This window comes from Pseudomonas sp. SG-MS2 (genome assembly GCF_009933855.1).
In the GTDB taxonomy this organism is placed as follows: Bacteria; Pseudomonadota; Gammaproteobacteria; order Pseudomonadales; family Pseudomonadaceae; genus Aquipseudomonas; species Aquipseudomonas putida_E.
This window is the reverse complement of the sequence record NZ_MOMO01000214.1, coordinates 1-43249: the sequence shown is the minus strand read 5'-3', so window position 1 is coordinate 43249 and position 43249 is coordinate 1. Positions and strand designations below refer to the sequence as shown.

Genomic DNA, 43249 nt, shown 5'->3' with positions numbered 1-43249 from the left:
TGCGGCATCAGTGCGCGGGCACGTGCCAGCGCGGTTGCGGCAGCGTTGACGTCACCCTTCTGAAGGACGATCTGGCTGCGTTTGAGGTAAGCCTCAGCCAACTGCCGCTGGTACTGTTCCAGGCGGCCATCGTCGGGCGATTGAGCCTGCAGCGAGGCAAGCTGATCTTCGGCTGTGGCCAGTTCATTGCTGTTGATACTTTGCTGCAGCTGCTGCCAGGCATCGGCTTGGGCAGGTGCACCGGGCTGCTCGACCGGCGCGCTTGAACAAGCGGCCAGGAACAGGGAAAACGCGGCAACAAGCAGATAACGGGATGCGAACGGCTTCATTCCTGCGACTCTCTATTTGCGCAAAAAGCGAGCAAGTCTACACCCAGGTGCGCACGCTCGAAAACAAGTCTTACAGACCCTTTACCCGCGAAAAGGTTGCAGGGTGTGCCATGGCGCACCCCGGTTTTCAGCGTTTGGGCAGGGCCAGGCTCAGCAAGAATAGCACTGCCGCGCAGACCACGATCGATGGGCCGGCCGGGGTGTCCTTGAACCAGGACATGGCCAGGCCGCCGCAGACGGCCGTGACGCCCAGCAGGCTGGCCCCCACTGCCATCTGCTCCGGCGAGCGCGCGTGGCGCTGTGCCGCAGCGGCAGGGATGATCAGCAGGGAGGTGATCAACAGCACGCCGACGATCTTCATGGCGACGGCGATGACCACGGCAATCAGCAGCATCAGCGCCAGGCGCAGGCCAGCGACCGGCAGGCCTTCAACCATGGCCAGCTCTTCGTGGACGGTAACCGCCAGCAACGGTCGCCAAAGGACTGCAAGCAGCAGCAGTACCAGCGCACTGCCGCCCAGGATCCAGGCCAGGTCAGTGGTACTGATGGCCAGCAAGTCGCCGAACAGGTAGGCCATCAGGTCGATGCGTACGTCGTGCATGAAGCTCAGCACCACCAGGCCCAGCGACAAGGTGCTGGGCGCGAGGATGCCGAGCAGTGTGTCGGACGCCAATGGCTGGCGTTGCTGCAGGGTTACCAGCAGCAACGCCAGCAACAGGCACCCCACGGTTACCGCCAGCGCCGGGCTGACGTCCAGCACGAAGCCCATGGCCACGCCCAGCAGCGCTGCGTGGGACAAGGTATCGCCGAAATAGGCCATGCGCCGCCACACCACGAAGGAGCCCAGCGGGCCAGCCACCAGCGCCAGGGAAAGACCCGCGAGCAGGGCGTAAAGAAGAAAATCAGCCATGCTTGCAGTGGTCTCCGTGAACATGGGTGCCAGGGGCGACCACCGAGCCATGCAGGTCGTGGCTGTGATCGTGGTGGTGGTGGTAGACGGCCAGGCTCGGTGCGTTCTGGCCGAACAGTTCGACGAAGGCGGGGTCGTTGCTGACCTGCTCGGGGTGGCCGGAGCAGCACACATGCCGGTTGAGGCAGACCACCTGGTCGGTGGCGCTCATCACCAGGTGCAGATCGTGCGAGACCATCAATACCCCGCAACCATGGCGGTCGCGCAGGCGAGTGATGAGGTTGTACAGCTCGGTCTGGCCGACCACGTCGACGCCTTGTACCGGCTCATCCAGTACCAGCAGCTGGGGCTCGCGCAGCAGCGCCCTGGCCAGCAGCACGCGCTGCATCTCGCCGCCGGAAATGGTCTGGATCGGGCTGTCGATGACCTGTTCGGCGCCCACTTCCTGCAGTGCCGACAACGCTGCCTGCCGGTCTACACCGGGTACCAGGCGCAGAAAGCGCAGCACCGACAACGGCAGCGTGGCGTCCACCTGGATTTTTTGCGGCATGTAGCCGATACGCAGTTTCGGCTTGCGCCACACTGTGCCGCGGTGCGGCTTGAGCAGCCCGAGCACAGCACGGACCAAGGTAGTCTTGCCTGCGCCGTTGGGCCCGATCAGGGTGACGATCTGGCCGGGTGCCACCGACAGGTCGATGCTGTCGAGCACGGCCTCGCCGCCGAACGTGACGCCGACCTGCTCCAGACGGATCAGTGCATCGCTCATGCGGCGCCCCGGCAATTGCCGCACAGGCCGACGATTTCCACCGTCTGCGTTTCCACGCTGAAACCCACGCCTTTGGCGCTGGCGATGATCGCATCGCTGATGCTGTCCTGCTCCAGTTCGATGGCGACGTGGCATTCGCGGCAGATCAGGAACTGGCCCTGGTGCGCGTGCTCGGGGTGGCTACAACCGATGAAGGCGTTGAGTGAAGCGATGCGGTGTACCAGGCCGTTTTCCAGCAGGAAATCCAGCGCCCGATAAACGGTCGGTGGCGCAGCACGCCGGCCATCCTGTTCGCTGAGCACGGCGAGGATGTCGTAGGCGCCCAGCGGCTTGTGGCTTTGCCATACCAGCTCCAGCACACGCCGGCGCAATGCGGTCAGGCGCAGGCCCTGGCGGGTGCACAGCACCTCGGCCTCGGTCAGGGCGCTGTGCACGCAATGAGAGTGATCGTGGGGACGGTGGGCCAGCGGCGTGATGGACATGAGCAGCGACGGTTCTGGATGGAGACGTTATTATGTTACCTGTTTCTGACGAGTCGAGTATTCACCGTGTCCCGATTGCTTGTGCTTTTTGTCGCTTTTATCGCCTGCTCGGCGCAAGCCGACGTGCGTGTGCTGACCAGTATCAAACCGTTGCAGCAGATTGCCGCCGCTGTGCAGGACGGGGTTGGTAGCCCCGAGGTGCTGCTGCCTCCTGGCGCCTCGCCGCACCACTATGCCCTGCGCCCATCCGACGTGCGCCGCGTCGGCGATGCCGACCTGCTGTACTGGATCGGCCCCGACATGGAAGGTTTCCTGCCGCGGGTGTTGGGCAGCCGCAGCAAACCTGTCGTGGCTGTTCAGTCGCTGCCGGGCATGCAGTTGCGCCACTTTGGCGAGGACAGCCATTCACACGATGAAGAAGACCACGATGAGCATGACCACGATCATCGTCCGGGCAGCCTGGACGCGCATTTATGGTTGTCGTCAGTTAACGCCCGGGTGATTGCGGCGAAGATGGCGGCGGACCTGGCGTCGGCGGACCCTGCCAATGCCGCGCGCTACCAGAGCAACCTGAAGGCCTTCACTGCACGCCTCGATAGCCTGGATGCACGCATCAAGGCCCGGGTGGCGGGTATTGCCGACAAACCTTACTTCGTGTTCCACGAAGCGTTTGACTACTTCGAGTCTGCTTATGGGCTCAAGCACGCGGGTGTGTTCAGCGTGGCGGCCGAAGTGCAGCCGGGGGCGCAGCATGTCGCTGCCATGCGCAAGCGTCTGCAGGAAGTGGGCAAGACCTGTGTGTTCAGTGAGCCGCCGCTGCGACCGCGCTTGGCTGAGACGCTGACGGCCGGGCTGCCGGTGCGCTTGGCTGAGCTGGATGCGTTGGGCGGGAATGACCCAGTGGATGCCAAGGGCTACGAGCGTTTGCTGGAAAAGCTGGGCGCAGAGCTGGCAGGGTGCCTGGAGCAGCTTTAAGCCATTTGCATAGGCGCTGTAGGAGCGGCCTTGTGTCGCGAATGGGCTGCGCAGCAGCCCCAGACATGTCTGCGGCAGCGCGATATCCGGGGCCGCTTTGCGGCCCTTTCGCGACACTAGGCCGCTCCTACGCAGAGCGGTGGCGCTTCGGTCAGAGCGCGAACGGCAGGTGCAACGCCACTTGCTGGCGCTGCGCCAGACGCACCTCGAACTCGCTCGGGTCATGGATCATCACATCCATCCCGGCAAACGACTCGGCCGCGATCAAACGCGACAGCCAGAAGCGCACGCACCCGACCCGCAACATCTGTGGCCAGAGCTCGGCCTCGGCTGCCGTGAACGGCCGTAGCGCTGCATAGGCCGCCAGCAGGGCCTGGGCACGAGGCATATCGATCGCGCCGGTTTCATCCAGGCACCAGTCATTCACGGTGATGGCGATGTCGTACAGCATCGGCCCCGAGCAGGCATTGTAGAAGTCGATCACGCCGGTCAGGTGGGTGCCTTCGAACATCACGTTGTCGCGGAACAGGTCGGCATGCAGGTTGGCCCGCGGCAATGCCAGGATCTGCGCCTTGTGCGCGATGATTTCGTCCAGCGCCGGCTGCAACAGGGCAACCTGTTCTGCCGTGAGGCGCGGCATCAGCTCGGCACCGCTGGCGAGCATCCAGTCCAGGCCGCGATCGGTCTTGCGCTCGATGACGTGCTCGCGGGTGGCCAGGTGGATGTGCGCCAGCAGCTCACCTACCTGGGCGCAGTGCTGGTTGTTCGGCGCCTTGATGTGCTTGCCCGACAGCCTTGGTTGCAGCAGTGCCGGCTTGCCGCACAGCTCGCGCAGGCCATTGCCGTCACGGTCACGTATGGCGTAAGGCACCGGCATATCGGCGGCGTGCAGCGTGTCGAGCAGTTCGATGAAGAACGGCATGTCCTCGCTGGGGCCGCGCTCGATCAGCGTCAGGACGAACTCCCCCTGTTCGAGGCTGACGAAGAAATTGCTGTTTTCGGTGCCGGCGGCAATGCCCTGGAAATCGAGCAGACGGCCCAGCTGATACGGCGCCAGAAAGGTTTCCAGCTCAGGCCGGGTCACGGGGGTGAAGACTGACATGATGAAAGAATGCCCATACGGGCACTTCCGCCGGGAAGTGCCAGGTTGATGTGAACGGTACGCGTCAGATTACCACTCGAAGATCTTCCAGGACGGTATCAGCATGTCCGGTTGGTCGGAACGAATGAAATTGCCATCAGAGCCATCGGCGCGTACCAGAAAATAAGGCTTGCCGTTTTTCGGCGTGATCTTGATCGCATACAGGAAGCCGTTCTGCCGGTATTCCTGGATGGTTTTATCGCCTTCCGTGCGAATGGTCACCTCGGGATCTGCCGAGGGGGCGTCGTCCGCCGCCAGGGTGACGACTGGCATGGTTGCCAACAGGCTGAGCAGTAACAGGCGATTGAGTGTACGCATGATAACCTTGTCCCTTTGTCGTCATTGATCCGGCTATTCTAGCTCCGGACCCGCCGAAAAGGTTGATTCTGCTCATGAGCCAAGCGCCCCTCGTCCTGGTGGACGGTTCCTCCTACCTTTACCGCGCCTTCCACGCGCTGCCCCCGCTGACCACTTCCAAGGGCATGCCCACCGGCGCGGTCAAGGGTGTGTTGAACATGCTCAAGAGCCTGCGCAAGCAATACCCCGACAGCCTGTTCGCCGTGGTGTTCGATGCCAAGGGCGGTACCTTTCGCGATGCCATGTTCGCCGAGTACAAGGCCAACCGCCCCAGCATGCCGGACGACCTGCGGGTGCAGGTGGAGCCGCTGCATGCCAGCGTCAAGGCTCTGGGTTACCCGCTGCTGTGTGTCGAGGGGGTCGAGGCCGACGACGTGATCGGCACGCTGGCGCGCAGCAGTGCAGCACAGGGGCGGCCAGTGATCATCTCGACCGGTGACAAGGATATGGCGCAGCTGGTGGACGGCCACGTTACCCTGGTCAACACCATGACGGGCAGTGTGCTGGATGTGGCTGGCGTGCATGAGAAGTTCGGCGTCGGCCCGGAGCACATCATCGACTTCCTCGCCCTGATGGGCGACAAGGTCGACAACATCCCAGGCGTACCTGGGGTCGGTGAAAAAACCGCAGTAGGGCTGCTGACCGGTATCGGCGGCGGCCTCAGCGACCTGTACGCCAACCTGGACAAGGTGCCGGCACTGGCGATTCGTGGCGCCAAGACCCTGCCGGCCAAGCTCGAAGAACACCGTGACGCGGCGTTTTTGTCCTACGAACTGGCGACCATCAAAGTCGACGTGCCGCTGGATATCGAAGTGGACGCCCTGGTGTGCGGCGAGCCGGACCGTGAAGCGCTGCTGGCGCTTTATACCGAGATGGAATTCAAGAGCTGGATCGCCGACGTTCAGCGGGACGCGGCCAGGGCCGGCGATGAAGTTGCGCCTGTGCAGGCGCCTGCGGCCACGGTCGAGCCGAAATACGAAACCATCCTCGATCAGGCTCGCTTCGATGCCTGGCTGGAAAAGCTGCGTCAGGCGCCGCTGTTCGCTTTCGATACCGAGACCACCAGCCTCGATGCGCAAAAGGCACAGCTGGTCGGCCTGTCCTTCGCTGTCGAACCCCATGAAGCGGCTTACGTACCGTTGGCACACGACTATGAAGGCGCGCCGGTGCAACTGGATCGCGAAGCCGTGCTGCTGGCATTGAAGCCGCTCCTGCAAGACCCGGCCAAGGCAAAGGTAGGGCAGAACGCCAAGTACGATATCAACATCCTTGCCAATGGCTCGCCGGCGATCCAGATGCAGGGCGTTGCCTATGACACCATGCTTGAATCGTATGTGCTCAACTCCACTGCGACCCGTCATGATATGGACAGCCTGGCGCAGAAGTATCTCGACCACGCCACCATCGCGTTCGAAGACATCGCCGGCAAAGGCGCCAAACAGCTGACCTTCAACCAGATCCACCTGGACAAGGCCGGCCCTTACGCCGCCGAAGATGCCGACATTACCCTGCGCCTGCATCAGGCGCTGCAGGCCCGCCTTGCGCAGACACCGAGCGTGCAGCCGGTGCTGATGGATATCGAGATGCCGCTGGTGCCGGTGCTGGCCAAGATCGAGCGTCAGGGCGCGCTGGTTGATGCTGCCCTGTTACAGATACAGAGCGGTGAGCTGGGCGTGAAAATGGCCGAACTCGAGCGTCGGGCCTTCGAGCTGGCGGGTGAGGAATTCAACCTCGGCTCGCCCAAACAGCTCGGCTCGATCCTCTACGACAAGCTCGGCATGCCGGTGCTGAGCAAGACCGCCAAGGGCCAGCCATCCACGGCCGAGGCAGTCCTGGACGAGTTGGCCGTGCAAGGCTACCCGTTGCCGGAGGTACTGATGCAGTACCGCAGCCTGAGCAAGCTCAAGAGCACGTACACCGACAAGTTGCCGGGGCAGATCAACCCGCGAACCGGGCGTATCCATACGTCTTACCAGCAGGCCGTGGCCGCCACTGGGCGCCTGTCGTCCAGCGACCCGAACCTGCAGAACATCCCTATCCGTACCGCCGAAGGCCGGCGTATCCGCCAGGCGTTCATCGCCAGCCCGGGCTACAAGTTGCTGGCGGCGGACTATTCGCAGATCGAACTGCGCATCATGGCCCACCTGGCCAAGGACGAAGGCCTGCTGCACGCCTTCCGCAATGACCTGGATGTGCACCGTGCCACAGCTGCGGAAGTTTTTGGCGTAGCCCTGGAAGCGGTCACCACTGATCAGCGTCGTAGCGCCAAAGCCATCAACTTTGGCCTCATCTACGGCATGAGCGCCTTCGGCCTGGCCAAGCAGATCGGCGTAGACCGCAAGCAGTCGCAGGATTACATCGACCGCTATTTCGCCCGTTACCCAGGCGTCTTGGCCTACATGGAACGCACCCGCGCCCAGGCTGCCGAGCAAGGCTTCGTCGAGACCTTGTTCGGCCGCAGGCTTTACCTGCCGGACATCAACGCCAAGAATCCGGCCCTACGCAAGGGCGCCGAGCGCACGGCGATCAACGCACCGATGCAGGGTACCGCCGCCGACATCATCAAACGGGCCATGGTCAACGTGGACAACTGGCTGAGCGAAAGCGGCCTCGATGCTCGTGTGATCTTGCAGGTACACGACGAATTGGTGCTTGAAGTGCGCGAAGACCTGGTCGAACAGGTGAAAGATGAAATTCGCGGGCACATGAGCAAGGCCGCGCAACTGGATGTACCGCTGCTGGTCGAGGTCGGCGTTGGTTCGAATTGGGACGAAGCTCACTGATTGAGCAGGGAAACCTGTGTAGGATCCGGGTTGCAGCGACGCGGATCCTGGCATGGCTCGATGCCATTAGTACTACGGTTTCATGAAGCTATCGCAAATAGTTTTGAGGGCTCTGGAACTAAACCGGTGAAGCGGAACTCAGAGTAACTGAATGGCTGGTGAAGCCCTTCGATGCTCCTATGTTGTGTTAAGTGTTGGCAGATATCTGGACCCCGCCCTAGCGGTCCGGACTTGGACCCCGAACTTCCCCCTCCCCATACGAAGTCCGGGGTTTTTTTTGCCCGAAATTTGGGGGTGACGATGGCGGCACTATCGCCAAAAGCCGGCCCCCACAGGGTGGGAAGCCGACTTGCCGGCGATGACGTCGCTTCAGGCTACCGGCTTGTCTTCCAGCTCCATCCAGCCCGCCAGCACCTTGTAGGCCTCTTCCAGCCCCAGACGCTTGGGGGCCGAGAACAGCTGGATGGTCACGCCATCCCCCCAACCTTTGCGGATTTCCGACTGCACCTTGAGCAGGGTGTTCTTGCCTGCGCCGTGGGTCAGCTTGTCGGCCTTGGTCAGCAGGATGTGCATAGGCATGCCGCTTGCCCTGGCCCAGTCGAGCATCATCTTGTCGAAGTCGGTCATCGGGTGGCGCACATCCATCATCAGGATGACGCCGCGCAGGCATTCGCGGCTGCCCAGGTAGGCCTCAAGGTGACGCTGCCAATGCTGCTTGAGCGGGATCGGCACTTTTGCATATCCGTAACCTGGCAGGTCGACCAAACGCCGTTCATCGTCCAGACTGAAGAAATTCAACAGCTGGGTGCGCCCTGGAGTTTTCGAGGTTCGCGCCAGGCTGGCATGAGTCAGGGTATTGAGGGCGCTGGATTTGCCGGCGTTGGAACGGCCGGCGAAAGCCACCTCGTAACCCTGGTCGTCCGGGCATTGTTCGACCTTGGCAGCGCTGAGGGCGAATGTGGCTTTCTGGCAGAGGCCGAGGATGGGGTTCTTGACTTGCATGGGATATCCGATGTGGGTGTTGCCAAAGCCTAGGCCGGCAAGCGGTGTCGTTTCCGTTTGGATGGCGGAAGTATATAATGCCCCAGTATTTGTGTGCTCATTCTCCCAGCGAAGGAGAACGGGCATGGGGTGTCGAACAATAGCTCGCGCATCAGAACGCAGCGCGTCCCCCAACCCTGTCAGGTCGTTCCGCATGGCGAAATGGCTGCTAGCTGTCGGTATGTTCCTGCCGTTTTTCAGCGCACAGGCTACACAGGATCCCGAGGCGTTGTACAACCGCACGTGTGCGGCCTGTCACGCCGGGCAGTTGCCACAGGCGCCCAAGAAGGGTGACCGGGCAGCCTGGGAGCCAAGGCTGGCGCAAGGCATGGAGGTACTCATGGCACATGTGACTCAGGGTTTCAAGGCTATGCCGCCGCGTGGATTGTGCAGGGACTGCAGTGCCGAGGACTACCGTTTGGTCATCCTTTGGATGAGCGGCAGTCCCGATACATAACATTTCACCCTTAGCCGTGTTGGATTAGCTGATGAACAAACTAGTCGTGAGTCTGCTGTTGACCATGGGTGTCGCAGGTGCGGCCAATGCTGCAGAACCTGTCAAAGGCGACGCCGCCGCCGGCCAGGCCAAGACCGCCATCTGTGGTGCCTGCCACAACCCCGACGGCAATAGCCTGGCACCCAATTTTCCGAAACTGGCCGGCCAGGGCCAGCGCTATCTCGAAAAACAGTTGCATGACATAAAGTCCGGCAAGCGTACCGTGCTGGAGATGACCGGCATGCTGGCCAACTTCAATGACCAGGACCTGGCCGACATCGCCGCCTACTTCGCCAGCCAGAAAGGCAGCGTCGGCGCCGCCGACCCCAAGTTGGTCGAGCGTGGCCGGGCGCTGTTCAATGGCGGCGATCTGGAAAAAGGCATGCCTGCCTGCACCGGGTGCCATTCGCCCAATGGCGCAGGCATCGCGCTGGCCGGCTTTCCACACCTGGGTGGCCAGCATTCGCAGTACGTGACCAAGCAGCTCACCGACTTCCGTGAAGGCAACCGCACCAATGATGGTGATGCCATGACCATGCGGACCATAGCCGGCAAGCTGAGCAACCATGATATCGAAGCGTTGGCCAGTTATATCCAGGGCCTTCACTGAGCTATCTGCGCATTAACATTCGGTTAATGCTGCAACGCTAAAGATGAAAGGGCGGCGCGGACCGCCCTTTTTTCAGTCCGCAGCCGGTACACTACAGAACTCGGGCCCTTCCCGACCTGTCTCAGTACAGGTCGTGTCGAGGCGACCAAAGACTGCTCAGGAGTAAAGCATGCGTAAACTGATTCTCAGCGCTGCGCTGGTCGCCGCCAGCGTATTCGGTATGTCCGCCGTTCAGGCTGCGGAGCCTGCCACAGCCGGCAAGGAGTACCTCGAGCTGAGCAACCCTGTTCCGGTGTCCGTTCCCGGCAAGATCGAAGTGGTCGAGCTGTTCTGGTACGGCTGCCCTCATTGCTATCACTTCGAGCCGGTGATCAACCCTTGGGTTGAAAAACTGCCGAAGGACGTCAACTTCAAACGTGTGCCGGCGATGTTCGGCGGTGCATGGGACGCCCACGGCCAAATGTTCCTGACCCTCGAAGCCATGGGCGTCGAGCACAAGGTTCACGCCGCAGTGTTCGATGCCATTCAGAACCAGCGCAAGCGCCTGACCGATCCCCAGGACATGGCTGACTTCCTCGCCACCCAGGGCGTCGACAAGGACAAGTTCCTCGCCACCTTCAACTCGTTCGCCATCAAGGGCCAGGTCAACCAGGCCAAAGAGCTGGCGAAGAAGTACGAAATCACCGGCGTACCTAGCATGGTGGTCAACGGCAAGTACCGTTTTGACCTCGGCACCGCTCAGGGCCCGGAAGGCGTGCTGAACGTCGCTGACCAACTGATCGACAAGGAGCGCGCCGCTAAATAAGCGGCGAACCCATGCCCCGCTTCAGAGCCGCGCGTGGTATTGGCCTGCATCAGCCGCAGGTCAACGAGCATCATCTGCAGGCCAATGGCCTGCCGGAAGATGGTCGCCTGCGGCTGCTCAGCTTCAATATCCAGGTCGGCATCAGTACCGAGCGCTATCGGCATTACCTGACCCGCAGCTGGCAGCATCTGCTGCCGCACACCGGGCGCGCCGGCAATCTGCAGAAAATCGGCGACCTGCTCAATGATTTCGACCTGGTGGCCTTGCAGGAAGTAGATGGCGGCAGCCTTCGTTCTGGTTACGTCAATCAGGTGGAGCACCTGGCCCAGTTGGGGGGCTTCCCTTACTGGTACCAACAGCTCAACCGCAACCTTGGGCATTTCGCCCAGCACAGCAATGGGGTGCTCAGCCGCCTCAAGCCGCATCTGCTGGAAGATCACCCCCTGCCCGGTCCCTCCGGCCGCGGTGCGATCCTGGTGCGCTTCGGTGAAGGCGAGGACGCGCTGATCGTGGTCATGATGCATCTTGCGCTTGGTGCAAGGACCCGCGCTCGCCAGCTCGCCTACATCCGGGAACTGATCGGTGGATACCGCCATCAGGTCCTGATGGGCGACATGAACACCCATGCCAACGACCTGCTCGACCATTCTCCATTGCGTGATCTGGGCCTGATTGCACCTCAGGTCGAAGCCACCTTCCCCAGCTGGCGCCCGCAGCGGTGCCTGGACCACATCCTGCTCAGCCCGAGCCTGACCCTGGAGCGGGTCGAGGTGCTGGCCCAGCCTATTTCCGACCATCTCCCGGTCGCCGTAGAGATCCGATTGCCTGATGCATTGACTGTGGATACGCTTCCGGCCCTGAGCTAGATCAGCAAAAGGCCATTGGAGCACTCAAGAGTTCCAGCCGTGCGCCGACAGCGTGTAACCATAGCCCACCGATGCATCACCCGTTGCGGATCCAGGCATGACCGAAGAAGCCGAGCGCTGGAAAGAAAAATACCTTAAAAGCATCGAACAGCAGGAAAAGCTGGAGCGCCGATGGGCAGCGCGGCTTGACCTGCTGCGTCGGGGCCTGGTGCGCAGTACCTTGGCCGCAGAAGGCAGCGACAAGGCGGTGGACCAATGCATGAAGGAAATGCGTGAGGTCATTCGCAGCGACAACATGGATGCCGGCCTTGCCGGGTTGATCCCGCGTCTTGAAAAGGCCGTGCTCGACTCCGAGCAGCGCCGCGAAACCCGCATGAACCAGGTCAGCGATGCGCTGACCGCGCTCGTGACGCAACTGCAAGGCCTGCCGTTGTCCGGTGACGTATCGCGGTCGCTCAAGAAACTGGCGAAGAAACTCGACGGCGGCGTCAGCCAGTCGCGCGAGTTGCCGCCGCTGCTCGGAGAGCTGAGCGGGTTGCAGGGGCGGGCGCTGTCATCGTTGAACAGGCCGGATGAGGATGCCAGGCCGGGCTTTTTGCAGCGCTTGTTCGGCAACCGTGAGAGCGAACCACAGGGTGTAAACGCTGTAGAACCGGCGGCCCCTTCTGTAATCGCTGCGCCTGAACTGCAGCCATTGCCGGACGGGCCGGTGCTGGTGGATCTACCACCCCGGGATATCGACGAGCTGCAGCCGTTGGTAGCACCTGAGGTTCATGACCCTGTGCCTGTGGTGCCTGTGGTGCCTGTGGTGCCTGAAACGCCTGTTGCCGCACCGCCCGCTCCAGGCGAGCCTGAGCCGCACGCACAGGAGCCGGTCGAGGTTGCACCCGTCTGCGCTGAGCAACCGCAGCGCCTCGAGGGCGCTCGAACCGAGCTGCCAATACAGGTCGATGAGCCCCAAGCGCTCAAGCCCCTGGAAGAAACCTTCGGCGAAGACGGACCCTATTCACTCCCTGACGCAGTCGAGCCGCCCTACAGTCAGGTTGCCGCGCATATCGAGCAAACCCTGATCGGCCTGCTCGATGACCTCAGCCTGCCGGAACGCCACAAGGCCCAAGCCCTGGAAATGCGCGAGCGCGTGGCGCGGGGGCTGAACTGGTACGAGCTGATCCCGGTGCTCGATGACCTGGCCGTGCTCATGCTGGCCATCACCGACAGCGGGCAACACGAATTCGAGACTTACCTGCAGCAGCTCAATGAGCGTCTGGAAAGCTTCCAGAGCCACCTTCATGAAGCCAGTGCCGGTCATGCCGACAACAGTTCTGCTGCGCGCGAGCTGGACAGCCAACTGCGTGAGCAGGTCGATGGCCTGCAAAGCAGCGTGCAGGGGGCGGCCGATGTGGACAGCCTCAAGCACATTCTCGAGAACCGCCTGGAAGGGCTGCTGGGCACCATGGATGAGCATCAGCATGAACGTGACCGCCGCGAACAGGAGCTCGCCGGGCGCCTTCAGGGCTTGGCCGAGCGCGTCGCTAACATGGAGCAGGAGGCCCTCGGCTACCGCGAACACCTGGAGGAACAGCGGCAAAAGGCATTGATCGACCCGCTGACCGGGCTGCCCAATCGCGCGGCCTGGAGCGAGCAGGTAGAGCGCGAAATGCTGGCCTGGCAGGAGAACGGCGGCCACTTGGCGATGGCGATTCTCGACCTGGACCATTTCAAGCGCATCAATGACAGCTATGGCCATCTGGCGGGCGACAAGGTACTGAAGATCGTCGCTGACCAGTTGCGCAAGCGCCTGCGGCCGCGCGATTTCATCGCCCGTTTCGGTGGCGAGGAGTTCGTACTGTTGCTGGCGCAGACGTCACCCACCGTAGCTGCGCAAGTGGCCGAGGTGCTGCGTGCCGCGATCGAAGCGTGTCCGTTCCATTTCAAGGGCGAACGGGTGGTTATCACCGCCTCCATCGGTTTGAGCGCATTCCGCTCGGGTGAGCGCGGTGATCAGGTGCTCAAGCGTGCTGATGCAGCGCTGTACCGGGCCAAGGACCTGGGCCGTAATCGGGTGGAACAAAGCTGAGCGGGTGAGCCGGGTGCGCATACGTTATGCTAATGCGTCACTGCTAATTACCCTGGCTTCTTCCATGAAAGCGTTGTTCACTGCATTTTTGCTGATCGTACTGGCCGGTTGTTCGACCGGCCTGCGTATCGACCGCAGCCATCCCTCGGCCAACCATGACAACCGCATCCAGTTCGTCGTGCTGCATTACACCAATGCCTCGCTGGAGCGCTCGCTGGCGCTGCTAACCCATGGCGAGGTCAGCAGCCACTACCTGATCGGAGATGGCCCAGCCACGGTTTATCAACTGGTCGATGAAAGCCGTCGTGCCTGGCATGCCGGGGACAGCCAATGGCAGGGGCGAACCTGGTTGAACTCGAGCTCAATCGGTATCGAGATCGTCAACCCAGGCTTTGACACCACGCCCAATGGGCGAGTCTGGTATCCGTACAGCGAAGCGCAGATTCAGTCTTTGATCGCGCTGCTCAAGGATATCGTCAAACGTAACAACATCGACCCTCGCCATATCATTGGCCACAGTGATATCGCACCCTTGCGCAAACTGGATCCGGGGCCGTTGTTCCCATGGAAGCGTCTTGCCGATGCGGGGCTTGGGGTATGGCCAGAGCCCAATGCCGTGGCGCGCCAGCAGGCGTATTTCAACGCCAATCCACCGAGCATGGGTTGGTACCAGCAAGAGCTGGCACGCTTCGGCTACGCCATCGAACAGACCGGGCAGCTCGATGTGGCTACCCGCCATGTCATTGCGGCGTTCCAGATGCGTTTCCGGCCACAGCGCTTCGACGGCATGCCCGATGCGCAGACGGCTGCCATGCTTCAAGTGCTAAACCGGATGCGCTGATCCTCCGCGCGCCCTTGGGCTCCGCCAAACGGCCAAGCCAATACGCCATTCAGTTGCTATACCCTGTATATCAACTGGATGCTGCCCATGTCGGCTCTGATTACCGCGTTGCGCCAATTTTTTTACCGCCCCTGGATGCTGGCCTCTCTGGCAGCGTTGGCCAGCGCTGCGGTGTTGCTGACTGCCAGTATCGGTATTGCGCTGCAGCAGATGAAGCAGAGCGAGAGTGCGCAGATGAATGCGCAGGGCGAGCGTTTTCTCGACCGCCTCGAGCAGGTTTTCGGCCAGTTGCGCGAGGGTGTCGACGACCTGCAGGCGCAGCCTTTGCGCGGCTGCAACCCGGCGATGCTGGCGTTGTTGCAGCAAGTTGGGCTGGGCTCGCGTTTCATTTATGAGGCGGCATACGTAGACGTCAATGTCGCCTGCTCCAACCGCGGGGGGGCACGGGCTTTCGTGCCCACGCGGGCTCCGGACATCCAGGGCCCGACTTACAGCTATTGGCTCAATACCACCACCGAACCCAACGAGAACCTTGCCGCGTTGATGCTTGCACGTGGCAACTTCCTGGTTTCTACGTCGCGTGGGCACTTGACCGACGTGGTTGACCTGCCGCCCGGAGGTAGCCTGTTGGTGGTGCTGGACAATGGCACCAGAGCGATACCGGTACTGGGCCCGCCACAAGTCTGGCCGCCAGCTGACAATTGGCCGCCACCCAGCGGCAATTCGTTGTTCGAACTGCATGACCGCCTTGTCTATCGCATGCTGACCAAATCGCCCGATTACCAGCTCGTGCTGATCGCCCCACGAGCCAGCCTGCCACTGCGGATGAACGGCATGCTCTGGCTATTGTTCCCAGGCAGCGTTCTGGCGGCCTGTTGTATCGGTTGGCTGGTACTGCAGCTGATCCTGCAGCGGCGTTCCATGAGTTCAGAATTGCAGAACGCTTTGCGCCGCGGTGAACTGCAGGTCCTCTATCAGCCGATCATCGAACTCGACAGCCGGCGCTGTGTGGGCGCTGAGGCGCTGGTACGCTGGCGGCGCCCTGACGGGACCCTGACCAGCCCGGACCTGTTCATTCCGCTGGCCGAAAATACCGGGCAGATTCGCCAGATCACCGATTTCGTCCTGCAACGGGTGCTTGAGCAACTTGGCCAGTTGCTGCGTTCGCACCGCAACCTTTACATCTCGGTGAACCTGGCGGCCTGTGATGTGATGGTCCCGCGCATCGGCCGGGTGGCTGCACGGTTGCTGGCACTGCACAGGGTGGCTGCCAGCCAGATTGCCTTCGAGGTTACCGAGCGGGGGCTGATCGATGTGGTGGTGGCCCGTGACAACCTGCAGGCGCTTCGTGCGGTGGGGCATCAGGTGTTGATCGATGACTTCGGTACTGGCTACTGCAGCCTGGCTTATCTGCAGACCTTGCCGGTGGACTGCCTGAAGATCGACAAGGCCTTCATCGACGCGCTCGGGCACGATGCCGCCAGCAGTGGCGTGGCGCCTCATATCATTCGCATGGCCCATGACCTTCATCTACGGGTGATAGCCGAAGGCATAGAGTGCGAGGCCCAGGCAGTGCTGCTCAACAGCGAGGGTGTCAATTATGGCCAAGGCTGGCTCTTCGCCCATCCGCTCAATGCCCGGCAGTTCGTCGAGTTGGTGACGCGAGGCCGGCAAGTCCGCAGGCCGCGGATAGATGATGAACCGTGAGTGTACTTGCAGTGGCCGGCAAGGCGTTGCCTCAACGACCTCTGCAGGTCAAGAAATCACACCGGAAGAGCCATGTAGAACTGTGTTCCCTGCCCGGGCCGGGAGAAGACGCCCATGCGGCCGCCGTGCAATTGCACGATTTCCTTGCACAATGCCAGCCCCAGCCCGGCCCCGCCCTTCTTGCGCCCTACCTGTACAAAGGGTTCGAAAATGCGCCCCTGCTGTCCGTAGGCAATGCCTTCGCCATTGTCCTCGACGCTGATGATGACGCGCTCCGCGTGGCGTCGCGCATGCAGGCGAATTCGCCCCCCGCTGCCGGTATGCCGAATGGCGTTGTGCAGCAGGTTGTCGAGCACACGATCCAGTTGGGCGATGTCGGCCTGGATCCGAGGCAGCGGCGGCTCCAGCGCCTTGATCAGCTCGATCTGCTTGACTGATGCCTGCTCGCTGAACCGTACCTGGGCACGTTCGAGCAGTTCGTCGATGGCACAGGGGGCGAGTTCGAGTTTTTGCAGCCCGCTCTGGTAGCGTGAAAAATTCAACAGGTCGTTGATCAGTTGGGTCAGGCGCTGCATTTCCTCGCCGATGGTCTCCAACAGGTCATTCTCACGCGCCTCAGGTGGAAACTTCACGCGCTCTCGCAGCAGGCCGAAGGCCATGTGCATGCCGGTGACCGGCGTACGCAGTTCGTGGGAGGCGCGCAGTACGAACTCGCTACGCACACGCTCGAAAGCGCGCTGCTCGGTCACATCGTGCAGCACCATCACGGCACCGAGAATCGGTCCTTGCGGGTGGCTGACCGGGGTCAGGCTGTAGGACAGCAGGCGTGACTCTTCATCAACCTCGATACTCAGGTCCTCAGGTGGGCGGTCCAGGCTACCGCCGCGCAGCACCTGGCGCAGCTGTTGCTCCAGCTCTGGGCGCTGCAGTGCCTCTGCCAAGGGGCTGCCCAGGCGGTTGTTGCTCCAGCCGAGTTGGCGCTGGGCGACCGGGTTGAGATGCTCCAGGTTGCCTTGGCGGTCGATGATCAGCAGGCCATCGTCGATGCTGTCGAGCACAGCCTGCAGGCGTTGTTGGCCGGCCAGCAGTTCATCGACGTTGGTCTCCTGGTGCTTGCGCAGCGCCTCGGCCATCAGCCCGAAGCGGCGGGTCAGCTGGTTGACTTCTATGGCTTGGCTGACGGGCAACGTGACATCGAAGTTACCTTGGCCGAGTTGATCTGCGGCCTTGGCCAGGGCTTCGATGGGTTGCCCGAAGCGGCGGGCGATGTTGTGTGCGGTAAAGAAGCCGAGCATAAGCACCACCAAGCCCGTCAGGCCGAGTACACCACTGACCAGTAAAGCGCGGTCGCGGGACAGTTGTTCGCTGCGAGTGATGTAATCGATGGCAAGCTTGTGCGAATCGATCAGGTCGGTGCGCACTTGGTTGAACGCGGCGCCCAGTGGCTGGTCGGCACCCATGCTGTTTGCCGGTGCAGGGCTTTGGCGATAGGCACTCAGGAAGGCCTGATAGTTGCTGCTGGCCTTGTTGAAGCCGGTACGTTCACCGCCTTGTGCAAGCCCTTGGTCAAGCAGGTCCTGGAAATTGTCTTGCAGCGCTCGCAGGCTCTGAGGCGAAGTTTGCGCATCGAGGATGAGCATCAGTTGCTCGCCTAGGTTCTGCCGAAGCTTCAAGCCTATTTCCAGGACATGGGTGGTATTGCTCACCGAAGCTTGCTGCGCGGCAGTCATTTGCAACACGCTGACCAAACCTAGCATCAGGCCCAGCAGAGCGACTGTGATCAGCGCTGAAATGCTGAGGAAAAGCCGCGTACGCAGCTTCATCGGCCATTTCATAGGTTGTACTGCTTACGCTTGCGGTACAGGGTCGAGGCATCGATACCCAAGGTCTTGGCGGCCTGGTCCAGTGTGTCACTGGCTGCCAGCACAGCGCCGATGTGGGCACGCTCCAGTTCATCCAGGCTCAGCGCCGCACCAACCCGGGGAGCGCTGCCGGCAGGTTGCTCGCCCATACCCAAGTGAATGATCTCCACCCGGTCCTGTGGGCAGATGATGCTGGCGCGTTCGACCACGTTGCGCAGTTCGCGGATATTGCCAGGCCAACGGTAATTGAGCAGCGCGGCGCGGGCTTCGTCGCTGAAGCCGCGGGCAGGGCGCGCGTACTCCTTGACGAAACGGGCGAGGAAGCGATCGGCCAGGGTAAGGATGTCCTCACTGCGCTCGCGCAGGGGCGGCAGGTGCAGGGTGATGACGTTCAGGCGGTAGAGCAGGTCTTCACGGAAGCGGCTTTCGCGGACCATTTCTTCCAGGTTCAGGTTGGTCGCCGCGAGGATGCGCACATCGGCGCGTCGGGTGACAGGGTCGCCTACCCGCTCATACTCTTTATCCTGGATGAAACGCAGTAACTTGGGTTGCAATGTCAGGGGAAAATCGCCGATCTCGTCGAGAAACAGCGTGCCGCCATCGGCCTGGTTGACGCGGCCCAGCGTGCTTTCACTGGCGCCAGTGAATGCGCCGCGGGTGTGGCCGAACAATTCGCTCTCCATCAGCTCGGCGTTCAGCGACGGGCAGTTGATGGTCACGCAGGCCTTGCGTGCACGCTTGCTCCAGCTGTGAATGGCGCGGGCCAGTTCGCCCTTGCCGGTCCCCGATTCGCCAAGAATGAGGATGTTGGCGTCGGTGGTGGCTACCTGACGTGCGGTTTCCAGCACGGCCATCATTGCCGGGCTATGCGAGTCCAGGCCGTCTTTGGGCTTGCGCACTTCACCTTCGAGCGCCTCCAGGCGTGCCGACAATTGGCGGACTTCCAGCTGTTTGGCGGTGGCCAGGCGCAACTGGTCGGGGCTGCAGGGTTTGACCAGGTAGTCGGCGGCACCGGCCTGGATCGCATCGACTGCAGTGTCGATGGCCGAATGCGCGGTGACGATCACCACCCGCATCCACGGTGCCTGGATGCGCATCTGTGCCAGCACATCCAGGCCGTTGTCTTCACCCAGACGCAGGTCGAGGAAGCACAGGTCGAACACCTGGCGCTGGAGCAAGGCTTCGGCCTGCGCGGCACTGTTGGCGGTGGCCACGCTGTAGCCTTCATCTTCGAGGCAGTAGCGGAAGGTGCGCAGGATCGCGGACTCGTCATCCACAAGCAGAATACGGCCTTGGTTGTCCTGGGCTGATTCCATTTCCAGCGCTCCTTTGGGAAAGATCTTCATTTAGTGTGGGAAAAATCGGGCAAGTTGCATGGTCAATTCTGAAGGATTCTGTCCTATGCATGCTAGCCAATGGCCAAAGAATGCCGTGAACCCGCGATATCTCAATGATTGCCTTAGAGCATTGAGGTGGCACATTGGTTGCGATGATTTGTGGATTTAGCCTACAGAAGGAGTGCGGTCATGCCTTTTACCACTCGAACGGCTGTGTTGACGGCCAGCCTGTTATCCATTTGCACCCCAGCGTTTGCCGACCCGGTTCAGGATGCCCGCCTGGAGGGCTCCCTACAGACTGCGCTGGCACTCAACCGCATGCTCAACCCGTTTCGCATTGAGGTCGAGGTGGATGGCCAGCGGGCACGCCTGACGGGTGAGGTCGAGAATGAGGTTGAGCGCCAGCTGGCCGAACACGTCGCACAGGCGACTCGAGGCATCGAACAGGTCGATAACCAGTTGCAGGTCAACGCCGGGCTGGTCGAGCGCCCGCTCGAATTGCGGGCTTACGCTCAGCGTCTTGAGGATGCAACCCTTGCTGCCGTCATTCGTGCCCGTCTGCTGTGGAGCCGTACGACGCAGAAGGCGCCTATCGAGGTACAGAGCAGTGAAGGTGTGATCACCCTGCGCGGCAAGGTCGACAGCGCTGAAGCCAAGGAACTGGCTGGGGTGGTGGCGCGGACCACTGACGGTGTGTACCTGGTCAACAACCTGGTCAGTCTGGATTCCGCAGCCATGGCCCAGGCTCGCGAAACGCCGGTGGGCGTGTCCACCGGGCCGCAGCCAAGTGACAGTTGGGTGATCGACAAGATCCAGAACAGCTTCCGCTTCAGCCGCAACCTTGATGGCCTGAACATCAAGGTGGCCAGTGAGGGCGGCATGGTGCGGCTGTCGGGTGAGGTGGTCAGCAGCGAGCAGAAAACCATCGCCGTTGAGATCGCGCGGCAAATCATTGGCGTACGTGGGGTGGATGCCGATCTGCTCAAGGTGGCGACCAAGGTTGAAGGATGAATCGTGCAATACGCACGATGCCAAGACGGGCATCGTGCAGGATACGTCCTCAGGCCCAATCATGTGTTTGTATAAGTATCTGATTTCTAAGGATTTATTAGAAATCGAGCCGCTGGCACGCAGGCTGCAATTACCTGTTCAGGTTTGAATAGAAAAATTACAGCAGGAGAAGCCGGCATGAACCGCCAATCCGTCAACCGTTCGCAGATCGCCGCACTGCCACTGCGCCAGTTCCTGATACTGGGGATGGCGTTGCTGCTGGCTTTGGCCGCAGGCCTTTTTTACTACAGCTGGCAGACCGCGCGACTCACTGAGCAGGTTGCGGCGCAGACTGCGCTGCTGGCGCAAATCCAGGCTACACGTGCCAACACATTGGTGAGGGCAGCGCAAAAGCTGCCTTCGGCCAACACCTCGCCGGCCACAGTCGAAAAAGTCGTGCCCCAGCAACGCTGGGTGTTCTAAGGCGCTGCGGTTTCGACACCGACCGGATCGATTTCAAAAAAGAAAGGAGAAGCATCATGCTGAGTTGGGCTATCACTTTCCTCATCATCGCCATTGTCGCCGCCGTACTCGGCTTCGGTGGTATCGCCGGCGCTGCCACGGGTATCGCGAAGATCCTGTTCATTGTCTTCCTGGTCCTGTTCGTAGCCTCCTTCTTCTTTGGACGTGGTCGAGGTTGACGATGAGCAGGAAGCTTTGCAACGCCGTAGCTGCCGCTCTGCTGTTGGGTGGTAGCGCAGCGGCGATGGCGGCCAATGATGGCCAGGTCAGCGCCGACAAGTTGCTCGGCTCTGACCCTGAGTACCGGGAGACCTGGCAGGACGCGATCAAAGGCGAGGAACGCCTGCCCGACTGGGTGATCAACCTGACGGGCAGTGCGCAGCAGCAGATGTCCGCGGTGACCGAGGATGGTGACAAATATCTGGTCGGACCGCTGTGTGAATCCAAGGACAACTGCACCTACAAACGCCTGATCGTAGCGTTCAGCTGGGACAAGGACGATGCCTACGGGATGCTGGTAGAGGTACCCGAGGGCCTGCCGAGTGACAAGGCTCCAACCCGCCATGCGCAGTATCGTTGGCTGGGTGAGCCGGATGAAGGCATGCAGGCGATGCTGAAGGAGCAGCTCAAGCGTGACCCGAACTGGTACTGAGTGTCAGGGACGATTGGTCGCGCACTGTCACGTAATAGAAGTGGAACCTTTCTATAGTTCTCGCTTCTATGATGCGCTGCCCCGAGGAGGGGCCGCACATGACCAAGGGGCCGGGCTGTTCTGATTGTTGCAGGATCGGAGTGGCCTAGGGGTACAGGGAGTGCCTCCAGCAATGGGCCGGGTCAGGCAAGGCAAAATCGGAGGTTCAGGTCAGCAGTGAGTTTTCCCACATAGAGCTGGCCTGACTTCCGAGATGCCATCTTCATTTCAACATCTCCCTTTCAGCTTTTTCCTGCTGAGACACATTTTGTCTTGACCGCACATCAATTTTTTTTCGCTCAACGCTGCCGTTGTCAGGTGTCATTTCGGCCATTCGGATTGTCGAACAGGCCATCAATGTCCTCTTTTGCGTACTGCCAAATCAGCCGAGATCTGGCGGTTTGGTCGTGTTCGGGTTTCCGAACGTTATAAATCAATGACTTGCGAATGCCTCATTTTGACGCATTGCTGTATGTCGAATCGGCATGGGGTATGCGCTTCCGGCATTAGATTTCGTCCTTGCCCATCGCAATAGTTGCCGCCTTTTCGCTGGCCCGAGCGCCCTGTCGCTCGCTTGCGGTGTCCTTACATGAGGCCTCCGGACGGAAGCTGTACGATGCCCGTGACGTTGCCAACGGCTCTGTTACGTGCTTTTCCGGTCGGTGCCCGTGATCACTAGAACAAAGGGTAAAGACATGAAGAAGGCAAAATTGAGCCTCGCCTGGCAGATCGTCATCGGTCTGGTCCTGGGCGTTGCAATCGGCGCGCTACTGAATCATTTCAGTGCAGAAAAGGCATGGTGGATCAGCAACGTTCTCCAGCCCGCCGGTGACATCTTCATTCGCCTGATCAAGATGATCGTCGTCCCGATCGTGATTTCGTCGCTGATCGTGGGCATCGCCGGGGTTGGCGACGCGAAGAAACTGGGCAGCATCGGCCTGAAGACCATCATCTACTTCGAGGTGGTGACAACCATCGCCATCGTTGTCGGCCTGGTGCTGGCAAACCTGTTCCACCCGGGCGCCGGCATCGACATGAGCACCCTGGGCACCGTCGACATCTCCAAGTACCAGGCGACCGCCGCCGAGGTGCAGCATGAGCATGCGTTCATCGAGACCCTGCTGAACCTGATCCCGTCGAACATCTTCGCGGCGCTGATGCGTGGCGAGATGCTGCCGATCATCTTCTTCTCGGTGCTGTTCGGCCTGGGCTTGTCGAGCCTGCAGGCAGACCTGCGCGAGCCGCTGGTGCGTACCTTCCAGGGCGTGTCGGAGACCATGTTCAAGGTCACCCACATGATCATGAACTACGCCCCGATCGGCGTATTCGCCCTGATCGCCGTGACGGTCGCCAACTTCGGCTTCAGCTCGCTGCTGCCGCTGGCCAAGCTGGTGCTGCTGGTGTACTTCGCCATCGCCTTCTTCGCCTTCATGGTGCTGGGCCTTGTCGCACGCATCTTTGGCTTCTCGGTAATCAAGATCATGCGCATCATGAAAGATGAGCTGATCCTGGCCTACTCCACGTCCAGCTCCGAAACCGTGCTGCCGCGTGTCATCGAGAAGATGGAAAAGTACGGTGCGCCGAAGTCGATCTGCTCGTTCGTGGTACCGACCGGTTACTCGTTCAACCTCGACGGCTCGACCCTGTACCAGAGCATCGCGGCGATCTTCATCGCCCAGCTGTACGGCATTGACCTGTCCTGGAGCCAGCAATTGCTGCTGGTGCTGACCCTGATGGTGACCTCCAAGGGTATTGCCGGTGTGCCGGGCGTATCGTTCGTGGTCCTGCTGGCAACCTTGGGCAGCGTAGGCATCCCGCTGGAAGGCCTGGCCTTCATCGCAGGTGTCGACCGCATCATGGACATGGCGCGTACCGCTCTGAACGTGGTCGGCAATGCCTTGGCTGCCCTGGTGATCGCTCGTTGGGAAGGCATGTACGACGCCGCCAAGGGCGAGCAGTACTACGCCTCGCTGATTGCGGACAAGAAGGAAGCGGCGCTGGTTGGCGAGACCGCCAAGCGCTGAACCTGAGGCGTTGAACATTGAGCCCCGATTTATTCGGGGCTTTTTGCTGTCTGTAAGGGCCTCATCGCCAGCGAACCTGCGATGTGGCCAGCGCAGGCTAAAGCAGCCGTTGGTGCGTTATCATTCAGGCACTTTTGAGGGGGAACACACGGATGCTCAACGGCCTTTGGCTTGGCTTTTTCCTGGTGGCGGCCGTATCGGCCCTGGCCCAATGGCTGGTGGGCGGCAACGCCGGCATTTTCGCCGCGATGGTCGAGAGCATCTTCGCCATGGCCAAGCTCTCGGTCGAAGTCATGATCCTGCTGTTCGGCACCCTTACCCTCTGGCTGGGGTTCCTCAAGATCGCGGAAAAGGCCGGTATCGTGGAATGGCTGGCCAAAGTGCTCGGCCCGCTGTTCGCCCGGCTGATGCCGCAAGTGCCACCGGGCCACCCGGCACTGGGCCTGATCACCATGAACTTTGCTGCCAACGGCCTGGGCCTGGACAACGCCGCTACGCCGATCGGCCTGAAAGCCATGCGCGCCCTGCAGGAGCTCAACCCCAGCAGCACCACCGCGAGCAACGCGCAAATCCTGTTTCTGGTGCTCAATGCCTCATCGCTGACCCTGCTGCCGGTCACCATCTTCATGTACCGCGCCCAGCAAGGGGCTACTGACCCGACCCTGGTGTTCCTGCCGATCCTGCTGGCGACCAGCGTTTCGACCCTGGTCGGCCTGCTGTCAGTGGCGGTGATGCAGCGCTTGCGCCTGTGGGACCCGGTGGTGTTGGCCTACATGATCCCGGGTGCTCTGCTGCTGGGCGGCTTCATGGCCTTCCTCGGTACCCTGTCGGCTGCTGCGCTGGCCAGCCTGTCGTCTGTCCTGGGCAACCTCACGCTGTTTGGTGTGATCATGCTGTTCCTGGTGATCGGTGCGCTGAAGCGGGTGAAGGTGTATGAGGCCTTTGTCGAAGGCGCCAAGGAAGGGTTCGACGTGGCCAAGAGCCTGCTGCCCTACCTGGTGGCCATGCTGGTAGCCGTTGGTGTGCTGCGCGCCTCCGGGGCCCTTGAGCTGGCCTTGGATGGCATTCGTCACGCGGTAAGTTGGATGGGTATGGACACCCGGTTCGTCGAGGGCCTGCCGACCGCATTGGTCAAGCCGTTCTCCGGCAGTGCGGCGCGGGCGATGCTGATCGAGACCATGCAGACCCACGGCGTGGACAGCTTCCCGGCACTGGTAGCCGCTACCGTTCAGGGCAGCACCGAAACCACGTTCTACGTGCTGGCGGTGTATTTCGGTGCTGTCGGCATCCAGCGCGTGCGCCATGCCGTAGGTTGCGCCTTGCTGGCCGAACTGTCCGGTGTCATTGCGGCCATCCTGGTCTGCTACTGGTTCTTTGCCTGAGCCTGAGCGCTTTGCGCGACGGTCCAGTTCACCACCTGCGCGGCGAGTTGATCGTTGGCCATGCCGAAGCCGGCCACCACGGCCGAAACCTGCGTATCTGCCAGCGGCTGACGCACCTCGAAACGCTTGCTGGCAAGGATTCGCTGGCTGCGCCCCTGAACCAGACGCACGTCATAGCGGATCACTACCTCCACCGTACCGGTTGGCCGGTACTCGCTCTGAAATGCCTGCAGTTCACCGGCCAGTTCATAGTCGGCCTGCAGGTTGCTGTCGTCGGCGCTCAGACGCTGTACACGCCCGTCGCGCTGGAAGCCATCGAGCAGGCGGTTGCGTAACAGCAACGGCGCCGGGTCGCTCCAGCGGGCGCCTTTGTAGCTGCTGACCACATCGCCCTTGGGGATCACAGCGATGCGTGGCCCGGCCAGCACTTCGCTTGCCAGCGGCTTGTTCAAGCGTAACGACCATGGCACCGGGGTCGCGCTGTGGCTGGCCTGGTTGACCGGCAGCCGGTAGATATCCACAGGCTCGCTCTGGGGCAGGATCGAGCAGGCGGCAGACAGGCTCAGCGCGGCCGTCAGGGCCAGCAGGCGCAGCGACAGCTTCATGGCTGGAACTCCTTGTTGTTGTCGCGGCCAAGCAGGTAGCCGCTCGGGTCGGCTTCCAGGCGTCGGGAAATGCCCTTGAGTGAGTTGAGGGTTTCACGCAGTTCGCGGATGGCCGGTGTCAGCTGGTTGAGGCCTTGCGCGCCGTCGTCGATGGACTGGCGGTTGTCATTGAGCAGGCTGTTGATGGTCGCAGTGCTGGCGGCCAGCGATTGCATGGCCTGCTCGGCGCTGCCGATGGCCTGTTTGCCCTGGGTGCCGAGCAGGCTGTTGGCATTGCGCATCAGCGCTTGGGTTTCGGCCAGCGTGGCGTTGGCCTGTTTGCCGACCTGGGCCAGCTGTTCTATGGCCTGGGAAATGCCGCCTTTGTGGTTGGCGAACGCACTGGTGGTCTGTTCCAGATTGGCCAGGGTGTTGCTCAGGCGGTCGATATTGTTTTCCGAGAACATCTGGTTCGCATTGTGCAGCAGCAGGTTGATGTTGGTGACCAGGTCGCTGCTGTCATTGAGTAGCTGCGAGATGGGGGAGGGCGAGGCGATTATCACGGGCAACTTGCCGTCTTTGCCCTTGAGCTCTGGGCTTTTCGGAGTGCCGCCGCTGAGCTGGATGAATGAGTTGCCAGTGACGCCGGCGAGGGTCAGTTTCGCCTGGGTGTCTTCCTTGACCGGGGTATCGCCGCTCAGGCGAACCCGGGCCAGCACCCGGCGCGGGTCCTTGGGGTCCAGGCGCAGGCTGGTCACGTCACCGACCTTGATGCCGTTGTATTGCACGGGGCTGCCGCGGGACAGCCCGGAGACGGCTTCGTTGAAGATCACTTCGTAGTCCTTGAAGGCGTCGTCGACGCTGGACTTGGTCAGCCACAGGCCAAACAGCATGGCACCGGCCACCACCAGCACGGTGACCAGGCCGATGAGGACGTGATGAGCTCGGGTTTCCATCGTTCAGCGCTCCTGCCCGGCACGGTTGGCGGCCTGTTCAGCCGCCCGTCCGCGTGGGCCGTGAAAGTAATCGTGAATCCACGGGTCGTCGGTCTGTTCGACTTGGGCCAGCGGGCCTGCCACCAGCACCTTCTTCTGCGACAGTACCGCGATGCGGTCAGTGATGGTGTAGAGCGTGTCCAGATCGTGGGTGATGAGGAACACGCTCAGGCCCAGGGCGTCGCGCAGGGTGAGGATCAGTTGGTCGAAGGCGGCGGCGCCGATCGGGTCGAGGCCGGCAGTGGGTTCGTCAAGGAACAGGATGTCCGGGTCCAGGGCCAGTGCGCGGGCAAGTGCGGCGCGCTTGATCATGCCGCCAGACAGTGAAGAGGGGTATTTGTCTGCGGCCGAAATCGGCAGGCCGGCCAAGGCCAGCTTCACCCCGGCCAGGTGCTCTGCATCGGCGCGCGACAGGCCTGCATGCTCGATCAGTGGCAATGCGACGTTCTCGGTGACGGTCAGCGAGGAGAACAGCGCACCCTTCTGAAACAACACGCCAAAGCGCCGTTCGACCAATGAGCGTTGCTCTTCATGCAGGCCGGCCAGGTTCTGGCCAAACACTTTGATCTGGCCTTCATTCGGCAGCCGTAGCCCTATGATGCTGCGTAACAGCACCGACTTGCCGCTGCCCGAACCGCCAACCACGGCCAGGATTTCACCGCGGTAAAGGTCCAGATCGAGGTTTTCGTGCACGCTCTGGCTGCCGAAGCGGTTGCAGATGCCCCGCGCCTGGATCACTGCTTCCGGGGTACTCACCAGCCCATCTCCATGCAGAACAGCGCAGCCACTGCGTCGAGCACGATGACCACGAAGATCGACTGAACCACGCTGGAGGTGGTATGGGCGCCTACCGACTCAGCGCTGCCGCTGACCTTGAAGCCTTCCAGGCAGCCAATGGCCGCGATCAGGAAAGCGAAGAAAGGTGCCTTGGCCAGGCCGACGAGAAAGTGCTGCACGCCAATATCGCTTTGCAGCAGCGAGAGGAACATGGCCGGCGAAATATCCAGTGAAAGCGCGCACACCACAGCACCGCCGACGATGCCGCAGATCATCGCGACGAAGGTCAGCAGCGGCAGCGAGATCAGCAGTGCCAGCACCCGGGGTACGACCAGCAGTTCGATCGGGTTCAGGCCCAGGGTACGGATGGCGTCGATCTCCTCGTTGGCCTTCATCGAGCCGATCTGGGCAGTAAAGGCACTGGCTGTGCGGCCGGCCATCAGGATGGCAGTCAGCAACACGGCGAATTCGCGCAGGAACGAGAACGCCACCAGGTCGACGGTGAATACGGTTGCGCCGAAATCGGCCAGCACGGTCGCCCCGAGGAAGGCGACCACCGCGCCCACCAGAAACGTCAGCAACGCGACGATAGGCGCGGCGTCCAGACCTGTCTGCTCGATATGCGAGACAACCGGGGTGAGCCGCCAGCGATGCGGTTGCAAGGCCCGGCGCAGCAGGGTCTCCAGGATCAGGCCGATGAAGCCGAGCAACTGCAGGGTGTCTTGCCACAACGTATTGACCGCGCGGCCGATGCGCTCCAGCAGCAGGAGCAGCACAGGGCGCTCGGGTTCCTTTACCGGGATGCAGTAGTCCTGAACCGAGCAGTAGACGTTCTTGAGCAGGGCGCGGCTGGCAGCGGGCAGCTGTTGAGTGCAGTGCGACAGGCGCTCAGAGCCCAGCAGCTCAGCCAGTAGCGAGGCACCGGCGGTATCGAGCTGGCCCAGTTGGCTGAGATCGGCTACGGCGTCGGCGCCGTATTGGGTGCGCAGGTGTTCGCTGTCGCGCTTGAGGCTGGCGTAGTGGGCCAGGGTCCAGTCACCGGCAATGCGCAGGCAGGCCGGTTGGCTGCTGGTGTCCAGAGTGGCGCTGGGGGTGGTCATAGGCTCCATGCATCTGACAGGCGTAGAGGCTGATCATAGCGCAGCAGGCATGGCGGGGTTTGTTGAAATGTGCTGAGTGCTGTTGGGGCCGCGTTGCGGCCCAATCGCCGGCAAGCCGGCCCCCACAGGAGCGCTTACTTCGCCGGCGCGTCGTCTACCACCTTGAAGCGCAGCACACCGATCACTTGGCCATCTTCGGTCAGCACGCGCACCTGCCATTTACCTGCGGGGTTTGGCGGGAAGTTCTGCTTGTGGGTCCACGCACGGTAGCCTTCCTTGCGCCCGCCATGGATATCCAGGGCGATACGGTCCACTTCCTTGCCGTCCTTCTGCCACACATGGTAGATGCGCTCGTTGAGGCCGCGCGGTGCGTTGATGGCGGTGTAGGCATACAGGCCGCTGCTGCGAATGCGGCTGGCGGCAACTTCATCCAGCGATTCGCCGGGCTGGCGGTTCAATACCTCAGTGCTGACCGCCACTTCGGTCATCCACAGGGTGGCCGGTGGGACCCACGAGCGCAGTAACCAACCGCCCCCGCCGACCGCCAGGGTCACCAGTACCAGCGCCACGCCACGGCGCCAGGTGTTGATCGGGAAACTGCTGGCCAGGCTCGGGAACGACAGCACCATGGCTGCAACCAGTGCCAGCTTGAAGCTTTGCGCGGTGGTCAGGTGCAGGATGATCGGCAGGGCCGTCAACAGCGCGGCGAACAGGGTGAGGGTGTGCAGCGCCATGAACAGCCAGCGCCGCGGTGCCAGCCACTTGTAGTACAGCGGGTCGATGATCGAGACCAGCCCGGCGGCACCGAGCAGGCCGGTGAATACCAGTTGGCCACTGTTCCAGGTGGTGGTGATGAAAAAGAACGGCAGTACGAAGAACAGGCTTTCCTGGTGGATCATCTGCGTCGCGTAGCGCAGCAGCGGCTGAGGAATTTCCCGTTTGAAGGTACGGGCGAACAGGCCTGTCAGGGTGTTCTCCAGCATCAGCCAGATCCAGCTCACCAGCATGAGAATGGCGACCCAGCTGGCCAGGCTGGCCTGGCGGTCGACCAGAATGAAGCTGCCGATACCGGAGAGGAAACCGCCGAGCGCGATGATGCCGGGGTAGCGTTTGAGCAGTTCGATGACGCGCTGGACGATATGGGGAATAGGGGGCATGGGTATACAACAGAGTGATAGGGTGACTGTGCCGCGCCGCTGCGGGTAAACCCGCGAAGAGGCCGGTACTGGCGAAAGGATACCGCCGAATCACCGCTGCCGTGTAGCACCGCTCGGTGGTTGGGGTGAAGTACGCCGGCGACGTAGCAGCCCGGCAGCCAGGATCACCCCCAGTAGCAGCGCAATCAGTCCATACAGCTCGTCATACCCAAGCAACGGCTTCTCGATGCGCAGATAACCCTCATCCTTGAGCAATGCCTTCAGCGCCTCGTTGGCCTGCTCCAGGCTGACCTGTCGCAGCTGTCGGGCCGGGTCGGCAAAGCGCCCGTTGCTGTAGGCGTTGAGTGCCCCCCAGTAGTAATCGGCCAGCGCGCTGTTGCCCTGGGTGCTCCAGCTTTCCTTGGCGACGGCGGCCTCCTTGATACGGGCGAATGTATCCGGATCAAGGCCGTCCTCGCGCAAGTGGTCGAACAGTTTCTGCATCACCTTGACCGCCTCGTCGACGTCGTCGCGCTCAAGGTCAGCGTTCAGGCTGAGCAGGCCGCTGTCACCAAAGCTTTCGCGTTGTGCCGAAGGCCCATAGGACAGGCCGTTACGCAGGCGCAACTGGTCGTACAGGGCCCAGTCCAGATAGCGTGAGAGCAGGTCGAGGGTCGACTGGTGGTCGTTGTCCAGGACCGGCTCGATGAACAACCAGTGCAGTTTGACGCTGTCGCCCAGAAAACCACGGGTCAGGTCGCGTCGCTGTTCGGCCTGCTGGCTGATGCTTTCCAGGTTGCGCCGCTCCTGCGGCTCGGTGGCGGGCAGCTCGCCGTAGGTGCGCTCCAGGTAGGCCGGCAGCAGCCGATCGAGGCCGCCAACCATGATCAAGGTCATGTTGTTGGCGGCGTACCAGCGATCACGCAGGGCCTGCACCTGCTCAAGCATCATGCCATCGAGGTTGGAGCGTTCCGGGCATTTGAGGCCCAGTTCGGTTGCCAACTGATCGCTGGCCGGATGGCCGATGTCCTGGCGGTCGAGCCAGCGTTGCAGGTGGCCGTAGTGGCCGCCGTCTTCACGTTCGATGATGCGCTTGGCCGTGGCCAACGCCTTGGCGTCGATGCGGGTGTCGCGCAGTACCGCCAGCAGCAGGTCGAGCACTTTGCGCTGGTTGCGCGCCGGGGCCTCGATGACGAAGGTGGTGTCGGCGCTGCTGGTGAAGGCATTCCATTCGCCACCCAAAGCCTGCAGGCGCTCTTCCAGGCCGCCCTCACCGGTCTCGTCGATGCCGCTGAACAGCAAGTGCTCGAGCAGGTGCGGCAGCTCTTTCTGCTCGCAGTCGAAGTCGTCCAGGCCCACACCCACCACCAGGCGGATCGCCACATGATCGCGTTCGTAGCCGGATTTAAGAATAACCTGCAGACCGTTGGGCAGCAGGTAGCCCTCGACCCGCGAACGATCGAGGGCGAAGGAGTGCAGGCTACAGATCAGCAGGCAAACGAAGGTCAGGCAACGCATGGGCGAGCTTGGGTCTCCAGGTAGGCGAGATCAGGGTAGGCGGGCTTCGTCCGGCACACTGTCGAGCATTAGCCCGCCGGTGTCCGAGCCACCCAGTACCACATAGGCACTGCTGCAGAACAAAGAGTTCAACCGCTTCATGTCAGCGATCAGCTCCAAGTGTAGCGAACTGGTCTCGATACTTTGCACTACCTTGCGTTGCAGGCGGCTGACATGGGCATGGGCCAGGCGTCTTTCCTGGGCACGGAAGCGGCGTTTTTCCCGCAACAGCAAGCGTGCGCTCTCTGGGTCGGCGCTGAGAAATACCGAAAGGCCCAGGCGCAGGTTGGTCAGCAATTGCTCTTGCAGGCCGGCCAGCTCTTGCAGGCCGACCTGGGAAAACTCCCGGCGTTGGCTGGTCTTCTGCTGTTGGACCTTGCGCAGCATGCGTTCGACCAGGTCACAGGCCAGCTTGAGGTTGATCGCCAGTTCGATGATTTCGGCCCAGCGCCTGTTGTCCTGATCGCTGAGGTCTTCCCGGGGCATTTGGGCCAGGTACAGTTTGATGGCGCTGTACAGCGCTTCGGCATCTTCGCCCAGGGCACGGACCTGCTGTGGGAGGGCGGTCTGGGTGCCGCGCAGGGCGTTGAGCATGGCCTCGAGCAGGCTGTCGACGATATCGCCCAGGCGCAACGTTTCGCGGGCAGCATTGGCCAAGGCCAGGCTGGGTGTGGTGAGTGCCGAGGCGTCCAGGTGGCGTGGGCGCACTTGGCCGTTACCGTTCTCGCGCTCCGGCAACAAGCAGTTGCACAGGCGCCCCATGGGCTTGACGGTGGGCAGCAGGACCAGGCAACGCAGCGTGTTGTAGAGCAGGTGGAAGCCGATCACCAGCTCCTGTGGGCTGAAGCTCAGCGAGTCCATCCACGCCACCAGTGGATTGAGCACCGGAATGATCAGCACCAGGCCGATCAGCTTGTACAACAGGCTTCCCAAGGCCACTCGCCGGCCCGCGGCGTTCTGCATGCTGGTGCTGAGAAACGCCAGCAGCCCGCTGCCGATGTTGGCGCCGACCACCAGGCCGATGGCCACTGGCAGGCTGATCAGTTCAGCGCCGGCCAGGGTAGCGGTCAGCAGCACTGCTGCCAGGCTGGAGTACGAAACCATGGCGAACACTGCGCCAGCCAAAGCATCGAGCAGGATGTCTCCGGTCAATGAGGCGAACAGTACTTTCACACCCTGAGCCTGGGTGATGGGGGTGGCCGCCTGAACGATCAGTTCCAGCGCCAGAATGATCAGACCCAGGCCGATGCCTACCCGGCCCAGCTGGCCCGCGCGCGTTTGCTTGCGCGACAGAAAAAAGATCACACCCAGGAATATCAGCAACGGCGAGAGCCATGAAAGGTCCAGGGTAAGCACCCTGGCCATCAGTGCAGTGCCGACATCTGCACCGAGCATGATTGCCAAGGCCGGGGTCATGGCCATCAAGCCCTGACCCACGAATGACGTCACCAGCATGGCGGTCGCGTTGCTGCTCTGCACCACGGCCGTGACCAGGATACCGGCGATGAATGCCAATGGCCGCCGGTTCATGTTCTGGCTCAGGACCCGGCGCAGGTTGGAGCCGAACACTCTCAGGATGCCGGTACGGACGATGTGCGTGCCCCATACCAGCAACGCGACGGCGGAAAGCAGGTTGAGCAGGGTCAGCATGGTGTAGCCCCCCTCTTATCCGGGCTCCAAAGGCGGAGCCAATGGGTGAAGCGGTAAGCCTGGCCCGGGGGTGGGTGTTTTTATCCAGTGCTTACTCAAGCTTTAGTTGTTTTGCGGGCCTGTCGCCAGCTTGGCATGCTCGGCCAGTATTTGAAACCTGTCTGTCACGAAACCCAAGGCATGAAAAAGGGCCCTGATGAGGGCCCTCGAATACTGCGTTCGCGGTGCTTACTGACCCGGAATGTCCTTGCGCAATTTAACTGCGTCTTGCTCCTTGCCGCGCTTGCGCGCCATGGCGGTGCGCATGCGGATGTTGATGGCCTCCACCCCCAGGGAGAACGCCATGGCGAAGTAGACGTAGCCCTTGGGCACGTGCACATCGAAAGATTCGGCGATCAGCACAGTACCTACGACGATCAGGAACGAAAGCGCAAGCATCTTCAGCGAAGGGTGCTTGTCGATGAAGTTGCTGATGGCACCGGCGCACAACATCATCACCAGTACTGCAACGATGATTGCTGCGACCATCACCGGCACATGCGAAACCATGCCTACAGCAGTGATCACCGAGTCCAGGGAGAACACGATGTCGATGATGGCGATCTGAATGATGGTGAAGAGGAACGTGCCGCCCTTGCCCTTGGGCTCGTCACCGCTTTCGTCCTCGCCTTCCAGGCCGTGGTAGATCTCCTGCGAGCTTTTCCACAGCAGGAACAGGCCGCCAAAGAACAGAATCAGGTCGCGGCCCGAGATGCCCTGGCCGAATACCACGAACAGGTCGGCAGTCAGGCGCATGACCCAGGTGATCGACAGCAACAGCAAAATGCGGGTGACCATGGCCAGGGCCAGGCCGAAGATTCGGGTGCGCGCCTGCATGTGCTTGGGCATGCGGCTGACCAGAATCGAGATCATGATGATGTTGTCGATACCGAGAACGATCTCAAGCGCAGTGAGGGTGAAAAAGGCAACCCAGATTTCCGGGCTGGTCAGCCATTCCATGTGTATTCCTTCGAACGATAGTGGCGAAGCGCCCCTGCACAGGGCACTTCGCGTTGCGGAGACAGGCGTTTATTTACAGACTGCTGAACAGCGGAAAAATGCCCATCAGCAGTGCGGCGAGCATTATGCACATGCACACCAGTACTGCCCACTTGAGGGTGAAGCGCTGATGATCACCGAATTCGATGCCTGCCAGCGCCACCAGCAGGTAGGTCGAGGGTACCAGCGGGCTCAGCAGGTGTACCGGCTGGCCGACGATCGAAGCGCGGGCCATTTCCACCGGGCTGATGCCGTAGTGGCTGGCCGCTTCGGCCAGCACCGGCAGCACGCCGTAATAGAAGGCGTCATTGGACATGAAGAAGGTGAACGGCATGCTCACGATCGCGGTGATCACCGCCAGGTAAGGGCCCAGCGCTTCGGGAATGACCGCCAGCAAGCTTTTGGACATGGCCTCGACCATGCCGGTGCCCGACAGGATGCCGGTGAAGATACCGGCGGCGAAGATCAGCCCGGTCACGGCGAGTACGCTGCCAGCGTGGGCGGCAATACGGTCCTTCTGCTGCTGAAGGCAAGGGTAGTTGACGATCATGGCGATGCTGAAGGCGATCATGAACAGCACCGGCAGTGGTAGCAGGCCTGCGATCAGTGCAGCCATCAGCGCAGCGGTGAGCGCACCGTTGAACCACAGAAGCTTCGGCCGGCGTGCGTCGGGGAACTGCGACACGGTGATTTCGCTGTGATCGATGTCGTCGGTAGGCAGGTGCAGTTCACCCAGGCGGGCACGCTCACGCTTGCCGTACATGTAGGCGATGGCCAGGATCGCCAGCACGCCAAAGACCATGGCCGGGATCATCGGTACGAAAATGTCCGAAGGGTCTACGTGCAGGGCACTGGCTGCGCGGGCAGTAGGGCCGCCCCATGGGGTCATGTTCATTACCCCACCGGCGAGGATGATCAGGCCGGCCATGATCCGCGGGCTCATGCCCAGGCGGCTGTACAGGGGCAGCATGGCGGCGCAGCAGATCATGTAGGTGGTGGCGCCGTCACCGTCCAGCGAGACCACCAGGGCCAGCACGGCGGTGCCGACCGAGACTTTCAGCGGGTCGCCCTTGACCAGCTTGAGGATCTTGCGCACCGCCGGGTCGAACAGGCCGGAGTCGATCATCAGGGCGAAGTAAAGGATGGCGAACATCAGCATGACGCCGGTGGGCGCGAGCTTGCTGATGCCTTCGAGCATCATCGGGCCGATCTTGGCGGAAAAACCACCGAACAGGGCGAACAGGATCGGTACCAGGATCAGCGCGATCAAGGCCGACAGGCGCTTGGTCATGATCAGGTACATGAAGGTGATGACCATGGCAAAGCCGAGGAAGGTCAGCATGGCAATACTCCAGGCGTGGCGCGGCGAAAGGAAAGTCGATCGGGCGAATCAGCGCGTTGAGCGCTGCGCGGGGAGCAAGCGGGGGGGGACTGCGAAAGGGCGGGCACAGGAATACATCAGAATCACCATTGTTGTTGTTGATTGGGCCGGGCGCGGAAGATTCCGGGTGCCCTGGCTGACCGGTCTTGTGCCGGTAGTGGTGGCTATCCTATGGGGGCAAGCTTTCAGCCAGCTTTCGCCAGGAAAAGGGCGACGGGAGGTAGGAGATGTCTGATGTAACTGAAGGTGGCTGCCATTGCGGCGCCTTGCGCTATTGCTTGAGGGGTGAGTTGACGGATATCGCCCATTGCCATTGCTCGATCTGCAGGCGGGTCAGCGGCGGCCTGCTGGTGACCTGGCTCACCGTGCCTCGCTCCGGTTTCCAATGGGTGGCGGGCAGGCCGCAGTGCTATGTGGCTCCGGCCAGTTGCAAGCGCTACTTCTGCGGTGATTGTGGTGCACATGTGGCGTTGGTGACGTCGCATAGCCCGGGCAGCATCGATGTGACGGTAGCGACGCTGGACCACCCGGAACGGGTGCGGGCCACGCGGCACATTTGGACCGGGAGCCGGTTGCCCTGGCTGCATGTGGATGAAGGTTTGCCTGAAGAGGAAGAGGAAAAACGCTAGCCTCTGGATGGCATTGCCCGCCCTGTCGCCGGATTGCCGGCGACAGGGCCAGGAGGGCAATCAAGGCAGTTGCAGGCCGCCTGCTGCCTTGTGCAGCGCCCGCAGGTGCTCACCAATCAGCTTCACATTGGCCTCGACCGCAGCAATTTCCTTGGCCCGCGAAGGCTCCAGCAGCGCCCTGACTTCTCTGTCCAGGTCAGTGCTCAAGCGCAGCAACTGGGCCTGCCGTTCACTACTGACTTTTTCCAGATGCTTGCGCTCATCCGGCTGCGGCAGCCCGTATCCCTTTGTATCCAGCAGTTCGGCCGGGCGGCTGAGGAAGCCACTGTTGGCGAGCATCTGCTTCAGGGTCTGGTCAGCCTTGTTGATACTGCCATCTTTCAGCGCGGCCGCATTCAGATAGCGCTGCTTCACTTCATCCTGAGCCAGCAGCAGTTGGCGGCGCAGGCTGGCCTGTTCCAGCAAAAGCAAGGCGGCGCTGGTGCGCAGGTCGGCTTGCAAGAACCAGCCGCGGCGCTGTTCGGCGTCCTGGGCCAGCCAGTCCTCGACCTTGTCCTGCTTGACTGGCAGCTGTTGCTTCAGCACATCGAACATCGCTTGATAGCGTTCGCGATACGAGTCGAAACGGTAGCCCAGGCGCAAGGCTTCGCGCGGGTCGTCGAGCACGCTGGTATCGGCCAGCCCCCGGCCCTTCAATACTGCAAGCAAACCGTTGGGCATGATGCTGTCGAGATCATTCAGGCGCGGGTTGGCGGTGCCGCTGCGCAGCAGTTTCAATGACTCCACCGCACAGTTGTTGGACAGGAACCAGTAGTTGCCGTCATAACTCCAGTGCATCTCCGCGGCCTGGCGTACCAGGTTTTCAACTTCGTCGCGGTTGAGCTTCAACGGCACCGACGCCAGGCTGCGCAGTTCGGTCTTGGTGTATTCGTCGATCACTTGGGCCAGCGGTAGCACGAACAGCCTCGACGGATAGGCGCCAACCAGGCCATCCCAGCTGGACAGTTGAACGTCATTGACGAAGGCACGGTAGGAGAGCACCAGGTGCTGGTCGAGGTCCAGTCGGCAGTCTGGCCCGCGAGGGCGGCCGGGTTTGCAGATCACCAGGCGCAGCATGCTGTGGCCCCAACGGCTCACCAGGTTCTGGTTGGCCTCGGCCAGGAGAAAGTCCACCTCATAGACCCGTTCCGGGTCGATTTCGCCCAACGGCTGGCGGGCGAAGTCGCTGCCGGCGTTGAGGAATGGCAAGCCCTTGGCGCACGTTGCCTGCTCGGGCGCCCAGCCGAAATGATCAGCCAGGTACTGATTAAGTGCTGGCCGACGGCAGCCGTAGCTCGGGTCCAGGAGGAAGTACTCCATGTTGACCGCGATGTATTCCTTGGGGCTGCTCAGCTCATAGCTGTCGGGGCTGCGCAGGAACTGGCCATTGTGCTGTTCGCGCTCACCGCGGCGGCCGACGTATTGCTGCCAGCCGGCCAGGTCGAGCAGGCGCGGGTCGTCGCTCAGGGTAAAGCGGCGCTCGGCCTGGCCGCGGCATTGCTCGGGAAGACCGACCTTGCCAACGGTGCCTTGCTGGCGCTTGCAGCGGGCGATCAGCGAATGTTCAGCACTGGGCCAGAGCCGGGCTCGGTCGTATATGTGGGTAAGTTCGTGCAGGACTGTAGCCAGCAACTCCTCACGCACCGTGCCATGCGGACGGTTGGTGCGCTCCTGTGCAGCACTGCCGTCAGTCAGGCCGGGCAGCAGGCGCCGGTTGAGCTGCAGGGTCGAGACCAAGGAGGCCTGCCCGTAGGCATCGGCTGGCATGTTGTCGCTCCAGCTGACCTCAATGCGCCGGTCGAGCTGTTGCTTGAAGCGGGGAGGGAGCTTGGCCAAAGCCTCATCAAGCAGGGCTTGGGTGGCTTGAGCCTGCTGTGGGGCCAGGCCGGCTGCCTGCAGCTCGAGCTGCAGGCCGGCCAGGGCGGGCGTGCCCAGCAGCGTCAGGGCGCAGCCGAGCAACCAGGCACGTACGCGGTTCACAGTGCCAGGATGGCTTCGGCCAGCACCTGGTCGCTGGCGCCGCGCGCTTCAGGCACGCGTTCGCGCAGGGTGTTGAAGGCGGCCTCAAGCTGGGCGCCACGAATATCACCGTTGCTGGCGACGAAGCTGGCGGCATCGTCATGGGCTTCACGCACGACCTTGGAGTCGCGGATCGAGGTGGTGGTGTCAGAGGTGAAGTCGATCGAGCGGCCAAAGGCCCGCACGATGATGTTGCTGGTGGCCACCAGAGTTTGTGCCTGGGCCAGGTCGGCCAGCAGCAACATGCCGAGGGTAGCGGCGATCAGCGGTTTACGCATGGAGCATCTCCGGAAATGCAGGGAGTCAGATTTAGTGATTGGACGAGAATTGCTTCTGCCAGTTCAAGGTCGCCGACAGATTGACGGCCGCCGTCATGGCGCAGCGACTTGAGTGCTGCTTCCAGGCGTGCTCCGTGAATCAGGCCGTCGCTGGCGACGAAGGCTGCGGCATCGTCGCGAGCCTGCCTGACCAGCTTGCGGTCGAATGGGGCAGTCGTGACTTGGCTGGTGACGTAGCCTGTGATGACCAGGCCTTGCGTGGTGGTGTCCATGGCATGGGCACTGCCCATGGCGACTACGGAAAACAGCAGCGGCAACAGATAACGCATTGGCTTTCTTACGACAGGAACAGGAACGTCGAAGGCTAGCCCACAAGTACCGGCCAGGGCCAGCGCTTGTGGGCTGTAGCGGGTCAGATCGCGAGGATGGCCTGGGCCAATTGCGCATCGCTGGCCTGCAGGGCTGGCATGCTCGAGCGGATGTGCAGCAAAGCGCTCTCGAGCTTGGCGCCGCGAATGGCGCCCTGGCTGCCCACGTAGCTGGCCGCATCATCGCGAGCGGCCTGAACGATCTTGTCATCACGGAAAGACGAGGACACATCGGAGGTAGCGTCGGTGGAGGCGGCAACCGCGCCAACGACTGCATCAGTAGTGACAATGAAGCTGGTGGCGTGGGCAGTGCCGGCCAAGCCGAGCAGCAGGGCTGCGCCAATCAGGTAATTACGGGTCATGGTCGTGCACTCCTGGGGAAGATTCGGGTGGATCTGCTTATTGGACGCTCACACGGTTCGTCACGGTGGCTTTGAACATCTGGTTTTTACCAGACCGCCCAGTCAAGCGTATCACGCGCCGGAATTTATGGATGTCAATGAACGGCGCACAAGGTAACTGTTATGGTCTATTTTGATACATTGAAAATTGTACTGGTTCAGTGATGGCAGGCTCTGCTTCAAGGGTGGCCGAGAGTTACCCCATAAAAAAACCCGCTGCAGTCTCCTGCAACGGGTTTGGGATTCACGGTGCCAGCTGAAGCCGGCGAGCCGGTGCTTAGCGCCAGAACGGCTTGCTCAGCTCTTCGTAACGCTGCGACTCGCTGATACCGGCATCGGCCAGCAGGCGGGCATCGAGACGCGCCAGCTGACGGCGGCTGGCCATGCGGCGCTGCCACAGCAGCAGGGTAGAGAGCGCGCGCAGCGGCAGCGAAGCGTTGGTTTGCTGGGCGTTGTTTTCGAAAACGAGACCGGAACTGAGGGTACGTTCCATGATGTTTCATCCTTCCGCTTATGGCGGGACTAGGGAGTGGTTTAACTGATGCCAATGATCCTCCTCTGCTGTCCATAACAGTAGATACAGTTCTACTGCATTACGATGGTTCAGTTAACTGTGTAACCCTACTGTTGCACTCGAAACAGGCGCAACTGTACTGGTCCGCACCGTTATGGTGCTTTTTCAGGTTTTATATGGTTTTGAGTAGGCGGGAGCGTGGAGAATTAACGGTACAGTAGTACAGTTTTATCGTATTCAGTGCTTGCTGAATCGGGCTTGTGCCGAGAAAGGGCTGCAGGGCAGCCCTCGAGGTATTGCTATGGCGTCCGGAATGCGTGGCGGCCTCGGGCAAAGGCAGGCCGCTGCTACAGATCACCTGGCGAGCATGCGCCCACTTTCTTCCAGATTTTCGTGCCAGCTCAGCGCCTCACGCAGGATATGCGGAGTGTGGCCGCCACGCAGGCAAGCGCGATCGAAGTAGTCGTTCAGCGCTGCACGGTAATCCGGGTGGACACAGTTATCGATGATCGCCCGTGCCCGTTCCCGTGGCGCGAGGCCCCGCAGGTCGGCAAGCCCCTGTTCGGTCACCAGGATGTCCACGTCGTGCTCGGTGTGGTCGACATGGCTCACCATAGGCACCACGCTGGAGATCGCGCCGCCTTTGGCGATCGACTTGGTGACGAATACGGCCAGGTGGGCATTACGGGCGAAATCGCCGGAGCCACCGATACCGTTCATCATCCGGGTGCCACAGACGTGCGTGGAGTTGACGTTGCCGTAGATGTCGAACTCCAGCGCCGTGTTGATGCCGATGATGCCAAGGCGGCGCACGACTTCAGGGTGGTTGGAGATCTCCTGCGGGCGCAGTACCAGCTTGTCCTTGTAGCGCTCCAGGTTGCCGAATACGTCGGCATTGCGACGGCCCGACAGGGTGATGGAGCTGCCCGAGGCAAAACTCAGCTTGCCAGCGTCGATCAGGTCGAAGGTCGAGTCCTGAAGTACTTCGGAGTACATGGTCAGGTCTTCGAACGGCGACTCGATCAGGCCACACATCACCGCGTTGGCGATGCTGCCGATGCCGGCTTGCAGCGGGCCGAGCCTGTTGGTCATGCGGCCTGCATCCACTTCGTTCTTGAGGAAGTTGATCAGGTGGTCGGCGATGGCCTGGGTTTCATCGTCCGGCGGTAGCACGGTGGAGGGCGAATCTGGCTGGTCGCTGATGACGATGCCGACGATCTTGGCGGGGTCGATCGGGATTGCGGTGCTGCCGATGCGGTCATCCACTTTCACCAGCGGGATCGGCGTGCGGGTTGGGCGATAGGTCGGGATATAGATGTCGTGCAGGCCTTCGAGGTTGGCGTTGTGCGACAGGTTGATCTCGACAATCACCTGCTTGGCGAAGATCGCGAAGCTCGCCGAGTTGCCCACCGAAGTGGTCGGCACGATGTGGCCCTGTTCAGTAATGGCCACCGCTTCGATTACCGCGATGTCCGGCAGTTTGAGCTGCTGGTTGCGCAGTTGCTCGACGGTTTCCGACAGGTGCTGGTCGATGAACATCACCTGACCGTCGTTGATGGCTTTGCGCAGGGTGCTGTCGACCTGGAACGGCATGCGGCGCGCCAGCACGCCAGCCTCGGTCAGTTGCTTGTCCAGGTCATTGCCCAGGCTGGCGCCGGTCATCAGGCTGATTTTCAGAGGCGACAGCTTGGCGCGTTCGGCCAAGGCATGCGGTACGGCCTTGGCTTCGCCGGCGCGGGTGAACCCGCTCATGCCGACGGTCATGCCGTCCTCGATCAGGCCAGCGGCGTCAGCCGCACTCATTACCTTGCTGTGCAGGGAGGACAAGCGGATACGATCACGGTACATGGATTGTTATCTCGGGCTACTGAAGCTACTGCAGCGCAGTCTAGAGATTTACCCCGGCGCCGTCCCGCGACCATGGTCGTATGAGGAGCCACGCAATAGAGCCATTGATCTGGATCAGCAAAATGAAAAAGCCCCGGGAGGGATCTCGCCGGGGCTTCTTTATAGTCCACTGGGTGGTGGAATCGGGGTTACTCGACGGCTTTGACCATATCCTCGATGACCTTCTTCGCGTCACCGAACACCATCATGGTCTTGTCCAGGTAGAACAGTTCGTTGTCCAGGCCGGCGTAGCCGCTGGCCATGGAGCGTTTGTTGACGATGATGGTCTTGGCTTTGTACGCCTCCAGGATCGGCATGCCCGCGATCGGCGACTTTGGATCGTTCTTCGCCGCCGGGTTGACCACGTCGTTGGCGCCCAGCACCAACACTACGTCAGCCTGGCCAAACTCGGCGTTGATGTCTTCCATCTCGAACACTTGGTCGTAGGGCACTTCGGCCTCGGCCAGCAGTACGTTCATGTGCCCGGGCATGCGCCCTGCCACCGGGTGGATCGCGTACTTCACGGTCACGCCGTTGTGGGTCAGCTTCTCGGTCAGCTCCTTGAGCGCGTGCTGGGCACGGGCTACCGCCAGTCCGTAGCCGGGTACGATGATCACCGTGTCGGCGTTGCTCAGCAGGAAGGTCGCGTCGTCAGCCGAGCCAGACTTCACCGGGCGCTGCTCTTTCGAGCCTTGCGCTGCGCCGGTATCGGTATCCCCGCCGAAGCCGCCGAGGATGACGTTGAAGAACGAGCGATTCATCGCTTTGCACATGATGTACGAGAGGATCGCACCGCTGGAGCCCACCAGGGAGCCGGCGATGATCAGCATCGAGTTGTTCAGCGAGAAGCCGATACCGGCCGCCGCCCAACCCGAATAGCTATTGAGCATCGACACCACCACCGGCATGTCTGCACCGCCGATCGGGATAATGATCAGTACACCCATGATGAAGGCCAGGACCAGCATCAAGGTGAAGGCGCTGTAGTGGCCGGTGAAGGTGAACAGCAGGCCCAGGGCAATCGTGGTCAGGCCCAGAATCAGGTTCAGCTTGTGCTGGCCGGCGAACTGTACCGGTGCGCCTTGGAACAGGCGGAACTTGTACTTGCCCGACAGCTTGCCGAACGCGATCACGGAACCGGAGAAAGTGATTGCACCGATGGCAGCGCCAAGGAACAGCTCCAGGCGGTTACCGGTGGGGATCGGGTCGCTGATGCTGGCGACAATGCCCATCGATTGCGGCTCGAGTACTGCCGCGATGGCAATGAATACCGCCGCCAGGCCGATCATGCTGTGCATGAAGGCGACCAGCTCCGGCATCTTGGTCATTTCTACGCGCTTGGCCATGATCGAGCCCGCGGTACCGCCGACCAGCAGGCCGACGATGACGTAGCCAATCCCGGCAGTTGCCAGCTCTGCCCCAAGCTTATAGATGAGGCCAACCGTGGTGAGGATCGCGATCCCCATGCCGATCATGCCGAACAGGTTGCCGCGCCGCGACGTGGTCGGGTGCGACAGGCCCTTGAGCGCCTGAATGAAGCAGACCGAGGCGACGAGATAGAGGAGCGTTACCAGATTCATGCTCATGCTTACTTCTGCGCCTCGTTCTTGGTTTTCTTCTTGAACATCTCAAGCATGCGACGGGTGACCAGGAAGCCACCGAACACGTTGACCGCAGCCAGGGCCACCGCCAGGGTGCCCATCAGCTTGCCGGCCGGGGTCACGGTCAGCGCAGCAGCCAGCATGGCGCCGACGATGACGATGGCCGAGATGGCGTTGGTGACCGCCATCAGGGGTGTGTGCAGTGCCGGGGTCACGTTCCAGACCACGTGGTAGCCGATATAGATGGCCAGCACGAAGATGATCAGGTTGTAGATGCCATGGGAAATCAGCATGTCTTCCA

At 61.7% G+C, this 43249-nt stretch carries 41 protein-coding genes and 1 pseudogene; 16 read left to right on the top strand and 26 right to left on the bottom strand.

The window, feature by feature from the left end:
- The 4 genes and pseudogenes from BLX42_RS17860 to zur form a co-directional block, all read right to left on the bottom strand.
- A pseudogene (locus tag BLX42_RS17860) lies at positions 1–329 on the bottom strand (hypothetical protein); the annotation flags it as partial.
- A 127-nt stretch (positions 330–456) separates the two neighbouring features.
- A complete protein-coding gene (gene znuB / locus BLX42_RS17855; RefSeq protein WP_046786744.1) occupies positions 457–1239 on the bottom strand; it encodes a zinc ABC transporter permease subunit ZnuB in 783 nt (260 codons plus the stop codon).
- Positions 1232–2005 carry a zinc ABC transporter ATP-binding protein ZnuC gene (znuC, locus tag BLX42_RS17850; RefSeq protein WP_046786743.1) on the bottom strand — a complete coding sequence of 258 codons (774 nt, stop codon included), beginning with the start codon at positions 2003–2005 and terminating at the stop codon, positions 1232–1234. Before znuC ends, znuB begins: the two co-directional genes overlap by 8 nt.
- Complete coding sequence (gene zur / locus BLX42_RS17845; protein ID WP_046786742.1) at positions 2002–2487, bottom strand: zinc uptake transcriptional repressor Zur; 486 nt, start codon at positions 2485–2487, stop codon at positions 2002–2004. The genes znuC and zur overlap by 4 nt, the downstream gene beginning before the upstream one ends.
- 18 nt (positions 2488–2505) lie before the next feature.
- On the opposite strand from zur, the gene BLX42_RS17840 reads away from it, so the two are divergent.
- Positions 2506–3462, top strand: a complete 957-nt coding sequence (locus BLX42_RS17840) for a zinc ABC transporter substrate-binding protein ZnuA (RefSeq protein WP_046786741.1) — start codon at positions 2506–2508, stop codon at positions 3460–3462.
- A gap of 151 nt (positions 3463–3613) precedes the next feature.
- Here BLX42_RS17840 and BLX42_RS17835 read toward each other — a convergent pair whose 3' ends face one another.
- On the bottom strand, positions 3614–4564 hold the full coding sequence (locus BLX42_RS17835) for a homoserine kinase (RefSeq protein ID WP_012316859.1): 951 nt from the start codon (positions 4562–4564) through the stop codon (positions 3614–3616).
- A gap of 69 nt (positions 4565–4633) precedes the next feature.
- A complete protein-coding gene (locus BLX42_RS17830; RefSeq protein ID WP_012316858.1) occupies positions 4634–4921 on the bottom strand; it encodes a DUF2782 domain-containing protein in 288 nt (95 codons plus the stop codon).
- Between the two features lie 74 nt (positions 4922–4995).
- Here BLX42_RS17830 and polA point away from each other — a divergent pair, with 74 nt between their 5' ends.
- Complete coding sequence (gene polA, locus BLX42_RS17825) at positions 4996–7743, top strand: DNA polymerase I (RefSeq protein ID WP_161872288.1); 2748 nt, start codon at positions 4996–4998, stop codon at positions 7741–7743.
- A gap of 369 nt (positions 7744–8112) precedes the next feature.
- On the opposite strand, the gene yihA is transcribed toward polA, so the two are convergent.
- Entirely contained in the window at positions 8113–8745 is a 633-nt protein-coding gene (gene yihA / locus BLX42_RS17820) for a ribosome biogenesis GTP-binding protein YihA/YsxC (protein ID WP_012316856.1), read from the bottom strand.
- Between the two features lie 193 nt (positions 8746–8938).
- Here yihA and BLX42_RS17815 point away from each other — a divergent pair, with 193 nt between their 5' ends.
- The 7 genes from BLX42_RS17815 to BLX42_RS17785 all read left to right on the top strand — a co-directional run bounded on the left by BLX42_RS17815 (position 8939) and on the right by BLX42_RS17785 (position 16186).
- The gene (locus BLX42_RS17815) at positions 8939–9241 is read left to right on the top strand and encodes a cytochrome c5 family protein (protein WP_046786739.1); all 303 of its coding nucleotides are present in this window, start codon (positions 8939–8941) and stop codon (positions 9239–9241) included.
- A gap of 31 nt (positions 9242–9272) precedes the next feature.
- Positions 9273–9890, top strand: coding sequence for a cytochrome c (locus BLX42_RS17810; RefSeq protein ID WP_115273175.1), 618 nt, complete (start codon positions 9273–9275; stop codon positions 9888–9890).
- Between the two features lie 169 nt (positions 9891–10059).
- Positions 10060–10695 (top strand): thiol:disulfide interchange protein DsbA, encoded by a 636-nt coding sequence (dsbA, locus tag BLX42_RS17805; protein ID WP_039602079.1) that lies wholly within the window; start codon positions 10060–10062, stop codon positions 10693–10695.
- 11 nt (positions 10696–10706) lie between these two features.
- Positions 10707–11561, top strand: a complete 855-nt coding sequence (locus BLX42_RS17800) for an endonuclease/exonuclease/phosphatase family protein (RefSeq protein WP_046786736.1) — start codon at positions 10707–10709, stop codon at positions 11559–11561.
- Between the two features lie 97 nt (positions 11562–11658).
- Positions 11659–13638 carry a GGDEF domain-containing protein gene (locus BLX42_RS17795; RefSeq protein WP_161872287.1) on the top strand — a complete coding sequence of 660 codons (1980 nt, stop codon included), beginning with the start codon at positions 11659–11661 and terminating at the stop codon, positions 13636–13638.
- Positions 13639–13702: 64 nt separating this feature from the next.
- Complete coding sequence (locus tag BLX42_RS17790; RefSeq protein WP_218176286.1) at positions 13703–14479, top strand: N-acetylmuramoyl-L-alanine amidase; 777 nt, start codon at positions 13703–13705, stop codon at positions 14477–14479.
- Positions 14480–14566: 87 nt separating this feature from the next.
- A complete protein-coding gene (locus BLX42_RS17785; RefSeq protein WP_046786734.1) occupies positions 14567–16186 on the top strand; it encodes an EAL domain-containing protein in 1620 nt (539 codons plus the stop codon).
- 56 nt (positions 16187–16242) lie between these two features.
- Here the strand turns inward: BLX42_RS17785 and BLX42_RS17780 are convergent, their stop codons facing one another.
- The gene (locus BLX42_RS17780; protein ID WP_115273172.1) at positions 16243–18021 is read right to left on the bottom strand and encodes a KinB sensor domain-containing domain; all 1779 of its coding nucleotides are present in this window, start codon (positions 18019–18021) and stop codon (positions 16243–16245) included.
- Complete coding sequence (gene algB / locus BLX42_RS17775; protein WP_046786732.1) at positions 18018–19364, bottom strand: sigma-54-dependent response regulator transcription factor AlgB; 1347 nt, start codon at positions 19362–19364, stop codon at positions 18018–18020. The genes BLX42_RS17780 and algB overlap by 4 nt, the downstream gene beginning before the upstream one ends.
- Positions 19365–19574: 210 nt before the next feature.
- Between algB and BLX42_RS17770 the strand changes: the two genes are divergently transcribed.
- The 6 genes from BLX42_RS17770 to BLX42_RS17745 all read left to right on the top strand — a co-directional run bounded on the left by BLX42_RS17770 (position 19575) and on the right by BLX42_RS17745 (position 24994).
- Positions 19575–20396 carry a BON domain-containing protein gene (locus BLX42_RS17770; RefSeq protein WP_125924268.1) on the top strand — a complete coding sequence of 274 codons (822 nt, stop codon included), beginning with the start codon at positions 19575–19577 and terminating at the stop codon, positions 20394–20396.
- A gap of 177 nt (positions 20397–20573) precedes the next feature.
- Positions 20574–20858 carry a hypothetical protein gene (locus BLX42_RS17765; protein WP_046786730.1) on the top strand — a complete coding sequence of 95 codons (285 nt, stop codon included), beginning with the start codon at positions 20574–20576 and terminating at the stop codon, positions 20856–20858.
- Positions 20859–20914: 56 nt separating this feature from the next.
- Positions 20915–21076 (top strand): DUF1328 domain-containing protein, encoded by a 162-nt coding sequence (locus BLX42_RS17760; RefSeq protein WP_003252966.1) that lies wholly within the window; start codon positions 20915–20917, stop codon positions 21074–21076.
- A 2-nt stretch (positions 21077–21078) separates the two neighbouring features.
- Positions 21079–21549 (top strand): inhibitor of vertebrate lysozyme family protein, encoded by a 471-nt coding sequence (locus BLX42_RS17755; protein ID WP_046786729.1) that lies wholly within the window; start codon positions 21079–21081, stop codon positions 21547–21549.
- A gap of 734 nt (positions 21550–22283) precedes the next feature.
- The gene (gene gltP / locus BLX42_RS17750; RefSeq protein WP_046786728.1) at positions 22284–23612 is read left to right on the top strand and encodes a glutamate/aspartate:proton symporter GltP; all 1329 of its coding nucleotides are present in this window, start codon (positions 22284–22286) and stop codon (positions 23610–23612) included.
- 152 nt (positions 23613–23764) lie between these two features.
- Positions 23765–24994, top strand: coding sequence for a nucleoside recognition domain-containing protein (locus BLX42_RS17745; protein ID WP_012316842.1), 1230 nt, complete (start codon positions 23765–23767; stop codon positions 24992–24994).
- Here BLX42_RS17745 and BLX42_RS17740 read toward each other — a convergent pair.
- The 9 genes from BLX42_RS17740 to BLX42_RS17700 all read right to left on the bottom strand — a co-directional run bounded on the left by BLX42_RS17740 (position 24976) and on the right by BLX42_RS17700 (position 35173).
- Positions 24976–25599, bottom strand: coding sequence for an ABC-type transport auxiliary lipoprotein family protein (locus tag BLX42_RS17740; protein ID WP_161872286.1), 624 nt, complete (start codon positions 25597–25599; stop codon positions 24976–24978). The two genes, BLX42_RS17745 and BLX42_RS17740, sit on opposite strands and share 19 nt — an antisense overlap.
- Positions 25596–26534, bottom strand: coding sequence for an MlaD family protein (locus BLX42_RS17735; RefSeq protein WP_046786725.1), 939 nt, complete (start codon positions 26532–26534; stop codon positions 25596–25598). The genes BLX42_RS17740 and BLX42_RS17735 overlap by 4 nt, the downstream gene beginning before the upstream one ends.
- 3 nt (positions 26535–26537) lie before the next feature.
- Positions 26538–27329, bottom strand: coding sequence for an ABC transporter ATP-binding protein (locus BLX42_RS17730; RefSeq protein WP_115273168.1), 792 nt, complete (start codon positions 27327–27329; stop codon positions 26538–26540).
- Positions 27326–28459: an ABC transporter permease gene (locus BLX42_RS17725; RefSeq protein WP_046786723.1), complete on the bottom strand. Its 1134-nt coding sequence runs from the start codon at positions 28457–28459 to the stop codon at positions 27326–27328. Before BLX42_RS17725 ends, BLX42_RS17730 begins: the two co-directional genes overlap by 4 nt.
- A gap of 125 nt (positions 28460–28584) precedes the next feature.
- The gene (locus tag BLX42_RS17720; protein ID WP_046786722.1) at positions 28585–29607 is read right to left on the bottom strand and encodes a DUF5924 family protein; all 1023 of its coding nucleotides are present in this window, start codon (positions 29605–29607) and stop codon (positions 28585–28587) included.
- A 90-nt stretch (positions 29608–29697) separates the two neighbouring features.
- Positions 29698–31104: a pitrilysin family protein gene (locus BLX42_RS17715; RefSeq protein ID WP_161872285.1), complete on the bottom strand. Its 1407-nt coding sequence runs from the start codon at positions 31102–31104 to the stop codon at positions 29698–29700.
- Positions 31105–31134: 30 nt separating this feature from the next.
- Entirely contained in the window at positions 31135–32793 is a 1659-nt protein-coding gene (locus tag BLX42_RS17710; RefSeq protein WP_046786720.1) for a Na/Pi cotransporter family protein, read from the bottom strand.
- A 228-nt stretch (positions 32794–33021) separates the two neighbouring features.
- The gene (locus BLX42_RS17705) at positions 33022–33792 is read right to left on the bottom strand and encodes a TerC family protein (RefSeq protein ID WP_012316834.1); all 771 of its coding nucleotides are present in this window, start codon (positions 33790–33792) and stop codon (positions 33022–33024) included.
- 73 nt (positions 33793–33865) lie between these two features.
- On the bottom strand, positions 33866–35173 hold the full coding sequence (locus BLX42_RS17700) for a CitMHS family transporter (protein WP_012316833.1): 1308 nt from the start codon (positions 35171–35173) through the stop codon (positions 33866–33868).
- A 266-nt stretch (positions 35174–35439) separates the two neighbouring features.
- On the opposite strand from BLX42_RS17700, the gene BLX42_RS17695 reads away from it, so the two are divergent.
- Entirely contained in the window at positions 35440–35841 is a 402-nt protein-coding gene (locus BLX42_RS17695) for a GFA family protein (RefSeq protein WP_161872284.1), read from the top strand.
- A 60-nt stretch (positions 35842–35901) separates the two neighbouring features.
- Here the strand turns inward: BLX42_RS17695 and BLX42_RS17690 are convergent, their stop codons facing one another.
- From BLX42_RS17690 to BLX42_RS17655, 8 genes are all read right to left on the bottom strand, one after another.
- A complete protein-coding gene (locus BLX42_RS17690) occupies positions 35902–37860 on the bottom strand; it encodes a DUF4105 domain-containing protein (protein WP_161872283.1) in 1959 nt (652 codons plus the stop codon).
- Positions 37857–38177: a DUF2388 domain-containing protein gene (locus BLX42_RS17685; RefSeq protein ID WP_012316830.1), complete on the bottom strand. Its 321-nt coding sequence runs from the start codon at positions 38175–38177 to the stop codon at positions 37857–37859. Before BLX42_RS17685 ends, BLX42_RS17690 begins: the two co-directional genes overlap by 4 nt.
- The gene (locus BLX42_RS17680) at positions 38162–38506 is read right to left on the bottom strand and encodes a DUF2388 domain-containing protein (protein WP_046786716.1); all 345 of its coding nucleotides are present in this window, start codon (positions 38504–38506) and stop codon (positions 38162–38164) included. The genes BLX42_RS17685 and BLX42_RS17680 overlap by 16 nt, the downstream gene beginning before the upstream one ends.
- Before the next feature lie 83 nt (positions 38507–38589).
- Positions 38590–38907, bottom strand: coding sequence for a DUF2388 domain-containing protein (locus BLX42_RS17675; RefSeq protein WP_046786715.1), 318 nt, complete (start codon positions 38905–38907; stop codon positions 38590–38592).
- A 316-nt stretch (positions 38908–39223) separates the two neighbouring features.
- Positions 39224–39439 carry a DUF1127 domain-containing protein gene (locus tag BLX42_RS17670; protein WP_012316827.1) on the bottom strand — a complete coding sequence of 72 codons (216 nt, stop codon included), beginning with the start codon at positions 39437–39439 and terminating at the stop codon, positions 39224–39226.
- Positions 39440–39814: 375 nt separating this feature from the next.
- A complete protein-coding gene (locus BLX42_RS17665; protein WP_161872282.1) occupies positions 39815–41308 on the bottom strand; it encodes an acetyl-CoA hydrolase/transferase family protein in 1494 nt (497 codons plus the stop codon).
- Positions 41309–41496: 188 nt separating this feature from the next.
- Positions 41497–42933 carry an NAD(P)(+) transhydrogenase (Re/Si-specific) subunit beta gene (locus BLX42_RS17660; protein WP_042111833.1) on the bottom strand — a complete coding sequence of 479 codons (1437 nt, stop codon included), beginning with the start codon at positions 42931–42933 and terminating at the stop codon, positions 41497–41499.
- Between the two features lie 2 nt (positions 42934–42935).
- A complete protein-coding gene (locus tag BLX42_RS17655) occupies positions 42936–43241 on the bottom strand; it encodes an NAD(P) transhydrogenase subunit alpha (RefSeq protein WP_039604736.1) in 306 nt (101 codons plus the stop codon).
- Positions 43242–43249 lie beyond the last annotated feature (8 nt).

Excerpts from the sequence above, each read along its gene's own strand:
- znuB (WP_046786744.1), bottom strand. The coding sequence starts at position 1,239 with ATGGCTGATTTTCTTCTTTACGCCCTGCTCGCGGGTCTTTCCCTGGCG.
- znuC (WP_046786743.1), bottom strand. The coding sequence starts at position 2,005 with ATGAGCGATGCACTGATCCGTCTGGAGCAGGTCGGCGTCACGTTCGGC.
- zur (WP_046786742.1), bottom strand. The coding sequence starts at position 2,487 with ATGTCCATCACGCCGCTGGCCCACCGTCCCCACGATCACTCTCATTGC.
- BLX42_RS17840 (WP_046786741.1), top strand. The coding sequence starts at position 2,506 with ATGGAGACGTTATTATGTTACCTGTTTCTGACGAGTCGAGTATTCACC.
- BLX42_RS17835 (WP_012316859.1), bottom strand. The coding sequence starts at position 4,564 with ATGTCAGTCTTCACCCCCGTGACCCGGCCTGAGCTGGAAACCTTTCTG.
- BLX42_RS17830 (WP_012316858.1), bottom strand. The coding sequence starts at position 4,921 with ATGCGTACACTCAATCGCCTGTTACTGCTCAGCCTGTTGGCAACCATG.
- polA (WP_161872288.1), top strand. The coding sequence starts at position 4,996 with ATGAGCCAAGCGCCCCTCGTCCTGGTGGACGGTTCCTCCTACCTTTAC.
- yihA (WP_012316856.1), bottom strand. The coding sequence starts at position 8,745 with ATGCAAGTCAAGAACCCCATCCTCGGCCTCTGCCAGAAAGCCACATTC.
- BLX42_RS17815 (WP_046786739.1), top strand. The coding sequence starts at position 8,939 with ATGGCGAAATGGCTGCTAGCTGTCGGTATGTTCCTGCCGTTTTTCAGC.
- BLX42_RS17810 (WP_115273175.1), top strand. The coding sequence starts at position 9,273 with ATGAACAAACTAGTCGTGAGTCTGCTGTTGACCATGGGTGTCGCAGGT.
- dsbA (WP_039602079.1), top strand. The coding sequence starts at position 10,060 with ATGCGTAAACTGATTCTCAGCGCTGCGCTGGTCGCCGCCAGCGTATTC.
- BLX42_RS17800 (WP_046786736.1), top strand. The coding sequence starts at position 10,707 with ATGCCCCGCTTCAGAGCCGCGCGTGGTATTGGCCTGCATCAGCCGCAG.
- BLX42_RS17795 (WP_161872287.1), top strand. The coding sequence starts at position 11,659 with ATGACCGAAGAAGCCGAGCGCTGGAAAGAAAAATACCTTAAAAGCATC.
- BLX42_RS17790 (WP_218176286.1), top strand. The coding sequence starts at position 13,703 with ATGAAAGCGTTGTTCACTGCATTTTTGCTGATCGTACTGGCCGGTTGT.
- BLX42_RS17785 (WP_046786734.1), top strand. The coding sequence starts at position 14,567 with ATGTCGGCTCTGATTACCGCGTTGCGCCAATTTTTTTACCGCCCCTGG.
- BLX42_RS17780 (WP_115273172.1), bottom strand. The coding sequence starts at position 18,021 with ATGAAATGGCCGATGAAGCTGCGTACGCGGCTTTTCCTCAGCATTTCA.
- algB (WP_046786732.1), bottom strand. The coding sequence starts at position 19,364 with ATGGAATCAGCCCAGGACAACCAAGGCCGTATTCTGCTTGTGGATGAC.
- BLX42_RS17770 (WP_125924268.1), top strand. The coding sequence starts at position 19,575 with ATGCCTTTTACCACTCGAACGGCTGTGTTGACGGCCAGCCTGTTATCC.
- BLX42_RS17765 (WP_046786730.1), top strand. The coding sequence starts at position 20,574 with ATGAACCGCCAATCCGTCAACCGTTCGCAGATCGCCGCACTGCCACTG.
- BLX42_RS17760 (WP_003252966.1), top strand. The coding sequence starts at position 20,915 with ATGCTGAGTTGGGCTATCACTTTCCTCATCATCGCCATTGTCGCCGCC.
- BLX42_RS17755 (WP_046786729.1), top strand. The coding sequence starts at position 21,079 with ATGAGCAGGAAGCTTTGCAACGCCGTAGCTGCCGCTCTGCTGTTGGGT.
- gltP (WP_046786728.1), top strand. The coding sequence starts at position 22,284 with ATGAAGAAGGCAAAATTGAGCCTCGCCTGGCAGATCGTCATCGGTCTG.
- BLX42_RS17745 (WP_012316842.1), top strand. The coding sequence starts at position 23,765 with ATGCTCAACGGCCTTTGGCTTGGCTTTTTCCTGGTGGCGGCCGTATCG.
- BLX42_RS17740 (WP_161872286.1), bottom strand. The coding sequence starts at position 25,599 with ATGAAGCTGTCGCTGCGCCTGCTGGCCCTGACGGCCGCGCTGAGCCTG.
- BLX42_RS17735 (WP_046786725.1), bottom strand. The coding sequence starts at position 26,534 with ATGGAAACCCGAGCTCATCACGTCCTCATCGGCCTGGTCACCGTGCTG.
- BLX42_RS17725 (WP_046786723.1), bottom strand. The coding sequence starts at position 28,459 with ATGGAGCCTATGACCACCCCCAGCGCCACTCTGGACACCAGCAGCCAA.
- BLX42_RS17720 (WP_046786722.1), bottom strand. The coding sequence starts at position 29,607 with ATGCCCCCTATTCCCCATATCGTCCAGCGCGTCATCGAACTGCTCAAA.
- BLX42_RS17715 (WP_161872285.1), bottom strand. The coding sequence starts at position 31,104 with ATGCGTTGCCTGACCTTCGTTTGCCTGCTGATCTGTAGCCTGCACTCC.
- BLX42_RS17710 (WP_046786720.1), bottom strand. The coding sequence starts at position 32,793 with ATGCTGACCCTGCTCAACCTGCTTTCCGCCGTCGCGTTGCTGGTATGG.
- BLX42_RS17705 (WP_012316834.1), bottom strand. The coding sequence starts at position 33,792 with ATGGAATGGCTGACCAGCCCGGAAATCTGGGTTGCCTTTTTCACCCTC.
- BLX42_RS17700 (WP_012316833.1), bottom strand. The coding sequence starts at position 35,173 with ATGCTGACCTTCCTCGGCTTTGCCATGGTCATCACCTTCATGTACCTG.
- BLX42_RS17695 (WP_161872284.1), top strand. The coding sequence starts at position 35,440 with ATGTCTGATGTAACTGAAGGTGGCTGCCATTGCGGCGCCTTGCGCTAT.
- BLX42_RS17685 (WP_012316830.1), bottom strand. The coding sequence starts at position 38,177 with ATGCGTAAACCGCTGATCGCCGCTACCCTCGGCATGTTGCTGCTGGCC.
- BLX42_RS17680 (WP_046786716.1), bottom strand. The coding sequence starts at position 38,506 with ATGCGTTATCTGTTGCCGCTGCTGTTTTCCGTAGTCGCCATGGGCAGT.
- BLX42_RS17675 (WP_046786715.1), bottom strand. The coding sequence starts at position 38,907 with ATGACCCGTAATTACCTGATTGGCGCAGCCCTGCTGCTCGGCTTGGCC.
- BLX42_RS17670 (WP_012316827.1), bottom strand. The coding sequence starts at position 39,439 with ATGGAACGTACCCTCAGTTCCGGTCTCGTTTTCGAAAACAACGCCCAG.
- BLX42_RS17665 (WP_161872282.1), bottom strand. The coding sequence starts at position 41,308 with ATGTACCGTGATCGTATCCGCTTGTCCTCCCTGCACAGCAAGGTAATG.
- BLX42_RS17660 (WP_042111833.1), bottom strand. The coding sequence starts at position 42,933 with ATGAGCATGAATCTGGTAACGCTCCTCTATCTCGTCGCCTCGGTCTGC.
- BLX42_RS17655 (WP_039604736.1), bottom strand. The coding sequence starts at position 43,241 with ATGCTGATTTCCCATGGCATCTACAACCTGATCATCTTCGTGCTGGCC.